Raw genomic sequence first — 55,143 nt, forward strand, 5'->3', positions numbered from 1 at the left:
TTGGCGACGATGCGCATCTACGTCAGGGTCGTGGAGCGCGGCACGATGTCCGGCGCGGCACGGGATCTCGACATGGGTCAACCGGCCGTCAGCGAGCGCATCGAGAAACTCGAGAAACATCTCGGCACGCGGCTGCTGATGCGCAGTGCGCGTACGCTCGCGTGCACGGAGGAAGGCCGCCTCTTCTACGAACGCAGCAAGGCGCTGCTCGAGGCGGCCGAGTTGGCCGTTGCATCGGTGTCGAAGACGGAAAACGCGCTCGACGGCACGATCCGGCTCGCGGCGCCGCAATGCTTCGGCGAGGTCGTACTGCCGGGCGTGCTGATGCAGATCCGCACCGCGTATCCGAAGCTGCACATCGACCTCGTGCTGAACGACGACATCGTCGATCCGGTCACCGAGGGCGTCGACATTTCGATCCGGGTCGGCCAGCTCGGCGACGGCGGCTTCGTCGCCTACGCGCTCGGCGCGGTCGGCCGCGTGCTCGTCGCCGCACCGTCGTATCTCGACCGGCACGGCCCGATCGACACGAAGGCCGATCTCGCGAACCATCCGTTCATCCGCGTGAAAGGCGTGTTCGCGAACGAACAGGTGCCGCTGCAGCGCGACGGCGGCGCAGTCGAATACGCGCGTATCCGCACGGTCATGACCGCGAGCCACTGGCGCCCGATGTTCGACACGATCGCGGCGGGCGGCGGCATCGGCGTGGTCCAGCACCCGGCTTGCGCCGATGCGCTCGCGCACGGCCGGCTCGTCCGCCTGCTCCCGCACTACGACGTTCCCGACTTCGCGCTCAACGTGCTGGTGCACGCGCAGCGGCCGCTGCCGCCGCGCGTGCGCGCCGTCGTCGATCTGCTGAAACGAGCACTCCCGCCGCTGCTGACGCGGCGGCAGCGTTAGGGCCTGTTCACGCCTGCAGCGACTTCCCCGGTTCCTTCACGTGCGCATCGACTTCCATCTGGTAGAAGCGCGCGCTGACGAAGCCGAACAGCGTCCAGCCGAGGAACACGCACAGGCCGCCCAGCATCAGCGCCTGCTCGCCCGAGCTGTAGAGCGCGTAGAAGCTGTACGCGGTCGCGACCATCGCGACCACGTTCGTCAACAGCGCCTTGCCGGGCGGCACCTTCGCGACCTTCTGGATCGTGATCAGCGCGGCCATCGACATCACGTAGGGCACGAGGTTCGTGACGACCGCGAGATCGACGATCTTCTGGAACTGGTTGCTCAGCTCCGGGCTGATCGTCATCAGCGCCAGCGCGACCTGCGCGACCAGCAGGATCACCATGCCGACGATCGGCGTGCCCGTGCGCGTGGCGCGCGCGAACACCGGCAGAAAATAGCCGACGTCGGCCGAGCTCTTGAACACCTGCGCCACCGTGAACTGCCAGCCGAGCAGCGAGCCGATGCATGCGATCACCATCAGCGCGGTGACGATCGTGCCGACGGCCGGCGTGAACATCGTCGCGAACGCGATGCCGAACGGCGCATTCGACTTCGCGAGGATCGCGTTGGGCACGATCCCGGCGATCACGTTGGTCGACACGATGTAGAAGATCGCCGACGCGATCGTGCCGCCGAGCACGGCGATCGGCACGTTGCGCTCCGGATTCTCCACCGCGTCGGAGTTCGCGCACGCCGATTCGAGCCCGAGGAACGCCCACAGCGTCACCGCGATCGAGCCGCCCACGGCCGGCCCGAACGGCAGGTCGTGCGGATTCCACGCCGCGCCCCAGGTCGCGCCGCTGAACCAGAACCAGCCGATCAGCGACACGACGACGACCGGAATGATCACGCCCCACACCGTCACCGCGCCGATCCGGCCGGTGATGCGCGAGCCGCCGAAGTTCGCGACCGTCGTCAGCACGAGCAGGAAGATCGTCCAGAGGCCCGTTTGCAGCGGCGACAGCGTCGCGTCGAACAGCACGGTGCCGTAGCCGACCGCCGTCACGCCGATCGCGACGTTGGCGATCACGAGCGACAGCCCGTACGTGTAGTTCGCCATGTAGTTGCCGGCCTTGCCGAACGCGTACTCCGCGTAGCCGCCCATCCCGCCCGGCTTGCGGCTCAGCATCCCGCAGCGCGCGAACGCATAGGCGAGCGCGAGCGAGCCGCCGGCCGTGACGATCCACGACAGCAGCGAGATCGTGCCGACCTGCGCGAGCTTCGCCGGCAGCAGGATGATGCCGGAGCCCATCATGTTGACCGCCGTGAGGACAGTGAGCTGCCAGACGTTCATCCGGTTCTTCGGCGCGGCCGTCGTGGCCGCGCCGGACAGGTGCGCTGCGTTGTCCATGGTGTTCGATCCTTCGATGTGAGGCCGCCGGGCGGCCGGTCGCTCGTTCGTTCGCTCGTCAGGCCGTCAGGCAGTACACGCGGTACGTGCCGTCCTCGACTTCCACGCCGTGCGTGTCGTGTGCGAAGCCCGGGAAACGCCGGTCGTACGCTTCGAGCGCCTTCAGGTAGCCGAGCACCGGGCCGCCGGCCGGCCCCGCGTTCTCGCCCGGCATCAGGAGCGGAATGCCCGGCGGATACGGCACGACGCCGGTGGCCACCGTGCGCCCGGCCAGCTCGTCGAGCGTGACCTGTTCGACGCGGCCCTGCACGAGATGCTCGTACGCGCGCACCGGGCTCATCTCCGGCGTCGGCAAGATCGAGAACGCCTCCGACATCAGCCGCGTCGTGCCGAGCTGCTCCATCGCCGCGAACATCGTGTCGGCCAGATCCTTGAGCCCCATGCCCGCATAGCGCGAACCATGCTCGTTCGCGAGCGACGGAATCGCCATGTCGAGCGGCAGGTTCGCGTCGTAGTCGCGCTTGAAATCGCACAGCGCGCTGACGAGCGAGCCCCACTTGCCCTTCGTGATGCCGATCGAGAACAGGAACAGGATCGTGAAATCGGTGGTCTTCTCGACGACGATCCCGCGCGCATCGAGATACGCGGTGACGACGCTCGCCGGGATGCCGACCGGCATCAGGCCGCCGGCCGGCGCGACGCCAGGCGTGACGATCGACACCTTGATCGGGTCGAGCATGCAGTAGCCGTCCTCGATATTGCCGAAGCCGTGCCATTGCGCGCCGGGGCGCAGCACCCAGCACGCCGGGTCGCTCGCGAGCAGCTCGGGCGGCGCTTCGTGGAACGGCAGCGTGCGGCCCGTGCGCGCCTCGAGCACGGTATCGGGCTGCCAGCATTCGAAGAACCAGTCGCCCTTCGCGCCGAATTCATTGTTCATTCGCGCGATCATCTGCCGGAACGCGACAGCCTCCTCGATCGATTCGCGCGTCAGCGCGGCGCCGCCGGGGCCGTCCATCATCGCGGCCGCGACGTCGTTCGACGCGATGATCGCGTAGTTCGGCGACGTCGACGCGTGCATCATGAACGTTTCGTTGAACTGGCCATGCGGAATCGGGCTGCGGCCGTCGCGCACGTGGATGTACGACGCCTGCGACAGCGCGGTCAGCAGCTTGTGCGTCGACTGCGTCGCGAATACCGTGGGCCGGTCCTTGTGGTGGTCGCGCGGGTCGCCGTGCATCGCATGGCGGTCGCGGTAGATCGGATTGAAGCGCGCGTAGCCGTACCACGCTTCGTCGAAGTGCAGCCGGTCGACGCTCGCGCCGAGCAATTCCTCGACGCGCGTGACGTTGTAGCAGAGGCCGTCGTACGTGGAATTCGTGACGATCGCGTGCTTCGGCTGGCGATCGGCCAGCCCGGCCGCGAGCGGGTTCGATGCGATCGCTTCGCGGATCGCCGCCTGCGTGAGGCGCTCCGATGCGATCGGCCCGATGATCCCGTAGCGGTTGCGCGTCGGCACGAGGTAGGTCGGAATCGCGCCCGACATCGTCATCGCATGTTCGGCCGACTTGTGGCAGTTGCGGTCGCACAGCGCGATCTGGTCGCGGCTCACGCTCGCCATCAGGATGATGCGGTTCGACGTCGACGAGCCGTTCGTCACGTGATACGTGCGATGCGCGCCGAACACGCGCGCCGCATAGCGCTCGCTTTCGCCGATCGGGCCCGAATGATCGAGCAGCGAGCCGAGTTCGCCCACCGAGATCGACAGGTCCGAGCGGAACAGCGATTCGCCGAAGTACTCGAAGAACGCGCGGCCGACCGGCGATTTCAGGAAGCCGGTGCCGCCCGTGTGGCCCGGCGTATGCCACGAGTATTCGTAGACGCGCGAGAACTTCGCGAGCGCGCCGAACATCGGCGGCAGGACGGTCGAGCGATAGCGTTCGATCGCCGCGTGGATGCGCCCACCGATGAAGTCGGCCGTATCCTCGAGCAGCCACACGAAATCGTCGACCTTGCCCATCACCGCGGCCGGCACCGTCGACGCGACGCTGCGGTCGGCCAGCAGGAAGATCGGCACGCTGCCGTTGCGATGCCGGATCGCGTCGACCACCACCTCGGACGGCCCGTGACCGTCCACGCCGAGATCCCAGTCGAGCAGCACGCACTGGATCGACGGATCGGAGCGGATCAGCACGACCGCATCGTCGGCGGACGTGGCCGTCAACACGTCGATGCCGCGTTGCGCGAGTTCCGCGCTCAGCGTGCGGACCGCGCGGCCGGTCGCGGTTTCCTGCGCGATTTCGTCGTCGACCAGTAGCGCACGCATGCCGAGACGGCGAATGCCGCCGACGGAAGTGTTCATGTTGTTGCCCTCGCGGTTGGGTTGCTTCGATTGGTATCGTTCGTCTCGCGCGCACGCGGACGGCAGGTCACGGGCAGTGGCACGAGACGCTCGCCATTCCGGCTTGATTCGCCACCCAGTTCGGAGCCGACTATGCCATGAACGCCATTCGATGAAAAGCCGACGATTCGGTGAAACCATCGGCGCCTTTCCAATAGGATTTCATCATTGGATCATTTTTATATGCGCTGCAGCACGTCAATTGCCGATCAATTGATTAGGCTCATCCGTCAATGACATTGACGATTCTGGTCGATTGAATTCGCGTGCCTTTATTGCTACGATCGGCGGCGCCGAGCACCGTCCGATCACGGCTGTGCCGCGCTGCTCGACGCTTCCCGGCGCGGTGCGCATTCGGCATTCCGCATTCGCGGGAGCATTTCAATCGGCTGCGGCGCGCGTCGTATCGACATGACCCATCGGCGTGAATGCGGCTCCCGTTTCAGGTCATTTACCGGAGAGTTCGCGTGAGTCTGTTGAAAATCGCAGTCGAGCCGGCGCTGATCGGCGCCTTCCTCACCACGCACGAACAGGTCGACGTATTTCAGACCGATTTCACGAATATCGCGGCCATCGTCGTCGGTATCGACGCCGCGGAAAAGGTGCTGAAAACCGTCGAAAGAACCGGCTTCGCGATTCCGTTCTTCGTCGCGGTCGAGCCCGACCAGGAAGTGCCGCCGTCGGTCCTGCCGAGCGCGAGCGGCGTGATCCAGCTCCGCCACGGCGGCCGCCATTACTACGGCCGGCAGATTTCCGCCGCCGCCGACATCTACAGCGAGAGTCTGCTGCCGCCGTTCTTCAAGGTGATGCGCGACTACGTGCAGCGCGGCTACGTCGAGTTCGACTGCCCCGGCCATCAGGGCGGCCAGTTCTTCTCCAATCACCCGCTCGGCCGGATGTTCTTCGATTTCTTCGGCGAGACGCTGTTTCGCGCGGATCTCTGCAACGCGGACGTGCGGCTCGGCGACCTGCTGATCCACGAAGGGCCGGCGCTGGAAGCACAGCGCAACGCCGCAAGGATCTATAACGCCGACAAGACGTATTTCGTGCTGAACGGCACGTCGACGTCGAACAAGGTCGTCACGAGCGCGCTGCTCGCGCCCGGCGATCTCGTGCTGTTCGACCACAACAACCACAAGTCGGTGCACCTCGGCGCGCTCGTGCTGTCCGGCGCGCGGCCGGTCTACCTCGAGACCGCACGCAACGCGTGGGGCCTCATCGGCGGCGTCGACAGCGCGGCGCTCGGCGAAGCGCGCATTCGCGACGCGATCCGCGACGTCGCGCCCGAGCGCGCCGATCTGCCACGCCCGTTCCGGCTCGCGGTGATCCAGCTCGGCACCTACGACGGCACGATCTACAACGCGCGCGAAATCGTCGACCGGATCGGGCATCTGTGCGACTACATCCTGTTCGATTCGGCGTGGGTCGGCTACGAGCAGTTCATCCCGATGATGCAGGACTGCTCGCCGCTGATGCTGACGCTCGGGCCCGACGATCCCGGCATCTTCGTCACGCAGTCGGTGCACAAGCAGCAGGCCGGCTTCTCGCAGACGTCGCAGATCCACAAGAAGGACAGCCACATCGAAGGCCAGAAGCGCTTCTGCGATCACCGGCGCTTCAACAACGCGTACATGATCCACGCGTCGACGAGCCCGTTCTATCCGATGTTCGCGGCGCTCGACGTCAACGCGCAGATGCATGCGGGCCCGGCCGGCAAGCGCCTGTGGCGCGACTGCGTCGCACACGGCGTCGATGCGCGCAAGCTGCTGCTGAAAACGTGCCGCCAGATCCGCCCGTTCGTTCCGCAGCAGATCGACGGCCGCCCGTGGGCCGACTATCCGACCGAGCAGATCGTCGACGACCTGCGTTTCTTCCGCTTCCATCCGGCCGACACGTGGCACGGCTTCGAAGGCTATGCGGACGACCAGTATTTCGTCGATCCGTGCAAGCTGCTGCTGACCACGCCCGGCATCGATCGCGACACGCACGAATACGCGCCGTTCGGCGCGCCGGCGCCGATCCTCGCGCGCTACCTGCGCGAGCACGGCGTCGTGCCGGAGAAGGCCGACCTGTACACGATCCTGTTCCTGCTCACGCCGTCGGAGAGCTTCGGCAAGCTGCAGCATCTGGTCGCTCACCTCGCGCAATTCGAACGCCATCTCGATCAGGACACGCCGCTGCGCGAAGCGATTCCGTCGCTGTGCGAAGCCTATCCCGAGCTGTACGGCACGATGCGCCTGCGGCAGCTGTGCCAGCGCATGCATGATTTCTATCGCAGCCACGACATGAAGCATCTGCAGAAACAGATGTTCCGGCGTGCGCAGTTCCCGAAGCAGGCGATGCTGCCGCAGGCCGCGAATGCCGAGCTGATCCGCAACGACGTCGAACTCGTCACGCTCGATCGCATCGAAGGCCGGATCGCGACCGAAGGCGCGCTGCCCTATCCGCCCGGCATCTTCTGCGTGGTGCCCGGCGAAGTATGGGGCGGCCCGGCGCTCGACTACTTCCGCGCGCTGGAGGCCGGGATCAACGCGCTGCCCGGCTTCGAACCGGAAATCCAGGGTGTGTACCTGCAGACGAAGCCGGACGGCACGAAGCAGGCGTCGGCGTACGTGGTGGTAGCCGGCGCCGACGCGTCGCGCATGTAGGCACGGCGGGCGGCTCGGCACGCTCGTGGCCGTCGCGCCGGCATGCACGTGGGTTGCGGCACGGCTCGCGCGGCCGGTCGTGCGCGCGTCGTGAATCGTGCCGGGCGATGCGCCACGCGCGCCCGCCGCGTCACCACGCCTGCCGATAGATCTCCAGCGCGTCGGCCTCGGTCACCTCGCGCGGATTGTTCACGAGCAGGCGCGTCTGCAGCATCGCGTCCGACGCCATCCTCGGCAGGTCGGCCTCGCCGATGTCGACCTCGCGCAACGTGCGCGGAATGCCCGTCGCGACGATCAGCCGGTCGATCTCGGCGATCAGCGCGTGCGTTTTCGCTTCGTCGCTGCCCGTGGCCGACGGCGCGACGATCGCCGCCAGTTCCGCATACAGCGGCGCGGCGGCCGGCGCGTTGAAGCGCAGCACGTGCGGCAGCACGAGCGCGTTCGACAAACCGTGCGGCACGTGGAAGATCCCGCCGACCGGATAGGCCAGCGCGTGCACGGCCGCGACCGGCGCATTCGCGAACGCCTGCCCCGCGAACATCGCGCCGACCAGCATCGCTTCGCGCGCGTGCCGGTTTTGCCCGCCGTCGCATGCGGCCAGCAGGTTGCGCGACAGCAGCGTCAGCGCGTGCGTCGCCAGCATGTCGGACACCGGATTCTTCAGCCGCGCGGACGTGTACGCCTCGATCGCATGCACCATCGCGTCGATGCCGGTAGCGGCCGTCGCCGCGCGCGGCAGACCGAGCGTGAGCTCCGCGTCGAGGATCGCGACGTCCGCGAACAGGTGCGGCGACACGACGCCCATCTTGCGCGCCTCGCCGACCGTGACGATCGACACGGCCGTGACCTCGGAGCCCGTGCCGGCCGTGGTCGGCATCTGCACGAGCGGCAGCCGCGCGCTCGCGACCTTGTCGACGCCGTACATGTCGGCCAGCGCCTGCTGCCCCGGCACGAGCACCGCGATCAGCTTCGCGACGTCCATCGACGAGCCGCCGCCGAGGCCGAGCACGATCTCGGCGTCGGCCGCGACGGCCCGCGCGGTCGCGTCGAGCACCACGTGCTCGGGCGGATCGGCGATCACGTCGTCGATCACGGTGACCTGCCAGCCGTGCGCGGCGAGGCTCGCCAGCGCGGGCGCGAGCACGCCGCTGCGATGCAGGAACGCATCGGTGACGACGCACAGCCGCGCGAGCGCCGGAAAGCGTTCGCGCAACAGCGCGCCGAGCCGGCGCGCGGCGCCGAATTCGACGATCTGCGTCGGAACGGTACGGAATTGAAACGGGTTCATCGGGCGCCTCCCGGGGCCGTCGCCGTGCCGGTGTCCGGCTGCACCATGTAGCGGATCACCTCGCGACGATCGAGCAACGGCATGATCGCGCCGACACCGATCCGCTGGAAATGCGGCGTTTCCCGATGCACGTCGAGGCCGTCGGCCTCGCTGTAACGCTCGAGGATCACGATGTGGTCGGGGTTCTCCGGCGACCGGAAGTACGCGTAGTCGAGGTTCTTCGGCTCGGTACGCGTGGCCGGCGCGAGTTCGGCCAGCAATTCGACCACGCGGTCGCCGTTGCCGGGTTTCGCGAAGAAATGCGCGATGACCTGCAGATAGGGTTCGTTCATGCTGCGCTCCATGTTCGACACAAGCCCGTCGCGACGGGAGCGCCCCCATCCGCCATGAGCCGGATGGATTCAAACGCGATGAGGCGGCACCGTATCACTGACGCGTCGTCGCATTGTATTGAATCGGCACGGCCTTCGCAGAGCCGCGACCGCGCCGCGAACCACAGGCCGAATCCCGCGGCACGCTCACGACGAGCCGGAACCTGGCCGGCCGCCGCGCGCTTGCGCCGCCTCCGTCGTTCACCACGGCACCGTCCGCCCCAGATAGTCGAGATATTCGAGCCCGGGCCGCGCCCGCTTCGCCAGCAGCACGTCGACGAGGCTCGGCACGCTCTCGTCGATGGTCAGGCGCGCATCGGGCCCGCCGAGTTCGGTACGGACCCAGCCGGGCGCCATCAGCGCCAGCGCGCGGCGCGTATCGGCCTGACGCGCCGCGAAGCTGCGCATGAACTGGTTCAGCGCGGCCTTGCTGCCGCGATACACCTCGCGCATCCCGCTGACGTTGTTCGCGACGCTGCCCTGCCCCGACGACATCGCGCCGATCAGGCCGTCGTCGGTCACGAGATCCTGCAGCGTCTCGATCGCACGCATCGGCGCCAGCGCATTCGTGATCATCACGCGCACGAATTCGTCGGTCGTCACTTCGCCGATCGTTTCGTTCGGATCGTTGGTCGTGCCCGCGTTCACGAACAGCATGTCGAAGCGCCGGCCCGACAGGCGCTCGCGCAGCGCGGCCAGTTGCGCGGGCTCGCAGATGTCGAGCGTGCCGATCTCGAGCCGGCCGTCGAACCGGTCGGCCAGGTCGTGCAGCTTGGTGCGCCCCGATCCTGCGCGCACGGTGCCCGTCACGTTCCAGCCCTTCTTCAGGAATGCCTCCGCCATCGCCAGCCCGAGGCCGCGCGACGCCGCGACGAGGAGGATCGCGGGCGCGTTCCGTCGATTCGATTCAGTCGATTGCATGGTTTTCGCCTTTGCCGTGTTTCGTCATGCGCCCACTATAGGCGCGCGCCACGACAGGCGCCAGACGCACCCAACGCAATCGATAGTTGCATTCAACGCCATGTTATCGGCACAAAGGCGTATCCTGTCTGCATGGACGACATCGACCTGAACCTCGTTACCGCGCTCGACGTGCTGCTGTCGGAAGTCAGCGTGACCGGCGCCGCGCGCCGGCTGGGCCTGAGCACGTCCGCGATGAGCCGCACGCTCACGCGGCTGCGTATCGCCACCGGCGATCCACTGCTCGTGCGCGCCGGGCGCAGGCTCGTGCCGACGCCGCACGCAGCCGCGCTGCGCGACCGCGTGCATGCGGTCGCGAGCGACGCGCGCGCCGTGCTCCGGCCGGCGACGGCCGACGTCGATCTCGCGACCCTCACGGCCACGTTCACGATCCGGGCCGCCGCGTCGTTCATGGAAATGCTGTCCGGCCCGGTCGTCGCCGCGCTGGCCGACGTCGCGCCGCACGTGCGTATCCGCTTCGTCCCGAAGCTCGACCGCGATCCGCAAGCGCTGCGCGACGGCACGGTCGACCTGGAAATCGGCAAGCGCGGCGACGACGCGCCCGAGCTGCACACGCGCATGCTCTTTCACGACTGGCACGTCGCGGTGGCGCGCGCCGGGCATCCGGTGTTCGCGTCGGCCCGGATCACGCCCGCGCGCTATGCCGCGTGCCGCCACGTCATGGCGGCCCAGCTCGGCGATTTCGCCGGGCCGGCCGACGACACGACCGGCAACGCCGGCCCCGGCCCCGCCGTGCACGTCGTCGTGCCGGGCTACCCCGACGCGATGCGTGTCGCCGCCAGCACCGACCTGATCGCGCTGGTGCCGCGTTCGAGCCTCGGCAATGCGTGCTCGCCGGGGCTCACCGAAGTCCTCGGGCTGCGCAGTTTCGAGATTCCGGTCCGTCTGCCGGCGATCCTCGTGTCCGCGCTGTGGCATCCGCGCATGCACGGCGACCCCGTGCACCGCCGCTTGCGCGATACGGTCATCGCCGTCTGCCAGCGCGCGTATCCGGATTCCCGTCCGCCGCGCACCACGGCACGCGGCAACGGAGCACGCGTCGCGGGCTGACCGTTGGCCACATCCCGCAGTTCGAACCAGCCGGCCGCCGATCGGGCGCCTTTTGCGCGATCCACCGGCTCGTCACCATTGCGGCCCGGCCCGGCGGCGCCGGCAGGCCCTTCGGCTAAAATGCCGCACTTTCCACCTCGTCCGGCCCGCTCGCCATGCAACCCGCCTCCTCCGCCCAATCCGCCTCCCGCGGCGCCGACGCCGCAGAATCGGCCCGCGACCTCGTCTACGGCCCGAACGACCGGCCGGCGCCGATGGTCGCCTTCGTCGCCGCGCTCCAGCACCTGCTGGCGATCATCGTGCCGATCGTCACGCCCGGCCTGCTGATCTGTCAGGCGCTCGGCGTGTCCAGCCGCGATACGACCCTGATCGTGTCGATGTCGCTGGTGATTTCCGGCATCGCCACCTTCGTCCAGTGCAAGCGCTTCGGCCCGCTGGGCGCCGGCCTGCTGATCGTCCAGGGCACCAGCTTCAACTTCGTCGGCCCGCTGATCGCCGGCGGCAGCCTGATGGTCAAGCAGGGCACGCCGGTCGAGACCGTGATGGCCGCGATCTTCGGCGTCGTGATCGCCGGGTCGTTCGTCGAGATGGGCGTGTCGCGCATCCTGCCGTTCGTGAAGCGCCTGATCACGCCGCTCGTCACCGGCATCGTCGTGCTGCTGATCGGCCTCACGCTGATCAAGGTCGGCCTGATCAGCATGGGCGGCGGCTACGGCGCGATGGCCAAGGGCACGTTCGCGAGCGCCGAGAACCTGACGCTGTCGGGCCTCGTGCTCGGCACGATCATCCTGCTGAACCGCGTGCCGGTCGTGTGGGTGCGCAGCACCGCGCTCGTCATCGCGCTCGCGATCGGCTATCTCGCCGCCGCGTTCCTCGGCCGCCTCGACTTCACCGGCATGCATCAGGCCGCGCTGTTCCAGGTGCCGACGCCGCTGCACTTCGGCATCGGCTTTTCGTGGGCGCTGTTCGTGCCGATGCTGATCATCTACCTCGTGACGTCGCTCGAGGCGATCGGCGACGTGACGGCCACCAGCAAGATCTCGAACGAGCCGGTCGAAGGGCCGGTGTGGATGCAGCGGATCAAGGGCGGCGTGCTCGTGAACGGCGCGAACTCGCTGCTGGCCGGCGTATTCAATACGTTCCCGAGCTCGGTATTCGCGCAGAACAACGGCGTGATCCAGATCACCGGCGTCGCGAGCCGTCACGTCGGCATCTGGATCGCCGGGATGCTGGTGGTGCTCGGCCTGTTCCCGGTCGTCGCCGGCGTGCTGCAGGCCGTGCCCGAGCCCGTGCTCGGCGGTGCGGCGATGGTGATGTTCGGCGCCGTGGCCGCATCGGGCATCAACATCCTCGCGGGCATCCACCTCGACCGTCGCGCGCTGCTGATCATCGCGGTGTCGCTGGCGCTCGGCCTCGGCGTATCGCAGGTGCCGGACATCCTGAACAGCCTGCCGCATGCGCTGAAGAACGTGCTGGAATCGGGCGTGGCGACGGGCGGTATCTGCGCGCTCGTGATGAACTGGTTCCTGCCGGAAAAGAAGTAACCGAACGAACCGTGCGGCGGCGCGGTGCGCGTGGCGGGCCGCCCCGTGCGAACGGCGTCCCGCGCGCCCCGCCCCGTCGCGCAGCCGTCGGCCACGCGACGACGACCGGTCGTCCAGCCCGATCGGCGCCGCTTGGCCGAACGATCGACGCTGGTTAGAATGGCGCCATGCCCCGAACGCCAGCGCCCAACACTGCCGCCGAAGCGAGCGCCGTCCCGATCAAGGAGCGCGCGACGGTCGTCTGCTACCGCGGCGAGCACGTCTTGCTCGTCGCGCGTGCGTCGTCGCGCTGGGCGCTACCCGGCGGCACGATCAAGCGCGGGGAGACGCCGCTCGACGCCGCGCATCGCGAGTTGCGCGAAGAAACCGGCATGACGGGCCACGATCTCGTGTACGCGATGCAGTTCACCGGGCTCGCGAAAATCCATCACGTGTTCTTCGCGGAAGTCGGCCCGGACCATACGCCGCAAGCGAACAACGAGATCGAGAAATGCAGGTGGTTTCCGATCAAAGGCGTCGAGGCACTGCGCGCGAGCATCCCGACGAAACGCATCGTCGAACTCGTCTACAAGCACGAAATCCGCAACGCATAGCACGTCGAAGGCGCGGGCACGCGCGAGCCGCCGGCCCGCCGGAATCGATTTTTTCGTGGATCGACGCGCGAACGCTCAGTGCAAGCGCTTTCTGCGCAGTTCGTGCGTGGAATAGACGACGAGGAAGATGCCCAGCATCGCGACGCCGAACGCCATGAAGTCGTTTGCGCTTCCCGAGCCATGCAAGGACTTCGGGAGGATGCCGAGACTCAACCCCGCCACCGCGAGAAGCAATCCTGCCGCCATACCCCACATCGGTCCGGCGGTCTTTTCGATTTTATTTTTCATACAGCACCCGTCTACGGTCAAGACCTGGTCGGTATCGGCAAAAAGCGCCGCATCTACCTTCAGTCATTCCACTATAGCCGGGAAATAATTCCCGTACGTCTAGTGCTTTTCCCGATCAAGTTTGCATGGACGCGGCCGTTGTACGGCGTCGGTGCGCGACGCGGGCGCGGCATGATCCTGTCCGGGAGCACAAGTATCGATGGACCGCATCGGATTCGGCGCGGCATCCGCGGAGTCGAAGCGTCGCCGCGGTGGCAAGCGCGGCATTTTCGACGGACGCAGACCCGCCGGCGGCGTTCCGTATCTAGCGTCGGTGGGCAGGAAGATCGGGAGGAATGCCGAATCGGCCGCTCACCTGTCGATCAGTCTTCTCGCGCAAGTCGCAGCAAGACGTCGGCAAGGGCCCGAATTTTCGGTTGTTCCGCACGTTGCGGCGGATAGACGAGGAAGTACGACAGGCCGTCTTCAACCACCTCCTCGAACGGTGTCACCAGCGATCCGGCGCGGAGCCGGTCTCTTGCCATTCGTGGGTCGCCGATTGCAATGCCGTGCCCTTCCGTCGATGCCGCGAGCGTCAATTCGAGGGTATCGAATACCAGCCCGCGTCCCGCATCGAGCTGGCGCGCGCCAACCTGATCGAGCCAGCATCGCCACTCCGCATGGCTGGGCCCCGGATGGAGCAAATCGACATGCGCGAGATCGGCAACGGATCGCAGCGATGTTGCCAAGGCGGGCGCGCACATCGGCGTGAGCCTCTCGGGAAATAGCGCTACCGCCTCCATGCCGGTCCATTGCCCCGTGCCGCGCACGATGACGGCGTCGACGTCGGACGTCGTGAAATCCGGCTTATCGTCCGCGGATGTCGAAATACGCAGCTCCGTCCCGCTCATCGCACGATGAATGTCCGGTAGCCGCGGGAGCAACCAGCGAACGGCGAACGTGGACGGCAACTTCAACGTGAGCACCGCGGTCGCCCGTGCTCGGGAATCCGCGTGCTGAACCAATTGCGTGAGCACGTCGACCGCGACCGTCAGCAGTGCATTTCCTTCCGCGGTCAACGTCAGCCCCGATACATGGCGCACGAACAGTGCGCATCGATAATGCGTTTCCAACTGCTGTATCTGGCGGCTCACCGCGCCTTGCGTACGGCACAGATGATCCGCCGCCTTGCTGACGCTGCCGAGCTGCGCCGCGGCGACGAACGACTGAATCGCCGCCAACGGCGGGAGCGGCCGCGTCAGGTCGGCCAGCGGATATGCATGCGCCGCATACCCGGGTTGCAGATTTTTCGATTGTTCGGTCATCGGTGCGTCGTTATCGTGCATCTACCGGATACCCCGCTCCTACGCATGAACGGGAGCGTCAACGAATGATCGGAGGACAATTTTGGGCTCAACGTCGGCATCACTCTATACGGAACAGGTTCGCACTTACCTTCGGGAGCTGGAGCGAGGCGATGTGGGCGCCATCTGCGCGCTATTCACGCCGGACGCGCGGATTTTTTCGCCGTTTCTCGGCTGGATGCACGCCGAACCCTTCTTTTCGAAGGTCGCTGCCGCATCGGGAGAAAGCAAGATTACACCGATCGATATCTGCGTCAGCACGACAGGCGCTCGACGTGCGACCGGTTACTTCATCTACGACTGGGCCCTGAAAGACGGTTCGGTGGCGCGCTTCGAGTGCGTCGACGTGTTCGAGTTCGACATCGCGGGGCTAATCGAACGGATGATCATCGTCTACGACACCCATCCGATTCGCAGTACGGTCGGCGACAAGTACGCGTGACCGAATCGATGTCGCGCGATACCGAGCGCCGGCATTTGTGCAGCGCCGCTCCACCGCCGCGGCGGCGTCGACTACGCGTTTGCGTCGCGGTGCTGCCTGTCGAAATTCCGCCTCGCTTCACGGAAGCGGTCCGCATTCTCGACGATCCAGGTCCACAGCGGGACCATGCGAACGAGCAGGTCCATGCCCGTGTCGGACAACTCGTATTCGACTCTGGGGGGGGGGGACTTCTTCGAAATCGTGACGGCGCACGAGGCCGTCACGCTCGAGCTGCCGTAACGTGCGCGTCAACATGCGCTGAGTCACCCCGTGCATGCGCCTGCCGATTTCCGCATGGCGCAGCCTGCCGTACACGCCGAGCGTGTGCACGACACCGAGCGACCAACGGCTTCCGGCATGGGCAAGCACCTCCCGCCGCAACCCGTCATCATCGTCCCGCAGGCCGTCACACACGGTCTGCGAATATTGAAGAAGTTCATCTCGATCCAACTCTCTGGCTCCCAGTATCACGCGTGTGCCTTCTTTCATCCACGCCCACGCATTGCTAGACTGCCGCCACGCATTCCTTGATGGGCTAAACGATGAACCGAACAGATCCTGACGCTACGTCTCGAAACATTCTCGTGCTCGGTGCCGGCGAACTCGGCCTCCCGGTGCTACGCAGTCTTGCACGCCGGGCGAAGGACGTGACTGGCGCGAAGATCAGCGTGCTGCTGCGCGCCAGTGCCGTCGAATCCAGCGCACCCGCCAAGCGGCATGATATCGCGGAGATTCGGGATCTTGGGATCGAGATCGTCATAGGCGATTTCGTGAAGCGTTCCATCGATGAACTCGCTGTCTTGTTCGCGCGATATGACACGGTAATCGGTTGCGCGGGCATTACGGCCGGAATCGACACGCCGATGAAATTGGCACGCGCTGCATTGCAGGCGCGAATCCCGAGGTACTTCCCGTGGCAGTTCGGGGTCGATTTCGACGTGATCGGTCGCGGCAGTCCGCAGGACATCTTCGATGCACAGCTGGACGTGCGCGAATTGCTGCGCAGTCAGCACGACACCGAGTGGGTCATCATCTCGACCGGCATGTTCATGAGCTATCTGTTCGAGCCGGACTTCGGTGTCGTTGACCTGAAAAACGACACGGTCCACGCGTTGGGCAGCCTCGACACCGCCGTGACGCTGACGACGCCCGACGATATCGGCGCACTGACTGCCGAGATCGTGTTCGCCCAACCTCGTATCCGGAACGAGATCGTGTATCTGGCCGGCGACACCGTGACTTACGGTGAGGTCGCCGACAAGCTGCAAGCGGGCCTCGGCCGCCCTTTCAGCCGTGCGGTGTGGAGTGAGGCGTACTTGCTGGATGAACTGGCGCGGGACCCACACAACATGATGCGGAAGTATCGTGCCGCTTTCGCTCAAGGGCGGGGTGTCGCGTGGGACAAGCGCGGGACGTTCAATCAACGCCACGCCATTCCGGTCACCGACGTGGCATCGTGGATCGAGGCAAACCTTGCTTCGGGCCGCGGCGAGTCATCGTGAAACCGGCCGGCCGGGCAGACGGCCGGTCCCCGCTTGACGCAGCCGCGGGCGGCTATCCACGCCCGATCGCGGGCGCTGCGAGCAGCGCCTGGGCGGTGCGCGTCGCCATCGGGTCATCAGACTTGTACGCCGCCGCGTACGCATAGGTACGCCACGATGCATCGCCAAGTGCGTAAAGACAGACAGCCGCGAGCGCCATGCCGCGCGACGACAGCGTGCCGTCGCGCTCCACCCGGCGCAATTCGGTCAGCGCCTCGCCCCAGGCGCGTGCACGCACATGCCACCAGGCCAGCACCTCGCGCATTTCGCCGCTCCCGGGACGCAGCACCGCCATCGCATCGAGCAGGTCCTGAACGTCCGAAAACGTATCGAGCACCGCACCGGCCCACAGCACGTGCATCATCCCCGTGACGATCGCGTTGTCGCTCAACGCCTCGATCATGTTTTTCTCCAAGCTTTTTCGGCCAATCGCCATCGGCGAACGCATACTTGCGCGCGCTCGCGCATTCACCGCGTTTCACTTGCCGCCCGCGAGCGCCCTCGCCTCGGCCGCGATGCCCACGAGCGACAGTTGATCGCGTACCTGATCGATGAAGATCGCCGCCATCAGGGCGAGCATCAGAATCGTGAGCGCGCCTTTCACGGGCTGCGCCAGCGACGGCAGATCGAGCTTTTGCGACACCTTCCCGGTAAAGCCGAAGCCGATGTCGATCAGCAGCAGCATCAGCATCATCGGCGTGGCCAGCTTCGCCACCGTTTCCATCAGCGAGTCGGTCTTCCCCAGCACGAACGATTCGAGTACCGCCCCCCCGGCCGGCGTGAGGTTCGCAAGCGGCCACCAGGTATACGATTCGTAGATCGCGCCGAGCAGAAACGTCATGCCGCCCAGACACCAGAACGCCGCGATCGCGAACTGGCTCAGGAGCGTGGAAGTCAGCGACGTCTGCTGCCCCTGGCTCGGGTTCTGCATCTGCAGTTGATTGAAACCGGTCAGATCGTCGACGTACGTGCCGACGCTTTCGGCGGCCCAGAACACCGTCGACGCCGCGAAGCCGAGGCCGACGCCGATCAGCGCCTCCTTCAACCCGATGCCCACGAGCATCGTCGCATCGCCCTGCTCGAGCAGGCCGCGTTGCCCGTACGCGATGAAGCTGCCCCACAGCAGCGCCAGCGCGGTGCGCACGCGGCCTTGCACGACGTTGTCGGACGTCGGCGGAAAAATCATCATCAGGACCATCAATCGTTCACTGCAAAGGCCGAGCACGATCAAAAACCTGACCAGCTGATGGCTCGATTCGATCGATGCGAATGTAATCTCGCTCATTTCAGTCACCTGTCGCTCAATGGATGCCGGCTGGCGAGCGCGCTCGCCGCTTCAAAACGCCGGGCCGGGCCGGCGACTCTCCGATGTTTCCTCGTCCTGCGCGTCCTCGATCGCGAGCTCGATACTCTTGACGAGCGTGTCGCGCCGCTTGCCGTAGATGTCGATGCGGGCACGGTTGCGCAGGATCTCCGTGCGCAGCGCACCGATCTGCGCCTCCTTCGCCGCCAGCGCCTGTGCGGCCTGCGCCGCCCGGGCCTCGAGCATCGCGTGCTGCTCGGCCGCGTGCGAGCGGAATTCGCGCAGCTTCAGATACTCATCCGCCCGGAAGGAAACGCCGCCCAGCATCGCGTCGATCTTGCCGTCGTGCGCGGCGAGCTCGGCCGCATGCGCGCGCACCGCCGTGCGGCTTTCGTCCAAGGCGTCCATGAGCGCCTGCAGCTCGCCGCGCAAACCGCCGAGCGCCGCATTGAGCTTGCGATCGAGCTGGCGGCGGCGCGAGAGCACGCGCTCGAACGCGGCAACGCGGCGGTCCTTCATCGCTCGCCTCCGGCATCAGGACTGCACGATCTCGCCGAGGGCCGCGAGCGTGTCGCTCGGGTCGACGAGCAGATCGGTCGGTTGGCCGAAGAAAGCCCGAATCGCGTCGATCTTCGCAATGGCTTCGTCGGCAAGCGCATCGGTGCCGCTCTGATACTCGCCCACCTGCAGCAGCAGTTCGACCTCCTTGTGCTTGGCCATCAGCCGCCGCACGTGTCCCGCCGCCGCCACGTGCTCGCGCGGCACCACCTGCGTCATCACGCGCGAAAGACTGCCGAGCACGTCGATCGCCGGATAGCGGTTCTGTGCCGCAATCTCGCGCGAAAGAATCATGTGGCCGTCGAGAATGCCCCGTACTTCCTCGGCAATCGGGTCGCCGCCCGATTCGTCCTCGGCCAGCACGGTGTAAAGGGCGGTGATCGAGCCGAGCTCCGAACGGCCCGCGCGCTCCAGCAGCCGCGGCAGCTCGGCGAAGATCGACGGCGGAAAGCCGCGCCGCGTCGGCGGCTCGCCCATCGCCAGGCCGATTTCGCGCTGCGCGCGCGCGAAGCGCGTCAGCGAATCCATCATCAGCAGCACCCGCATGCCGCGGTCGCGGAAGTATTCGGCCACCGCCGTTGCCGCATAAGCGGCCTTCGCGCGCTCGATCGACGAGCGGTCCGATGTCGCGCAGACGACGACCGAGCGCGCCATTCCCTCCGGCCCGAGAATGTGCTCGCAGAATTCGCGCACTTCGCGGCCGCGCTCCCCGATCAACGCGATGACGTTGACGTCGCAGCGCGCCCCGCGCGCGAACATGCCCATCAACGTGCTCTTGCCGACGCCGGCCGGCGCGAAGATGCCCATGCGCTGGCCCTCGGCCAGCGTCATCATGCCGTCGACGACGCGCACGCCCGTCGGCATCGGGGTATCGACGACGGGCCGCGACATCGGATCGGGCGGATCGGCGATGACGGGCTGCCACTCGTCGCATTCGAGCGGCCCCTTGCCGTCGATCGGCTCGCCCAGGCTGTCGATCACGCGGCCGAGCAGGCGGGGGCCGATGCGCAGCGAAAGCGGACGCCGGAGTCCCACCACGCGTGTCGCCCGGGACACGCTGCCGAGCCGGCCGAACGGCGAGAGCAGCGCGACGTCGCGCGAGAAGCCGACCACCTCGGCACGCTGCAGCAACGCGCCTTCGGGCGAACGCAGCTCGCATAGCTCGCCGAGCGTCGCGTCGAGCCCCGATACGCGTACGAGCGTGCCGATCACTTCCTGCACCTTGCCGCACGCCGCGGGTTGCGCGCGGGCACGCAGTTCGCGCTCCATCGCCTCCATCAGCGCCGAGAAGCCGCGTATGGCCCGCGGCTGCGCGATGTGCGCCCCGCTCGCTTCATCGGTTCCGAAACTGTCCGCGCTGTCGATCATGGCGCTCCCTTCCTTGTCATGTGTTCTTCCACGTGCCGCGCGAAGGCCGGTTCAGACGGACATCGCGTCGGCGTCGGCATGCGCGGCATCGGTCCAACCCTCGTCGTGCAGGTCGCCCGCCGTTTGCAGGGCCGCGGCATCGTCCTGCCAACCTCCTTCGTCGCCGAGGTTGCCGCCATCGCCGCCGTCGCCGCCCTCGCCGCCATCGCCGCCGTCGTTCGCGCGCGCATCCGGGTCCGCCAGATCCTCGCCGGCGCCGACGGCGTACTCGCCGATCGGCACCTCGGCGTCGCCGGCGAAACCGGCCTGCGCGTCGGCCGCTTGTGCGTCATCCCCGGGCCGCGCACTCGGCGCCTCCCGCGAGGGCTCCTCCGCCACGCTTCGCACGGCGCGCGCCAGGGCGTCGCGCATCGCCGCCAAGTGCAACGACAGGCTCGCGTCGATCGCGCCCAGGTCGGTTTCGGCGACGCATGCGCCGGGCGCAAGCGTCGCGTCGGCCGCCACGCGCAACCGCACGGCGCGCCCGGCCTCGCGCCACGCCGCGGCCGCTTCGTCGAAGGCCGCGCTCGCCGCGGCCAGATCCGACGGATGAACACGCAGATGAACGGGGCTGCCGTCGGCGACGATCCGCTCGACCGTCGCGGCCGCGCGCGCGAAAAGCGCCTTGGGATCGGCCGACGCAACGATCTGCTCGACCGCCAGCGCGACCAGTTCGGCCAGCCGGTCCTGCTGCCCGGGCGCGAGCCGGCAGGCTTCGGCGTGCGCGGCCGCCGCGCGTTCGTGCCAATCGGTCAGCCCCCGCCGCAAACCATCGTCGTAACCCCGCTCGGCCGCTTGCGCGAACTCACGCATCGCACGCTCGGCGAGCTCGTCCGCGCGGGCGCGAGCTTCGTCGAGCAGCACGCGGGCCTGGGCGCGCGCCGCGTCCAGCGCCTCGTCGCATTGCCGGCGCATCTCGGCGTACGCCGCATCGATCTCGACGATCGCCGCGAGGCGTTCATGACGCAGGACGTCCCCTTCGACGCCCACGCCGAGGTCCGTGCCTTCGGCCTGCGGATTGCGTAACCAGATCACCATGACCACTCCGGAAACAAGTCGGGCAGTTGCGAGACGATCGAAAGGCTCGGGCTCGAGCCTTCCGAAGACGGGAGTGACGGCGGCAACGACGGGGACGGCCACGCCCCCTCCTCGTCGCGCGCCGGCATGGCCCACCGCATGATCGCGAGCGGGCCGCCCGGCGCCCATCGGCAGTCGCGCTCGAAAAGCCGAAAGCCGAGCCACGCGAGGACGTCGCCATCGGCCGCGTCGAGCGGCACTGGCATGACCGATGCCGCGTGGTGCGCGCGCGCGGCCAGCGAGCGCGCCTCGCCCGCAAGCTCGCGCCCGCGCGCGAAGAGCAGATTGACGCCGCGCGCCCCGATCCAGGCCGTCAACTTCTCGCGACGCGGCCGGTCGATCCAGGTGCGCAATGGCTCCACCTGCTCCACGAGCGCGCGCAGGCGGAACACGGTCAGACAATCGTGCGCCGGCAGCAAGGCAAGCGCCGTTTCCGGCGCGTCGAACGCGGCAAGCGGCGGCACGGGCATGCCCCATTCGTCGAGCAGCGCATCGGCAAGCGCCTCCGCCTGCGCGGGGCCGCATGCGCCGAGCCGGTCCGCACAGGGCACGCGTGCAAGGCGTGCCGGATGCATCCAGTCGAACAGCGTACGCCGGCGCCGATGGTAGGCGGCCAGCCTCGCCGCGACGGCCGCCGGCGTCTCGCCGTTCGGCGCGGCAACGCTGTCGGCGGCTGCGTCGTATGCATCGGCTGCGTCGTATGCGCTCATCGTGTGCTCCCCCTGCTTGCCATGCCGGCCATGCGTTCGTTCGGATCGAAGGTCATGCCGGCGCTTTCGCCGCACGCCCCGCCCGGCGCGCGAGCAGGCCCGCCAGGCCGCCGCCGCCCTTGAGCAGGTTGCCGCGCAAGAGCGCGAAGCCGCCGGCGATCATCAACAGCAGCACGCCGAGCGCGCCGCCCGCATAGACGATCCAGCCGTCCTGGCGATGCGGGTGGGCAGGTGGATCGAGCGCATCGGCCGGCACGCTCGTCACGCTGACCTGATCGTAGGTCAGCCCCTCTATGCTGTGCACGACCAGGTTCTTGATCGCCGGCGTCATCCGCTCGAGATTCGCGTCGGGCCGGTACTTGATGAAGACCGATGCGGACGACGGCTTGACCGACTGCGCGAGCGGATCGTTGTTCGGCAGCACGATCTGCACGCGCGCCACGACCACGCCGTCGATCTTCGACAACGTGTCGTCGAGCTCCTGCGACAAACCGTAAATGAAGCGCACGCGCTCCTCGGTCGGCGTGGAAACGAGCCCGTCCTTCTTGAACAGCGCGCCGAGGTCGTCGAATTTCTTGCGCGGCAGGCCGCGTGCGCGCAGCACTTCCACGGCATGCACGATCTGCTTTTCGTCGACGCCGACCGACCAGGTCTTGCCGCCATCGGGCGTGCTCTTTTGCGCGTCGACGCCGGACATCAGCAGCGCCGCCACCATTTCGTTGCAGTCGCTTTCGGTCAATTGCCCGTAGAGCTCCTGCTTGCAGGCCGCAAGCGACAGCACGAGCGCCGCCACCGCGACGAGCCGCCATGCGGAGGGCGGCCTCGAAGGCACGAGGTTCGGTTTCATTTCACTGGTTCTTCATGAGCGTCTGCACGGCGTCCTTCGACGACTGCACGGTTGCCATCTTCACCTGCAGATCGGCGTTCAGGCTTGCGATCTCGAGCTGGATGGTCATGTCGGCAGCGGCAAGGCGCTCCATCGACAGCGCGCTCATGTGCTGAGTCATGTAGAGCACGTCGTTCGGCACTTGCCGGTAATAGTCCGCCTGCTCCTCGACCGCTTTCGTCACGAGGTCCGCGTGCTCGGTCGGGTGCAAGGCCGCCGCATGCTGGCGCCCCGAAGCCATCATCGCCTGGAATTTGTCGACGAGCGGCTGCGATACCGCGTCCGCGGTCGGCGCCGCGGGCGTCGTGCCGGTGACGCGGGCCAGTTCGTACTGGAGTTGCGATGCAGTCGTGATGCTCATTTCGTTTCTCCTGGTAGGGGCAACAGGCTCAGACACGCATGTACTGCATCGTCAGCAGCATGTCGCTGGATGAGGACGACGGCGTCGCGACCGCTTCGCCGTCTTCGGCATGCGCTCCGTTCTCGAACGCGAGCGCGGAATCCGGCGCAACGAAGCGGCCCGTGCGCTTCGCGGTCGCGACCGCCTGCTTCAGCTCCTCGCTCGCAAGCAGAACCTTCGCGAGCCGTTCAACCTCTTCGTTGCCGCCTTCCTCCAGGAGGCGCCGGGCCTCCTCCTGCCAACCGAACTCCTGGCGGGCCTTCAGGCACTGCAGCAACATTCCCTTGCTGGCCGGCACGCAGACCGAGCGCTCGACCAGATTGCGAAAGAGCCGTTCGGCCTCGCTCCATTCCTCGCGCACCATATGCAGCCAGCCGTCGAAAAACGCGAATTCGGCGGAATCCGGGCGCAGCAGATGCAGCACTTCGACGAGGTGCTCGAGATCGTCGATATCGACTTGCTCCGGTGTGCCTGCGCGGGCCAATGCCACCCTGACCAGGTCGACGACCGCGCCGACGACTCCCGATGGGCACTGCGGCCGATCCTTCAGAACGTCCATCCTTTCCCCCAAGGAAATCAGATTCGATCCGATGGGCCGCACCCGATGAGGCGTGGCCTTCCGTTGACGCTAAGTTACGCAACACGATGGATACGCCACGTGCCCGGCACGAAGTCGCACAACGAATTGCGAAGCGCCGCATGCGATGGGCGGCGGCGCGTGCCGCGTTCGCGGACGTCTTCGCGCGTGCCCGCCGCGCGGGTCGCCGGGCTCACGTGGCCCGCGCCCGAGCGACGCGCCGTCGCGCCGCCTTGCTTCGCAGCCCTCGCCCTTGCTTCGCATCGCCATCGCGCCGGATACAGCGGCGCCGCTAACGTTGCATCGGGGCGCCCCATCCCGGGTGCGCGCCTGCGACAAGCGAAGGACAGCGGTCATGAGCGACGAAAAAACCGAAGAGCCCACAGACAAGAAGCTGGACAAAGTCCGCGAGGAAGGCCAGGTTGCGAAGAGCTCCGACCTCGTCGAAGTCGCGTCGCTCGGCTCGATCGTGCTCGTGCTGACGGCGGGCCAGCACTATCTGGCCGATACGCTACGCGCGATCGTCAAGGAGGCGATCGATTTCACTCACGGCGAGCGCGAGTTGCAGGACCTCTGGACCGTCCTCGTTCATGTCGGCCTGCAGGCGCTGGGCCTGCTGTGCGGGATCGCGGCCGTCGCGCTCGTCGCCGCCATCATCGCGCTCGCCCCCCAGACGGGGCTCAAGTTTTCGCTGAAAGCCGTCATGCCGAAGCTTGCGTCGGTCAGCCCCGGGTCCGGCTTTCAGCGCATCTTCTCGATGAACTCCGCCATCGACCTCGCGAAGATGGTCGGCAAGGCCGCGATTCTCGTCGCCGTCATGTGGCAGACGATCAAAAGCGCGATGCCCGTGGTGGCGAGCGCGCTCGATCAGTCGGTACCGCAGTTGATCGGCGTGCTGTGGTCCGTGCTCATGCACGTGGTCGTGGTCGCGCTCGGCGTGTTCGTCGTCATCGGCGCGTTCGACTACAAGCTGCAGAAGTGGCTCTTCATCCGCAAGAACCGGATGTCGAAGGACGAGGTGAAGCGCGAGCACAAGGAGAGCGAAGGCAACCCCGAACTCAAGGGCGAGCGCAAGCGCATGGCCAGGGAGATATCGCAGGAAGGCCCGAAAGGCGGCGTCGCGCGCGCGAACGTCGTCGTGGTCAACCCGATTCACTACGCGGTCGCGCTGCGCTACGACCCGGCGGAGTTTCCGCTGCCCGTCGTCCTCGCCAAGGGCGTCGACGAGCAGGCGCTGCGGCTGCGCCAGCAGGCGATGCACGCGCGCGTGCCCATCGTCGCGAACCCGCCCGTCGCGCGCATGCTGCACAAGGTGCCGCTCAATCAGCCGATTCCCGAAGAACTGTTCGAAGTCGTCGCCGCGATTCTTCGCTGGGTGGACGGCCTCGCGCCTCAAACCGCCACCACGGAGTAGTGGACATGTTCAAGACCATGAAACTGCCCGGCATCGGCGAGGCCGGCATCGCCGTCCTGCTGATCGCGATCGTCTCGCTGATGATCCTGCCGCTGCCTCCCGCGATCATCGACGGGCTGCTCGCGATCAACATCACGATCAGCATCACGCTGCTCATGGTGACGATGTATGTGGGCCATATCGCCACGCTCTCGGCGTTCCCGTCCGTGCTGCTCTTCACGACGCTTTTCCGGCTCTCGCTGAACATCGCGTCGACGAAGTCGATCCTGCTGCATGCCGATGCCGGCGAAATCATCGAAAGCTTCGGCCAGCTCGTCGTGGGCGGCAATCTCGTCGTCGGCCTCGTCGTGTTCGTCATCATCTCCGTCGTGCAGTTCATCGTGATCGCCAAGGGCTCGGAGCGCGTCGCCGAAGTGGGGGCCCGCTTCACGCTCGACGCGCTGCCCGGCAAACAGATGAGCATCGACGCCGACCTGCGCGCGAACATCCTCACGCCGGACGAGGCGCGCAGGAAACGCGCGAGGCTCGCCATCGAAAGCCAATTGCATGGCGGCATGGACGGCGCGATGAAGTTCGTGAAAGGCGATGCGATCGCCGGCCTCATGATCACGATGATCAACATCGTCGCGGGCATCGCCGTGGGCGTCGCCTATCACGGCATGTCGGCCGGCGAGGCGGCCAACCGCTTCTCGGTCCTGTCGATCGGCGATGCCATGGTCTCGCAGATTCCCTCGCTGCTGATCTCGGTGGCCGCGGGCGTCATGATCACGCGCGTGGACGAAGGCGGCGACCATGGAAATTCCTCCCTCGGCGAAGACATCAGGCGCCAGTTCACGAGCAGCGCGCGCGCGCTGTTCTTCGCCGCGCTGCTGCTGCTCGGCTTCGCCGCCGTGCCCGGTTTTCCGGCGGCGCTCTTCGCGCTGCTCGCCGGGCTGCTCGGCTTCGTCGGCTACCGTCTGCAGAAAAAGCAGGATGGTCCGGCCAAAGGCGCCGGCAAGCCCGTCGGGGCACTGCAGCGCGCCGGCGCCAAGGGCGACGCGCCGTCGATCCTGCCACGCCCGCCGCAGTTCACGTGCCCGCTCGGCGTGCGCCTCGCAGCCGATGTCAGCGCGCGTCTCGCGGCCGATGCCCTCGACCGCGCGTTCGACGCCCAGCGCCACGCGCTGCAATCGGCAGTCGGCCTGCCGTTCCCCGGCATCATGATGTGGACCGACGGCACGCTGCCCGAAGACAGTTACGAGGTACTCCTCTTCGACGTGCCGCAAGGGCGCACGACGCTCGCCGAAACGCGCGCGGTACACGCGGCGGCCGACGGCGGCGCCGCGGACGCGCCAGCCGCCGCGGCGACACCGGAAGCATTGATTGCACGCCACACGATCGACCTGCTGCGGCGCAATGCCCATCTCTTTCTCGGCATTCAGGAAGCACAGTGGATGCTCGACCAGCTCAACGAGGACTACCCGGGCCTCGTCGCGGAGGTACAAAAGGCACTGCCGCTGCAGAAGATGGCGGACGTGCTGCGCCGGCTGCTGGAGGAAGAGGTGCCGGTGCGCAATATCCGCAGCATCACCGAAAGCCTGATCGTCTGGGGACCGAAGGAGAAGGACATGCTGATGTTGACCGAATACATCCGCATGGAGCTCGGCCGGCTCATCGCCTATCGCGCGACGGGTGGCGTGCGGGATCTGCCCGTCGTACTCGTCGACGTTCAGGTCGAGCAGCACATCCGGCAGTCGATCAAACAGACCCCCACGGGCAACTTCCTCGCGCTGCCGCCCGACGAAATCGCCCAGCTCGTCGGCAAGATCGCCGACATCGTCGGCGATACGCCGCGGCAGCCGCTGGCGCTCGTCGCGTCGATGGATATCCGGCGCTACATCAAGCGCATGATCGAGGCGCGGCTGCCATGGCTGCCCGTGTATTCGTACCAGGAGCTCGGCTCGCACGTCGATCTCCAGCCCGTCGGCCGCCTGGCGATGTGATCGAGCGAGCCGCGCCATGCATTCCTCCGCCCCTCATCGCGCCCGCGTCATCGCGGCACCGGCCACGCACACCGACCCCGCACCCGAGATGCCGGCCGCGCAGTTGAGCCGCCAGGCCGCCCTTTTTCAGCGCCTGCGCGAAGGCGTGCGCGCCGGCGCGTCGGAAACGCCCGGCGACGAGCAGCCATGCGCCGCGCCGGCCGAGCCTTCATTCGCCGAGCAAGCCGATCCGCGCTACGCGGTCGCCGGGTTCGCCGCGGACGAACATCGCGACGATGCCGGCAGCGGCGAGCGCGACGACGACGCGCCGGCCGGCTCCGGCGACGAACGCGATGACGCTGCCTCGCATGTTCGATCGGCAGCGCCGATTCATTCGACGATGCGCCTGCCGGTGCATTCGGCCATGCATGGGTTCATGCATGTGCCGGCATATTCGACGATGCCCGCACCGATGCCGATGCCGGCGCGCGGCGCGGCGCCGCTTTCATCGCAGCGGCCGCCCAACGCCCGGCCAGCGACGGCCGCGCCGCACATGCCGCACATGCCACGCGTACACGCCGCGAGCGAGCCGCAGCGCCCCACAGCGGGCGGCCCGCACGTCGTGGCCGCCGTGCGGGCACCGGCGCGCACGGGCCAGGACATGCACCGGTTCGTCGATTCGATCGTCGCCGAGGTGTCGGACTTCTGCGCCAATCCGATCGTGTTCGAAAGCGGCGACTGGCAGATCACGATTCCCATCGATCCGGCGCTGCTGCCTGGCTGCACGTTGAGCCTCGCGCTTTCGCATTTCCAATTGACGCTTCGCTTCGACACCACGGACGCACGCTCGCGCGAACTAATCTCACAGCATGCGGCGACGTTGCGCACGAGCCTCGAGGAAGTGATGCAAAACCGCTTCGACGGCGCGCGCAGCGTCGAGATCATCGTCACGTAAAACCAATATGGACACCACACGAACGCTACTGACAGACCACGCCGAGGCAGGCGCCCAAGCGCCGGCGGCGGCCGTCTTGCTCGATCCCGCGCGGCTGCCCGCGCTTGCGGCCGCCACCGCGCGCCTGCATCGGCTCGCCGTCGACGAGCGCCTGAGCGCACTGCTCGCTCACACGCTCGGCGTGTCGGCCTTCGGCGTCGGTACGCACGATTTCGTGGCGCCGGAGCGCGCCGCCGTCGTGCGCGTGCGCTGGGGCATGGAGACGGCCGCGGTGCACATCGACGTCGGACAGCACGCGGGGCTCGCGAGCGTCGTCGCGTCGGACGAGCCCGTGAACGAGCGCCTGCGCCATGCCGTGTGCGCCATCCTGCTCGATCCGCTGCGGCGCGCGCTGCAAGCGCTCGGCTTCGACGGCGTGGAAATCGTCTCGCTCGAGCGAACCGCGCGTGCGCCGTTGAACGCGCCTTGCTGCGCGCTCTCGCTGCGCGTGGGCGATAGCCGCTTCGATGCGGTGATCGAGCACATCGACGGCGGCTGGCTCGACGCGCTCGAAACGCTCGTGGCCCGGCAATGCACGCCGTTCGCCACGCACGTAAGCGAGATCGCCGTACCGGGCCGGCTGCGGATCGGCGAGAAAACGATGAGCGTGACGACGCTCGATTCGCTGCGCGCGGGGGACGTCATCTTGCGCGCCGTACCCGAAGCCACCCGCGCGCTCTTCGCGAGCGAGCGTTCATCCGCCCCGATGCAAGTCGTCTGGGGCCGCTACGGGACGCGGCAACTGCGCGCCGTGGCAGACGTCACCCACCATCTGATGACCTTGAGCGAGGACCCCACCATGAGCCATGAGACGCAGTTCAACGCGCCGCTTACCGATTCGATCGACACGCCCGTCGACATCAGCCAGCTGGACCTGCCGCTGAAGCTCGAGATCGACACGGTTTCGATGCCGGTCGCGCAGCTCTCGGCGCTGCGCGCGGGCTACGTGCTCGAGCTTCCCACCGCGCTGCCCGATGCGCGCGTGCGGCTCGTCACTTACGGGCAGACGATCGGCTTCGGCGAGCTCGTGAGCGTCGGCGATCATCTCGGCGTGCGTCTCGTTCAGCTGTCGCGCGGCCATGGTTCAGTTTAGCGATCTCACCGGGCTGCTGATCACCGTCGTCGCGATCAGCCTGATCCCGTTCGTCGCCATGGTCGCGACCTCGTACGCGAAGATCGTGGTCGTGCTCGGGCTGTTGCGCAACGCGCTCGGCGTGCAGCAGGTGCCGCCGAACATGGTGCTCAACGGCATCGCGGTCCTCGTGTCCGCCTACGTGATGGCGCCGATCGGCATGCAGGCCATGCAAACCATGCAGACGATGCACCGTACCCCCGGCAGCGACACGTCGCTCGTCGTGCTCGATGCATTCGATGCGGCAAAGGAGCCGTTTCGCGCCTTTCTGAAGAAGCACGCGCACGAGCGCGAAAAGCGGTTCTTCGTGCGCTCGGCTGCCGTGGTCTGGCCGAAGGACATGGCGGCGAAGATCCGCGAGGACGACCTCATCGTCCTCGCCCCGGCCTTCACGCTGACCGAGATGGCCGACGCCTTCAAGATCGGCTTCCTGCTGTACATCGCGTTCATCGTCGTCGATCTCGTCATCGCCAACGTGCTGATGGCGATGGGCCTGAATCAGGTCCAGCCGACGAACGTCGCGATTCCGTTCAAGCTGCTCCTGTTCGTCGTCATGAGCGGCTGGTCCACATTGATTCACGGTCTCGTCATGACCTATCGCTGAGGCACGCGCCATGGAAACCGATACGCTCGTTCGCATCACCTCGCAGGGGCTGCTGCTCTGCCTGTCCGTCTCGATGCCGGTGGTGGCCGTCGCCGCCCTCTCCGGCCTCGCGATCTCGTTCGTGCAGGCCATCACGTCGATGCAGGATCAAAGCATCTCGTACGCGGTGAAGCTCGTGGCCGTCGTGGCAACCGTGCTCATGATCGGCGCCTGGGGCGCCGCCGCGATCCTGCGCTTCGCCAATCAGATCATCACGCTCGCGGTGCCGTCGTGAATTCGCCGATCCGCAACAACCACGGCCACCACGCCGCCGATCTCGCGCAGCAGGCGCAGGCCGGCGCCGAGCACACGGGGCAGATGACCCAGGCGCGCGGCTTCACGGGCGTGAAGGTGCAGCACACGAAGATGCAGCGCGCGCGCATGCAGCACAACAAGATGCTCGCCGCCGCTTTCTACCGCGGCAAGCGTTTTGCCGAAGGCTTGCACAAGCCGCCGCCTCCTTCCGCGCAAAAGCTGATGCGCCAGCTCGGCCAACGGCCGCGGCCGCCGGGCTCGGCGAAGGCGCAGGGTAAAGAGGCATCGGCTCACGAACGGCCGGACGATCAGCACGCGCTCGAGCCCCGCCACGAGCACGAACACCCGCACGAGCACGAACGCAAGCACGAGCAGGGGCAGCAGCAAAAGCACGGACAGCAGCAAAAGCGCGAGCGCGATCAGCAACACGGCGACGGGCAGCAACAGCATCGCAACGGCCATGGGCACGATCGCGGCTCGAATCAGCAGGGCGAGGAACACGGGCAGCCGCAGCAGAGTGCGCCGCGCGACGGGCAGCCTCGGCGCGACGGCCGTCAGTCCGGCGAAGGCCGCGACAAACCGCGCAAGTTCGCGATCGGCAAGGCGGGCCGGGCCAAGGCCGCCGCGCGCAGCCAGCCGCTCGCGGCCACGATGCAACTGCTCGCGACGCAAAAGCTCGGTGCGCCGGACTTGCCGGCCGAACTCGCGGCGGCGTGCGCGAAGGAGGTGCTGCGGCTTGCCGCGCAGATCGAGCTGGGGCCCTTGCTCGCCGTGCCGATGCTGCTCGCGATGCGTTCGCCGATGGCGCTCCGGCGCAATGCTGCCCGGCTTCACGCGCACCGCGACGCGGCACTGATGCAAGGCGCGGCGGCCCCGGGCAAGGCCGCCGCGGTGGCGGGGCTTCTCGGCGTCGCGCTCGACAACACGCTCGCACGCCAGCGCGCGGGCATCGAATACACGTACGACGATCAATCGATCGCGGCAGTGAAGCAACGCATTCTCGACACGCAAGCCGCGCTGCCGGCCCGCGGGGCGCCAGCCGGTGCCGCCGTCACGGGCGGCGCGACGGGCGGCGCGATCGGCGGTCAAGCCGGCGCCGCGCGGCAAGGAGCGGCCAAGCCCGCGGCCGGCGCTTCGGATAAGACGTTCGAAGTTCGCATGGCGCCGGCTGCGACAGCGGCTAAACCCTAAACTGATTCTGACGGTCGAGGCCCGGCAGCCCGATGCGCGAGGCAGCGCAACGCCGGAGCGGCGACCCGCGAGAGCAACAGCAACCGCATGACCCACGTCGGATACACGGATACCACGATCATGAAAGCGCTTCGAGTACTGACCGGCACCCACGCCGGAGCCCAGGTCCGGCTCACGAGCGGCGCCTACCGGATCGGCGCCACCGAGCACGCCGATGTCTGCATCAGCGACTGGACGGTCGAGGACATCGAGCTTTGCGTGGGCGAGGACGGTGCGGCGCGGATCCGCTCGGCGAACGGCGATGAGGTGCTCGTGGCGGACTTCGTGGCCGTGCCGTTCGGCGACGTCGTGCTTTGCGTGGGCCCCGATGGCGAAGCCTGGCCGCGCGATCTCGATTTGCTGGCGGGCCTCTGGAAGACGGCCGAGCCGCCTGCCGCCGACACCGCGGCGCAGGCCGACGCGGATAGCGGCGCGCAGGATATGGACCCGGCCCATTCGGACGAACCCGGCGCCGGCCATGCGCCGGCCGCTTCGCCGAAGGTGCCCTGGCGCACGGCCGTGCTGGCGCTCGCCTGCACCGCCGCGATCGGCGGCATCGCCGTGGCCGGTGTGATGTTCGCGGGCACGCAGTCGAGCGAGGCGGCGAGCGTGAGGTTCGACGCCGATGCGCTCGCACGGCAGTTGCAGGAGGCCCTGCACCGCGAAGGCCTCGGCGATCTGCAGGCCATGGCACGCAAGGACAGTGTGGCGGTGCGCGGCATCGTGACGAGCAGCGACGAAAGCGCGAAGGCGCAGCGGATCATGGACAGCCTCGCGCGCGGCAAGGTGCGGCGCGAATACGACGTCGCGCAGCAGGATGTGGACAACATCCAGCAGTCGCTCGCCGGCACGGGCGCGGCAGTGAGTTACCAGGGCCACGGCATCTTCCGCGTGAGCGGCAGCGTGCAGTCGATGACGACCTTCCGCACGCTGATCGCAGGTATCAGGGCCGACCTCGGCGACAACGTCAAGCGCGTCGACGTCGATGTCAAGGAAGCGCAGGCGCTCGCGCCCGATGTCGAGTACACGGCCGTGATCGCCACGGGCGGGCTGCGTTACATCGAGACGCCCGACGGCACGAAGCATCTGTTCGCGAGCAGCAAGGACGAAGCAAACAATTGACCTCGACCACCAAAGGAACCGACATGTACGACGCATTGCTTCCCATCGCGCAGGATCTGAACGCGCTGGACGCCACGCTCTCGGCGCCCGACGGCGCGCAACGGGTCGCGCGCATCGCGGCGGCCTTCGACGAAACCGCGCGCCGGATCAGTACGGCCACGCAGTCCGCGGCCGACGAGCGCGAGCGGCTCGATCTGCAAAAGCTTTATCGCGGGATGATCGCGGCGCGCCGCATCGTGCTCACGCTGCAGGAGCGCCACGGCGCCCGCGGCGCGGCGCTTTGACCGCATTCGCGGCGATACGCAAGACGGTTGAACAGTTTGCAGTTGCAGCATCCGGCTGCGCGTCAGCCGGTCCGGACCGGCGGCCATCACGGCCAAGGGTCTTTTACCGAAGCATCACGCGTCAACCCACAGCAGTGCTTTTTCCATCACTTTCTTGATAAGGGGAATACATCATGTCTTCATCGATCGGAAGCTCGGGCGTCTCGCAAGCCGGTTCGCAAAACGCCGACATGGTCGGCCAGATGCAGGCCATGGCCAACCAGAACAACGCCATGACGATGGCCGCCATGCAGATCAACATGCAGCAGCAGGAAACGTCGGCGCTCGCTTCCGTCGGCAACAACGGCGCGAAGAACATCGCCGACGCCGCGAAGGGCCAGTAAGCCACTCGCCTTGCCGCAGTCCGTTCGCGCGAGGGGCACGAAAGCGGAAAGCCCTGCTTTCCGGCTACGTGCCCCCGCGTTTTTGCAGCCGGGCCGCCCTATTTTCGCCGGAGATTGCCGCCCATGAGCAGGGAACGTTTCGTCGAGTTGATTCACGAGGTTTGCGCGGTGGTCGGGCTGCCCGACGCCGAGTATGTCGTCGAGACGCAAACGCTCGAGATCGAAGGGTTCGACGTCCATCTCAATCACCACGAGACCGACCCGGATTCGGTCTATGTCAGCTTTCATTACGGCGCCGTCACGCCCGGCCGGTCGCTCGTCGTTTTCCGGCTCATGCTCGAGGCCAACCTGCTCATCTACGCGCAGGACCAGGCGCAACTGTGCCTCGAATCCGATACGGGCAACGTCGTGCTGCTCGTCCATCTGCCGATGGGCCCGACCATCACCGGCGATTATCTCGCCGATCTCTTCTCGCACTACGCCGAACACGGCCGCTACTGGCAGAACAACATCCTCGAATCGCCCGACGAAATGTTCGAGGGCATCGCGTCGGGCAATTTCATGTGGCTGCGGGCGTAACCCCGGCGAGCGCCGGCGCGCCTCGGGCAACGGGCGCATCCGCGCGCGTCGATGCCTGACTGACCAGCCGTCGCATCCGTTCGGACACGGCACGTCGCCTCACCCTCACGCCATCGCGGGCGCTCATCCGATCGGCGGCTATGCTGCCACGCGCGGTATCAGCAAGACGAGGCGGCGGCGCATACCGCCCTCTCCCGCACTGCTGGAATCGGTATCGTCCGCGCGACGCGCGACATCGCCGTTGTACGGCGCCGGTCCCTCGATGACGAGGCACTCGCCCGGCGCCAGGCTTTCGTCGACGGCCCGATAGCGGCGTGCATCGCCGCGGCGCCCCAGTTCCACGCGCAAGCCGATACGCGGCATCGACGCGGCGCCTTCGACCGTCGGTGCAATCGACAGCCAGAGATCGCGGGCGCCGTCATCGGGCAGGTCATCCTCATCGCGGCGCGCGAGACGTGCCTCGTGGCGATCGATGACGGCCGGCGAGCGGTCGTGCGTGAGCGCCGTTTGCGACACCTCGATTTCGGCGCGGCCGCTCCCGGCCAATGCCTTGAGCTGCGCGAGCAGCGCGCGGCCGCCGTCGGGCGCGATACCGGCATCGCGGTGCTCGCGCGCGGCCGCCGTCGCCTCCTGCGCACCTGCCCCGCCGGCCATGGCCGGCGGCAGTGCGGGCCGCAATGCGTCGAGCGCGTCGCCATCGACGTCCACCACCCACGTCTGGACCGATACGAGTTGCGCACGCACGTCCAGGCTCGCGACGAGCGCGCCGTCGGCGTCGATGCGCTCGGCCCGATCGCGTATCAGGATCGAATTCGTGGTCGCATCCGCTTCGATCGCCGGCAGCGCCGCATCGAACTCGACGATCCGCGGTGCATCGGAAACGGCGGGCCCGCTCGCAACGGCCGGGCGCTCGAAACGGCGCCGCAACAGCGTGGCCACCCCCGGCACGACGAGCGTGCGGCCATCGACCACGCGCGTTTCGTCGGCGGCATTCGCGGCACTCAGGCGAAACACCCGCACGGACAAACGCACGCGCTTTCGCGCGTCGCGCTCGAAGCGTTCGGCCGCGGCACGAATACGCTCCACGTAGGTCGCCGGCCCGCGCACGTTCACCGTTTGCGCGCCGGCATCCACCGCCAACGGGAAGTGCGTATCGGCAAGACCCGCCTGCTCGAGCGACGCACGCAGCGTATTCGCGGAAAGGAAGTGAGGCCGGATGGCGACATGCGCCTGCTCGTTCGCGGGCGACACGTGCAGGACCGCGCCGTCGTAGTACCAGACGAATCCGTACGAACGGCTCATGACGTCGAGAAAACGCTGCGGCGGCATCGCGAAACGGCCGCTCACGACGCCGTCCACTTGACCGTCGATGCGCAGGGCAACGTGCTGCCCCGCCGCGAACGCATTCAGGACCTCCGCGAGGCCCGCGCCGTTCGTCACGTAGACGAAGCGTGCGCCGGGGCCGCCGGCCCACGCCATGCTCGCCGCCTGCGCGTGCACGGCGGCCGCGCAGACGAAGGCCGCGACGGCGCCGCGTGCGAGCGCCCGCATGCGGGCCGCGCTCATGCGGCGCCTTCCGGGGACGCACCGGCGCCCGACGCACCGGCGCCCGACGCATCGGCGCCCGACTGATCCACATCCGGCTTGAGGGTCAGGCGGTAACCCGTCGCATAGACCGATTGCACGGTCCAGCCGACGCCGGCCGCCTTCAGGCTCGCACGCAGGCGGCTCACGTACATGTCGACGGAGCGGCTTTGCACGGCCGCATCCCAGCCCCAGACCACGCTCATCAGATCCTGCCTCAGCACGACGGCGCCCGTGTGCCGGGCGAGATGCCAGAGAATGTCGAACTCCTTGGTGCCGAGCTTGTGCGCCACGCCCGCCACCACGAGCGAGCGCGCCTGCTGATCGAGCGCGCATTCGCCGTCGACGAACATCTTGCGGCCCTGCACGTTCATCGGCGCGAAGCGCCGCAGCAGCGCGCGCATGCGCGCAAGCAGCACCTGCCTGTCGTAGGGCTTCACGAGATAGTCGTCGGCACCTGCATCCAGTATGCGCACGATGTCTGACTCCGCCGAGTGCACGGTCTGAAAAATCACGGGCATGATCGATTGCGAACGGCTGCGGATCTTTTGCAGCAGCTTGTCGCCGGAAACGCCCGGCAGGTCCCAGTCGAGAATCGCGAGATCCGCCCACTGCTCCGAGAGAAACTGCTGCGCGTCGAGCCCGCTGTGAAAAGCGTCGATGTGGTAGCCCTCGCTCTTGAGCCAGGAATGGACGAGCGCGTGATGCGCGACGTCGTCCTCGACGAACAGAATGCGTACGGGTTTGCCTGCAAGCGATTTCATATCGACCTTTGGTTCCGACGGCCGCGCGGGAGCCGGCGCCCGGTCCGCGCGACGCGTGCCAAACGAATACGGGCCGCGCTCCGGCGCCTCACTCGCCGCGCGCCGCGCGCAACGCGCGGTCGGCATCGACGAGCGATGTCGCGTGCGGCTTCGCGGCGACAGGATTCAGGCACGGCAGACGCAGCACGAACATGGTACCGCCTTGCCCGTTGAGCTCCGCGTAAAGTGCGCCGCCGTGCATGCCGACGATCTGCACGGCGAGCTTGAGCCCGAGGCCGAAGCCCGTTGCCGTCCGCTTGCCGAGCTTCTCGAAGTCGGCCAGCCGATCGCCCTCGACGAGACCCGGCAGCCCGCCCGCGCGATCGTCGACGACCACCTCGGCGAAACCGTCGGCCTGCCGGATCGACACGGTCACCGCCTCGCCGCGCGGCGACGCGCGAACGGCATTGTCGATGACGTTCTGGACGGCGCGGGCCACGAAGTTGCGCATGCCGCTCACCCACAGCGGTGCGCTGTCGGGCAGCCACAAGTGTAGCGCGACGCCGCAATAGACGGCGGTGACCTCCAGCTGCGAGATGATCTGGCGCAGCGTCGCGCGCAGATCGAACCGTTTGAAGTCGCGCGCCTGCAAATGCTCGGTCACCGACGAGAAGATGAACTGCTCGCCGAGCGAGAGCACGTACTGCGCGAGCGACGTGATCTGCTGCATGCCGCCGCAGCGCTCGAACGCCTCGGGGTCGCTCGCGTCGAGCTGCGTGAGCGCGCTGATCGAATTGAGCGGCGAGCGCAGATCGTGCAGCAAGAAGCGCAGCGACATGGCCCGCTCGTCGAGCGAGCGCGCGAACGGCGTCACGTCGGTCACGGCGATGACGGATTCGCCCGCCCCCGCACCGCCGCACGCACCAGCGGGGCCCGCCTGAATCCAGAAGGTCGAATCGTCCACGCGCACCTCGCGGCCCGCTTCGAGATCGCGCAGCCGCGGCACGTCCGTCATCTCGAAGCGCTCGCTCAGCGCCACGCTGAAATCGACGCCCGCGGGCAACGCCATCGCCAGCATCTCGAGCGCGCGTGCGTTCGCGTGAACGACCGCGCCCGCCCGATCGAGCACGATCACCCCGCACGGCAGCCCGCGCAGCGTGCCGCGCACGCGGCGCGCCTCGTCGTCGGACAGGCGGCGATCGGCGGCGCCGTCGGCGCATCCCTCGGCGGGCAAGCCCGAGGGGGCGGGCCGCGGCTCGGACGGCTTGCGGGGCTGCCCGCCGGGCAGCGAATGCGGCTGAGTATCGGATTCGTTCACATGGCCTCCTGCATTCCCCGGTGCGGGCGGTTGCGGTGAATCACGGCGAGATGACGCGCGGCGACAGCAGGAAGAGCCGCTCCATGTGGCTCTTCTGGCGGCTGTCGGTTCGGAAGAGCGCGCCGATCAACGGAATCTTCGAGAGTCCGGGCACCCCGGTCACGCCCATCGTCGCGCTGTCCGCGCGATAGCCGGCGATGAGCAGCGCCTGCCCCTCCTCGATGAACGCCTGCGTGTTGATCGTGCTGTTCTGGATCACCGGCAGGTTGCTGACCGTCCGGTCGGTGAGCTGGCCGTCCTGAATCGCCACGTCGAGCTTGATGCGTGTGCGCCCGTCCTCCTCCACGACCATCGGCAGCACACGCAGCGAGATGCCCGTCGACACGCTGTAGAGATCGCCCGACGTGTATCCCGACACCGGCACGAAAAACTGCGTCTGGTTGTCCATCACGGCCTCGATGTTGTTGAGCGTGACGACCTTCGGGCTCGCGTCGATCTTGGCGGCGTTCGTCTGCTGCAGCGCCGAGATGCGCGCCATCAGATAGCGGCCGGCGTCGCCGAGCACGGCGGCCACCGATGCGCCCACGGGCGTCGCCGCCGCGAGCAAGTTGCCCGGCAGCGCCGTCTGGCCGAAGTTCTGCGAGAGCGTGCCGTTGTAGGTGCTCTGTGCGAGCGTGCCGGTGCCGGTCTGCACGTCGACGTGGCTGTTGTGCGCGGTCCAGTCGACGCCGAGCTGATGCAGCGCGTCGTCGTCGATCTCGATGATGTGCGCCTCGATCTCGATCAGTTGCGGTTTGACGTCGAGGCGATCGATCAGCTTGCCGTACTGATCCATCCGGTCGGCCGTATCGCGAATCACGACGGAGTTCGTGCGCTGGTCCGCGACGATGACGGGCAGTTGATCGTCGCTCGCCGGCGCCGTGCTCGTGTTCTGCGGCGGCGGCGGCTCGCCCACCGCCGCGGCCACGGCTGGCGAAGGCTGCCCGGTGAGCCCGGCGAACATGCCCTTGCCGGCCGCGCCCGACGGCACCGGCGGCGGAATGTACGGGCCGTTGTAGGCATTGCCGTTCACGTCGTTGATCGGCGTGGTGCGCTTCACGCCGCTCGCCGGGCGGCCGCCCTCGCCGTCGCCGCGCTTGTCGGCGGCCTTGGCCGTGCGCGGGTGGTAGATGCCGTTGAGCACGGCCACCACGCCCTGCAGCGTGACCTGCTGGCCATCGATGGGCACCGTGCGGTCGTGCGCCCATGCGTGATAGAGCGGAAAGACGCGTACCTGCGTGCCGCTTCGATGCGCGGCGTTGTTGTCGAGCCGCGACGCCACGTTCGTCACCATCTGCACGTAGCGAGGCGGCCCGCTCACGAGCGCCGTGCCCTGCGCGCTGTCGTAGACGATCGGAAAGCGCTCGTCGGAGATGCGCAGCCGGTCGAGCGCCTCGCGCAGCGCGCCCGTATCGGCCGAATCGAGCTTCACGAGCGTGCTCTGCAGTTCGGCGGCCGTCGTGATGTCGAGCACTTCGCCGTCGTAGTACCACACGAAGCCGAACGACGCCGCGAGCGTATCGAGAAAGCGCCGCGGCGGCAGATGGAACTTGCCGCTCACGGTGCCGCCCACATCGGCGGCGATGCGCGTGGGGACGCCCTGGCTCGCGCCGAAGTCGCGCAGCACATCCTTGATGTCCTTGCCCTGCGCTTCGTAATCGACGATCGACGACTTCCAGCGCACGGCCGCCGCCTCGGCAACGGGGGCCGTCGCCCCGAATGCGAGCGCGGCGGCGAGGGCCACGGTGCCCAGTCGGCAAGCCCAGTTCATGACGCGCCGCCCGCGATGAAACGTACGCGGCGCCGCCCGATGCTTCGCCGACACATAGACAAAGTTTTCATGTAAGTTCCGACTATCTTTCATAGGAAGGGCACTGACGATGAACGCTCCGAGTCACGAACGTCGCGACCTGACGCGCGAGATTCTCGAATTGATCGACCTGCGGCAGACTTTCACCGATATTCACATCGAGCAGGACCGGCCGATCATGATCAAGGCGCCGCGCGGCTGGCTCGCCGTCGGCGAGGAGCCCGTGCTCCACGACGAAATGCTGCCCACGCTGGCCGCGATCGAACCGGACTGGGAGGCGCAGCTTCAGCACGGCGCGATCGATCGCCCGTTCGTGCTCACGCGCTGCCGCCTTCGCTGCAACATCTACCGCACCAATGGCGGCCGCAAGCTCGTCATCTCGATCCGGCGCCTGCCGCTGCAGCCGCTCGCGCTCGACAAGCTCGGCCTGCCCGCCTACGTGCGCTCGATGATCGACAGCGCCAAGGGGCTGATCCTCGTGACGGGCCCGACCGGCTCGGGAAAGACGACGACGATCGCGTCGCTGCTCGAGCACATCAACCGCACGCGCAACAGCCACATCGTCACGATCGAAGAGCCGATCGAATACGAACTCGAGGGCCGCACGTCGATCGTCTCGCAGCGGCAAGTGCCCACCGACACGCCGAGCTTCTCGGCCGGCCTGCGCGAGGCGCTGCGGCAAAAGCCCGACGTCATCATGGTGGGCGAGGTGCGCGACCCCGAGACGGCGGAGACGGCGCTGCAGGCCGGCGAGTCGGGCCACCTCGTGCTCGCGACGATGCACACGGGCAGCGCGATCGGCACGCTCACGCGGCTGCTGTCGTTCTTTCCGGCCGAGCAGCGCGAGCGCTATGCGGCCGCGCTCGCGAACTGCCTGATCGGCGTGATCTGCCAATGCCTCGTGCCGACGGAGGATGGCGAGAACCTTGTGCTCGCGAGCGAACTGCTCTTCAACAACAATCAGCAGATCAGCGGCCTGCTGACCGATCCGGGCAAGCTGCCCTACCTTGCCGAATTCATGAAGCGCAAGGAAGACAACATGTCGCGCATGCTCAACGATCACCTCTTCAGCCTCGTATCGAAGCGGCAATGCCTGCCGCGCGACGTGCTGCGCGCGACCTACAACCGGCTCGAGCTGCACGAAATGCTGCAGACGCTCGCGCCGCACTGAGCCCGCGCGAAGGCCGCGCCGGCGCGATGGCGCCGGTCGCGCCGTGCGTGGCGGTGCTGCGAAGGTGTGCGGTGTCGACGGGCTCACGGTTGGGCGCTCAGTAGTAGGAGTTGATCGTCCAGCCCGCCGCGACGGGCGTGTTCCAGACCGTCTGGCCAGACTCCCCGCAAAAGCTGCTGACCCACGGCGTCGTGATGCCGGCGTACGTCGCCCAGTTCGTCGTCACGACGATCGTGTAGGTGCCAGGCGTGCCCGCCTGGGACAGCGCGTTGTTGATCCCGCCCGAATCGTCCTGAAGCGTCGGCGTCTGGCTCTCCGTATGCCCGAGGTTGTGGTTGCCGCCGTCGGTGATGTCGATGCTCTGCGAGAGCTGCCCGCGGTTGCCGGAGGGCCCGTTGCACATGCCGTCGTTCAGGTGCGCCCACGTGGACGCGACGATGATCCCCGGCTTGGTGAGGTTGACGGTCGTCCTGAACGTATACGAGTACGTGCCATTGCTGCCGTTGTACGAATAGGCACCCGACTGGAAGTTCGTCGCCGGCTGGCTCGTGCAGGCCGAGTAATCGCCCGCGCCGTTCGGGTTGGCCATCACGAGCTGACAGCCCGTGAGCGATGACGCCGGCTCGATTTCGCTTTGCGTTTGCCACCTGCCGCCGCGGCACGACAGCACGCGCCCGTTCGCATCGGTGGAGACGAGCGTCGTGCTCGCCGACGCGGGGGCGATGGCCGCATTCTGCGGCGCGGGCGGGCATGGGTCGCCGACGTTGTTCGCGTTGCCGAGCGCGAGATTGCCCGCTTCGTCCACCGCCAGCGCCTGCCATGCGGCGCCGTCGTACGCATAGGCCCGATTCGTCGCGGCGGTGAGCCGCACGTCGCCCTGATGTGCGCCAACGCCCGCGAGCGCCGCTTCGTCGGCCACCGGTTCGCGCCAGTGATAGGCCGCCTGCGGCACCCACATGTGCTGCGTTCCATCGCAATTCAGGACGTTGCCCGAAGAGTCGGCCGCGATGGCGCCGGGCTGCGTGCAGGCGGCGTAGTCGATCTGCTGCGCGAGCACGATCGGCACTTGCATCGTGTTCGCCTGCGGGTTGCCCGGCACGGCCACGCGGTACAGATAGTCGACGTTCTGCGCCTGCGTGCCGTCGTAGAAGATGAGGCTCGCCAGATGTCCCGTGCCCGTTTTCGTGTTGGTGCAGGACGTATTCGCCGGGTTGGGCGTATCGACCTTCCAGGTGCCGAAGGCGCCGATGGCCGCGCCGCTCGCATTGTTCGTCGCCTGGATCGAGCCACCGCCCGGGCCGGCGTTCGCCGCGATGTAGCCGAGTTCGGGATCGGGAATGGTCCGGCCGCCCTCCGTGACGAGCAGCGCCTGCAACGCCACCGGGCTGGCGCCGCCCGGGGCCGCGTAGACGAGCAGGCACGGCGTCTGACCATACGGGTTCGTGCCGCTCAACGCATTCGACAGGTAGGTCGACAGCTGATACGGCGAGCCGGTCATTTTCACGATCACCGGCGAGGTGGTCGTGGCCTGGGCCGCGAGCGCCGTGTAGTTCTGCCGAATGAGCCGCGTGGCGGCCGCCGTCAGCTGCGACTGATAAAGCGCGGCCTGCTGCGCGCGCGTATCGTCGAGCGACGAGTTCGTGAGCGTGACAAGGCCCGCCATCATCAATGCCGCGAGCGCAAGTACCGCCAGCATCTCCACCATCGTGAAGCCGGACATGCGGCGCGCCGGCCGCGCACGGGGGCCGGCGCGCCGCATGCCGATGCGAGCGAGGGTACGGGTGCGCTCAGTCATACGCTTGCGCCATCCATACCGGCATGCCGTTCGGGATCGCGTTCGCCAGCGCGGCCGGCAGCGGCACGGCCGGGTTGCCGGGGGACACGAGGTTGGCGCCGAGCGCCACGCCGGCCAGCGCCGAGCCCTGCGCAATCTGCTCGATGCCGTCGACCGCGGTCGCGGCCGCCGCCGACGCCGCATAGACCACGACCAGGCTGCCCGCATAGCCGGTATTGGGCTGGACGTAGTTCCGCCACATCGGATCGGGTACGGTCGCCCCGAGGTAAGGCGCGACGCTCGCCGCCGGCACGCTGCCGGCGAACGACGGGTTGGCGCGCGCGAAGGCCACCACGGCCTGCCGGTAGGCGCTCATGTTCGCCGCGAGCGCCATCGCCGACGGCGCGAGCGGTGCCGGCGCCGCCTCGGCGCCGAGCAGCGCGTAGGCACCGGTCAGCATCGCGAAGGCGGCGACGATCCAGATCAGGAACATGGCAGGCGGCTCGTGGCGTCAATCGGAGTGAAGGCCGATACTCTGGCCTCGATCAGGCGGAGGTCCAGACGATGGTCTTCGCACCACCGGCACAAGCGGCCTGAGCGGCGGCGGGCGTGACCGGCACGGTTTGCGGCGTACCGCCGATAGAGACGGCCGTCCAGGTTCCGCCGGCGGACGCCGCGTTGATGCATACGTCCGTCGGCACAGAATCGAATGTGATCGTGAATGTACCGGTGCCAGTGCCGTTAACGGTGACTGCGCCACCCCAGGCGTCGGTGACGGTATTTGCCGCGGTGTCGATGACGAGCGTCGTCGGGATGATGCCGGCGGCAATGGCGACGGTCGTCGTCAGCCCGTTGTAGCCGTTGGTCTGCCCCATATACAGCTTCTTGACGCCGGTCTGGATGGCCGTCACCTGCTCGGCCGTCTGATTCGACGAAGCACTGCCGAATGCGCCGCGCAGCAGCGCAATCGCGCCGATGACGACGATTGCGGCGATCCCGAGATAGGCGATCGCTTCGAGCAGGGTGGCGCCACGCTGCATGTGCCGCGCCCCACGGCTGCCCACCCGGGCGCGAATCGATGCGACGGTCTTGACATTCATGTTGCTCTCCTTGGTTTCCTCAATCGGCACGCGAGAAAGACGTGCCCCCTACCTTCAACACCCGTTCGTTTGCACTGCGCTTGCACGTCATTACACGGCAGGCTCAATGCACACTCCGGGCCAAAGCCGCAATTTCCTGCTGAATTCCGAAGAAGCCGCTGATGAGCCACGACAGCACGAGCGCGAGCACGACGATCGCCGCGCCGTTGACCACGCGCATCTGCGCCTCGATCGTCTCCACGCCGTCGGTCATCCATTCGTTGGCGATCGCGTGCAGCGCCTCGGCGAAGCCCTTGTATTCGGCATACACACACAGATCGTCGACGATCTCCTCCGAAGGAAACCGGTAGCCGGCGTTCTTCATTGCCTCGCCGACGTTGAGCCCCGACTTCACGCCGAACAGCATGTCGTCGATTCGCTGCCTGAGCCACGGCGTCGCATCGGCGGCCAGCCGCGCGAGCGAGCGTTCGACCGTGAAGCCCGCAGCCTGCAGCGACGAAAGCGCGACGAGAAAACCGCAGCCCGTAATGAGCCGATAGATCGAGTAAGGCGGGTAGCGGTCGAGCCAGGCCCGCACGTTGCCGGACCAGCGCGGCATCGAGTACAAGAGCGCCGCGACGAGGATCGCGAGCACCACGAGGCAGTAGATCATGCCGCCCTGCACGAACCGGGACAGCTCGTAGAGCGACTTCGCGACGCCGTGCCAGCGCTCAGGGCTCACGATCGACGCGAAGCGCGGAATCACGAGCTTGCCGAAGAGGTACACGTACCCGATCGTCATCGCCACGATCACGCACGGGTAGGTCAACCCGCCGACGATGGCCGTCCGGATCCGGCGGCCGTACTGCACGACGTTGCACACGTTCAGCAGCGCGGCCTCGAGGCGCCCGGACTGCTCGCCCGCCATGACGATCATCTGCTCGGTATGCGGCACCCACCACGCCATTGCCTCGGCCAGCATGCCGCCGTTTTGCACGACGCCGCGCCAGTCCGCGAGCGTCAATGCCAGCGGCTCGTTCGGCTTGCGGCCCTCGTGCGACGCACGCAACTCGAGCTCCTCGAGAATCTTGAGCAACGGCAAACCGTTCGCGAGCATTTTCGCGATCTTGCGATAGAGCCGCAGGCGCGCCTGCGTCGTGAGTTGCAGGCGCGCCCAGCGCCGGTTGAGTTCAAGTGCCATAGCCGCTTCCGAGCGGCTGCGGCCGCCCCCCGCTGCCCTGCATGAACGGCCCGACCACGCGCTCCGCCATGCGCGGATCGACGAGGCCCGCCGCCACTTTTTCGAGCGCGTGCTGTGCGACCGTCTGCCCCGCGAGCTCGCCGAGCCAGTACGCGTGCGCATCGGGCTTGCGCCCGGCGCGCAGCAATTCGCAAAACGTCGCGTCGGTGCGCACGACCTCGGCCACCACGGTCCGGCCGACCGTGCCGTTCTTGCAATGCGGGCAGCCCGGCCCGGCCACGCGCACCGCGTCGAACCGCGCGCCGACGGCGCGCTTCAAGCGCGCGACGAGCCCCATGTCGAGCTGCGCCATCGACTCGGCCAGCGGGCGCGAGCAGTGCGGACACAGCAGCTTGACGAGCCGCTGGCTGATGAGCCCCGTGACGAGCGATTCGTCCGTCACCATCGCGATCGGCAAGCCGAGATCGACGAGACGGTCCACGATCGCGAGCGCGCCGTTCGCGTGCACCGTCGTCCAGACCTGATGGCCCGTCATCGCGGCGCGCAACGCGCTTTGCGCCGATGCACGGTCGCGCACTTCGCCGATCATGATCGTATCGGGATCGAGCCGCATCGCGTTCGCGATCGCGGCGGCGAACGCGAGCGAGCGCGCCTCTTCCGTCGGCGCGTTGACGACGGGCGTCTGCACGGCGCCCTCGATCGGGTACTCCACCGGGTCTTCCACGGTGATGACGTGGATCGAGCCGGCCATCTCGCGCAGTTGCCTCGTCAGCACGCGCTGCAACGTCGTGGATTTGCCCGAGCCGGTCGGGCCGCTGATGATGTTCATGCCGTGCGGCTGCTGCGCGAGCAGCTCGAACGCGCTCGCCTGCGCCACCGTGAAGCCGAGCTCGGTCAGGGCCGTCGCCTCGCCCGCATCGTTGTAGAGCAGCCGCAGCACCATGACGCTGCCGACGCTCGTGGGCGCCGTCGCGATCCGCACGCCGAAAAGCCGGTCCGGCAGCTTGTCGCGATCGCCGATGGCCGCGTCCTGGCGTTCGTTCGGCTTGTAGGTGTTGTCCGATACGCTCGACATCGCCGCGTAAAGCGTGGCGAGCAGCCGCTCGCCGTACTCGCGCGTCTGCTCCGACATGCGCACGAGTTCGTTGTGGATACGAAAAAGAATCTCCGTGCTGAAGCGGTTCACACGGATATGGATATCCGACGCACGCTCGTCGCACGCCCGCGCGATCAGGTTCTTCGCGACGGCCTGCATCTGCGTGTGATCGATGCGCTCGGCACTGCCGTCGCGGCGCGGGCCCTGATAGCTGCGCCTGATCGCATCGAGCGTCACGAGCCGCGTCGTATAGCGGCAATTGAGCCGTTCGAGCCTCGCGCAGTACGACAGCACGAACGGATTCATTTCGTGCCCTTCGGCAACGAGCAGCGTGCCGTCGTCGAGCAGACAGAGAAACTTGCGCTCCTCGTCGCTCGCGGCGAACTCGCCGCTGTCCGAAAGCGGGCGCGCCACCGCGGCGAGCGGCAGCGCCTGCCCCGGCGGCTGGCTTTGCGACGCCGTTTGCGCGGGCCGCACCGAAGCGGCGGCGGCCGCGGCCACGGCGCTCAGCACCGGCTCGCGTGGCCGCGCAACCGGCGCGAGAGCCGGCGCGGCGGGGGCCGCGGGCTGAACCTGCGCAACAGGCGGATCGGTTTCGATCGGCTTCACGGCGCGCGAGAGAATCAGCGGCGTCACGCTCGTGGGCGTCTTGCCCGGCGGTGTCGGAGACGAACTCATCGCGTCACCTCGCAGGCATCGGCAACGCAGGCAGCGTCGGTATCGGCGGCACGCCGGGCGAGCCTGTCGACGCGACGTTGCGCGCGGGCTGCTGCCGCGCGCTCGCGGAGACGGTCAGCGTCGTGCGCCGTCCGTCCTGCGATGCGAGCACGATCGCACCCGGGCGAATGGCCGCCACCCGCATGCCGTTGGGCAGCGTATCGCCGGGCCCGACGTCGAACTCCGCGCCGTCGCTCGTCGCCACGGTTGCGCCGAGCTGCTTGCCGAGCCCTTGTGTCGCCACGAGCGACACGTCCGAATACGACGAGACGGTACTGCCCATCCGGTGCAGCGCTTCTTGCCGCTCCGCCACCTGCGCCTGCGCATCGAGCTTTTTCAGCTGCGCCTTGAGGATCATCGTTTCCTCCTGTAGCCGCATCAGTTCGTTGGCTGCCTGCACGGCGGCCGGTGTCGGAACGACGTTCATGCGCGGCGCCGCTTCAGCGGGCGCGGCGGCCGTGGCGGCTGCGGCGCTGGCCTCGCCGAACGCGACCAACGGCCACGCCCAGCAGCAGGCGAGCACCAGCACAGTCAATGCATCGTCATTTCTCATAGAGCACTCCGTCGAGCGTCCACTGCCCGGATTTGTATGAAAGCGTCTCGACGCGCACGCCCGGCTCGTCGAGGTACGTGATGAGGCTGTCGGGCCGCACGTCGCCCAGTTGCGCCGACATGCGCCAGGTCTGCCAGCTCGGCGCCGGGGGCGGGCCGCCGCCCGGATGCAGCCGGTCCAGCGTTTGCGAAGCGAGGCCGCGCTGCGGCGCGCTTGCCGGTTGCAGCGTGAACGTCAGGCCGATGCCCAGCAACTGGAAGGCGGAAAGCATGCGCAAGCGCACGCCGTGCACGCCATCGAGCACGTCGTCTCCCCCTGCGGGCAAGGCCAGCGGCTCCACGTAGCTCGCATGCTCGCCGTTGCCGTCGATCGTCGCGCGCGGCTCCGCCGCCATCAGCATCGCCACGTTCGATCCGCCCCGCGACCAGCTGTAGCTGACGTTCGACGCGCGGCAAACGTAGTCGTCGAGTTCCCAGCCGCCCGGCGCGATATGCGTGAAATGATCGAGGCACGCGCGAACGAACGCATCGGGCCGCGGCGCGCCGACCCATGGGTGCGCGGCTTCGGGCGGCGCCGCGGGCTTGGGCGGATGCAGCGCGAGTTCCGCGCGCATCCGCTCGAACGCCTGCTGCCGCTCGAGTTCCATACGGTGGTTCCGGTACGCGACGATGCCGGCCGCCACCGCGGCCGCCACCACGATCGCGCCGGCGACCAGCAGCACCTCGCGCCGCGGTGCGCGCCGCGAGACACGCGACAGATTGAGCCAGCGCGGCAAATGCGGCTTGCCACCCCGGCGCGGGATCATGTCCTCGATGCGTCGCGCGTAGAAGTTGTGGAACCCCTGCACTTCCAGCTGCGGATCGCCGATGACGACGTTCCAGCCGCCGAGGCTGTAATCGCCGTGCAGCCGCTCGAACACGTCTTCGCTCGAACCGATCCAGTCGCCGTTCGGCAGGAACGCGCCGTCGCGCACGGCGAAGTAGGCCCAGCGCCCGTCGGGCAGATGAAACGCACCGAGCCAGTTGGGCGCCGGCTGCTGGCGCCCGTCGTAAAACGCGCCTTCGGCCGCGATCGTCTTCGACACGAGCGCGCCGAGCGACGGCAAGCCCAGTTGCGCGCCCTCGCGCGTGCTCGCGAAACCCACGCCCGCGAAGGTGCGGTCGATACGCAGCACCATCGCATCGAAATTCAGGCGCGCGGCGAGTTCCACGGCCTCCGCGCGCAGCGCGTGCCGGCGCGAGAGCGATTGCCAGAAAAGGCCGCATATGAAACGCTGACGGCCGATCTGGATGACTTGCGTCGCCATGACGGATCCTGTGCCCGAGCGCGCGTCAAGCGCCGTTGATCGCGATCGGCGACAGCAGGATGACGATCACCTCGCGCGTGCCCGACGCGTTGAATCCGCCCATCGCGTAGTTCGACGGATGGCCGACGCCTTGCCGGTTATCCTGATCGGTGATGCCCTCGTAGCCGCTGATGACGAGCGTCTGCCCCGACTTCACGGCGATGCGCTGCAGGAAGTTGCGCGTGTCGACGGTCGGCAGCTGGATCTGCTGGTTCGCCGGGCCGAACGGCGCAAGGTTCACGAGCGACGAAATGTTGCTGTAGAACTGCATCATGATCGTGCCGTCGTCGAGGATGTGCGGCAGCACCGTGAGGTTGAAGCCGGTCGTGATCGTGCCCGGCGTGAGCGAAGTCTGGCTGCCGATGTTGACGGTGTTGGTCGTCGAGATCTGCGCGAGATAGCCTTGCTGCTCGGCCACCTGCACGGGAACGGGCTGATCGTTGAGCGTCGTGATCGAGGCCGAGGTCTTGCGGTGCACCGTACCCTGCGTCGAAAGCGCATCGATGATGGCCGTCGTGCTCGAGGCGCGGCTCGACGGTGTGATCACCGTGGCCGAGAGCTCGCTCGGGTTCTGGATCATGCTCGTGAACGCGGTGGTGATGCCGAACTGCGTGCCGAGCGCCTGATAGACCGCGTGCCAGTTGATGCCGTAGCTGTCCTGCGCGGAAAGCGTGACCGAGAGCACCGTCACGTTGACGAGCACCTGCCGCGCGAGCACGCGGTTCTGCTGCTCCATGAACTCGCCCACGCGTTCGAGCACGTCGGGCGTATCGGTGACCGAGATCGAGCCCGTGGCGGGCGAGGTGATGACCGAGCCTGCCGGAGAGAGCATCGCCTTGATCGCCGTCTGCAAGCCGTTGTACACCGAGAGTTGCGCGTTCATCGTGATGTTCGCGGTGTTGTCCGACGACACCGACGGCGAACCGGACGCCCCGCCGCCTCCGCCGCCGATGCCCGCGCCACCGGCGCCCGATCCGCCCGCGGCCCCCGCGCCGTTGCCCGACGCGCCGCCGCTGTTGCTCGCACCGCTCACGACGTTCGTATCCAGCCTCGAGTCGCCCGGAATGGCGACCACCTGGTAGACGCGCGTGGCCGTGTAGAAGAAGACGATCGCGCCGTCCTCGTACTTCCAGTAGACGCCGAAGCGGGCCGACGCCGTGTCGAGCAGCCCGCGCAGCGTGCCGCGCGAATACGCGATGCGCACGGGCGACGATACGTTCGGCACGCGCGCGGCCACCGTCGCGGCGCTCGTGCTCGGCGCGGGCCCCTGCAGCAGGCCCGGTGGCAGCGGCGGCACGCCCGGATAGGCTCCGGCGCCGCCCGTATCGACCGCGGTCTGCGTCGCGCGCGCGGCCGCTTCGCTCGTGCCCGGCGCGACCTTGGCCGGCAGGTGCGCGAGGCGCGAAATGCGATCGGCGAACATGCGCAGCGAATCAACCGTGCCGTCGAAGCTCGCCGGCTCGTCGAAGAGCTTCGGCAGCGTCGATTTCGCCGCGATCTTGATCGTCTTGCCCGAAAGCCAGAGTTCGTCCTTGACGATGACGTCGTCACTGCCCGGCACCGCGCGGTTGTCGCCGTTCGACAGCTTGCCGAGCAATTGCCCCGCACGCGTGGTATCGGCCTGCGAGCTGCGCTCGATCTTGTCCAGGAGGCCGGTGCACCCCGCGAGCAGCGAGAGGCAGGCGGCAAGGATGACGAAAGGACGACGGAGGACGCTCATCAACTTGCTCCTTTGGGAACGACGCGCATGACGCGGTTGCGCTGGTACAAGACCACCTGAATCGGCACCTGCGCGCCGGCGAGCGCATTGGTCACCTGACGCAGCGCTTCGGCGAGCGTGCCGTGTATCGTGGCCGTCGCGTCGACCTGAAAATCGGTCGGCACGTCCCAAATGAATTGCCAGCCGGCTTCGCTCGCCCAGCGCGCGAGCGCATTGCGCACGGAGCCGTCCGACAGGCGCATCTGCCACTCCGTGCGCTCGGGCGCCGCCGCGGGTGCGAACGCCGGCGTCGCGACGGGCGCCCACGATGGGGCCGGCGTGTCCGGGCCGGACGCCGGCTGCATGGCGGCGAGCAGCGGGGGCTCGATGGCGTCACGCTTTGCGGGCGCGGGCGCCTGCGCTCGCGGCGGTGCTGAAACAAGTGTCGGCACCGATGCCGGCATGGCCGGCCCGGCTGCCGGTGCGGGCGACGTCACCAGACCGGATGCCGGTGCTGGTGCTGGTGCTGGTGCTGGTGCTGGTGCTGGTGCTGGTGCTGGTGCTGGTGCTGGTGCCGGTGCTGGTGCCGGTGCTGGTGCCGGTGCTGGTGCCGGTGCTGGTGCCGGTGCTGGTGCCGGTGCTGGTGCCGGTGCTGCCACGGGCACGACCGCCGGTGCTGCCGCCGGTGTGCGAGCCGATGCCGGTGCTGCAGGCGTCGACGTCGAAACGCGCGCCTGCGCCACGGTCTGCGCCTGTGCAATGGCAGGCCCCGCCGCGGGCGCCATCGCCGCCGCGCCCGTGGGCAACGTGGAAGACGCATTCGTGGCGGCACCGTTCGTGCGCGACGCCGCGCCGGCCGCCGGCAAGGCAGGCCGCGGCGCGTCAACGTTTGCGCGCCGTGCATGCGCAGTCACCGTGAGCAAGCGCATATCCGTATCGATGCGCGCCTGCAGCGCGGGATCGACCGACAGCACCTCGCCGAGCGCGTGCGCGACCGACGAGCCGGCGCGCCAGCTCACGGGCGCGTCGGCCCATGCGCCCGCATTCGGCACATTGATGCTGTAACTCGTCGGCATGATCTGCTCGAGCGCGCGCAGCAACGGAACGTCGTGGCCGCCCGTGCGCACGACGCCGCCCAGGCGCTGCCCGCCGTCGACGATGACTTGCTGATCGGAAGCGTGCGCGACCGTGCAGGCGAACCAGACGCCGCACAGCAGCACCCGAATTGCCGACGGCATCGCCGCTATCCAGACATTCGCCCTCGCCCGGTTCCACCTCTTGTCGCTCATGCACCTCGGATGCACCGGAAGCTCTATTTTTCTTGTTGCCACGTTCTTTTCAATCTACTTGAACCACGCCAATGGCCGCCCGAAAAGCAGCACCGAAAGGCGTCAGGAATTCGAAAGAAATTATGTAAGAAAACCGTAACGCCGCGTAAGGATAGCACTACAGCTCAATGGGTGTTTACGACAACGTACACCGCACCTTTAAGTAAAAAAATAATCCTGGAAAATCATCCTGTCTCGGCCGGCATGGATGATACAGGCACTGGCGAGAGAACGTCGCCTTCGCGTCGCAAGCCCCGCCCAGCATGGCGCTGTGGCAGCCGCGAAATTTTTTTTTGACGTTTAGGCGCGAATCGCGGAATGGCCACCCTGGAAATATGGCAGATACAAACGTGTGCTATGGCGCCGTTCGCGGGCAAGCCGCCAATTGGGTGCCGTACAGGAGGTATTCGGAATTCCGTGCGTCAGGTGGATTGATATTCAGATTCCATTGTTTAATCTTTCTGAATAAACAAGCGCGAACTGATTCACGGCGCGCTCCAATCGTGCTGGGAACTGGTCCATTGACCAAGACGTTGCGCAGCGCCAGCCAAATCAGCTTGAGCGCCGCCTCATCCGACGGGAAGTGGCCGCGCGTGATCATCTTCCGAGGCTGCATGTGCAGCGACTCGAGTTTGCGTGGCATGAAGCGGCCCCCTGGCCGTCGGTTCATGCGTCACACACGAAGATCCGGACAGGCTCGGCGTGCACCGCGCCAAACGGCGCACGGCGGCGGCAAACGTAACAAATCATCAAAAAGCCGCGACGCAGGCCTCCCGCTCGTGCGTGAAAGTCCACCGCGACACCGCCCTATCCGGCACATGCCGATCCCGAATCGAAGGTAACAAACCATCACAAACACGCGCCTGAATCGGCCCGCGATGAAAACATGCGCTCACGGCTTCACGAATCGTTTCACGCCGCTTAACGCATCGCTCATTGAGTCAGGAGCACGACATGTTCTCAACGATCTACTTCGCCGCCGCCTCGGCCCTCGCTTTCGACGACACCCCCGCGGACGTCGCCTCGAAAATGCTCCACGGCCAGTTTCTCGACGCTGTCCGCCACGCCGCACGCCATGCCGATACCGACACGGCGCAAGCTCAGCCCGGCTACGCACAGCTGCAAGTCTGCGCCGACCTCGAGCTGATGCTCGGCCGCCATGAAGAAGCGGAGGAAACGTATCGCCGCGCGCAAAAAGCCATTCGCGCCCATCGCGACGGTCTGCGTATCGCGTCGTGCCGCAATACCGGCTGGCAAGCCTTGTTCCGCAACCAGTTCAACGTCGCGCTCAGTTGCTTCAAGCGCGTCGGCGAGGAAAAGGCGGCCACGCCGCGCCAACGTCTCGACAGCCTCCTCGGTGCGACGCTCGTTTCGTTTCATCTGGGCTTGATCCAGGCAGCGTGCCATCGCCTCGGCGAGCTGGCCGCGCTGGCGGCAACGCATGGCGATCGCCGCTGGAGCTACCTCGTGGACGCGCTGCGGCGGGACCTCTTCGCGCAGCACGAACTGCACGGTGCGGAGCGACTCGCCGACCACATCTACTGGCGCTCGGCCATCGCGGAGTTCGAGCCGAGCGAGGCACCGGTACCCGGCTCGCAGCCCGCCGGGACCGTGCTGCCGCTGCTGGCCGAGCGACTCTCGCACCTGAGCCGGCTCGTTTCGCTGGCCGACGGCCGGACGAGCGCGGGCGAAACGCTCAAGCAATACGTGAGCTGGAGCCGCCAGGCCGGCCTCAACGATTACCACCGCAGCCTGTGCCTGGAAATCACGCTGGCCGCGATCGCCGGCCACGCGACGCCGTTGGCCGAAGCGATGCTCGATGCGTCCGGCGCGGCGAATTCGCAAGGCAGCCAGCATGCGCGCTGGTACCTCGACTACCTCTACTGCCGCGCGAAGATCATGCAGCAGCAGATGCGCACGCAGGAATTCGCGCAGTTCTACGGCCGCTACGCGCTCGCGTCGATTCAGCACGTGCGCGCGGACAGCATGTCGATGCCCGCCGCCGCGGCCGACCACATGCAGGCATCGCGCACGGCGCAGCGCTCCGACGACGTGAGCGCCCGCCTGCCGGCGAAATACCGCCGCGCCTATCGCTACCTGATGGACAACCTCGACCAAAAGGACCTTTCGGTGCGCGAAGTGGCATCGCATGTGGGCGTGACCGAGCGCGCGATGCAGGCAGCGTTCAAGAACCACCTCGGGCTGTCGCCGAGCGAGCTGATCCGGCGCCAGCGGATGGAGCGCATTCGCGGCGATCTGCTCGACGACGGCGCACCGGCCACGCGCGTGCTCGACGTCGCGAACAAGTGGGGCGTGCGCCATCGTTCGACGCTGGTCAACGGCTACCGGCGCGTGTTCCAGGAAGCACCGTCGGAGACGATGGGCCGCTGAGGGCAGCGGTGTGCGGCGCCCAAGCGCCTGCACCGCCGATCGCCAACACGGCCGGCCCACGGCTTTTTTCGCCAACGCCGTCCGACGAAACGCAAACGCGTGGGTCGGACGGCGTTTTCATTCGCACGTCGGTGCGAAGCGATTCCCCGCACCGCTTCTCTTACCGGATGATCCATGATGCGACCATTCACCCCCAAGCCGGCGCTCGTGCTGGCGCTTGCCATTCTGTCCGCGCGGCCCGCCGAAGTGCGCGCGCAGACTCCCGACTGCTTTGCAGCGGCTGCAGCCTATCAGCAGGTGAGCCCCGTCGTGCTGCGCGCGATCGCGTGGCAAGAATCGCATGGCAATGCGAACGCGCTCCATCGCAACCGGAACGGTTCGACCGATTACGGCATGATGCAGATCAACTCGATTCACCTTCCGCTGCTGTCGCGCTACGGCGTCTCGGCGGACGACCTCATGAACCCATGCCTGAGCGTCTACGTGGCTGCGTGGCACCTGCACAAGATGATGGTCAAGTACGGGAATACCTGGGCGGCGATCGGTGCCTACCATTCGGAGACACCTGCCGAGCGCGACCGCTACGCGCGTTCCGTGGAACGCATCGTCGAGCGCATGAAGCTGACGGATGACGGGCAGTAAGACGAGGGGGTAGCCGGGGAGACCCGGCTGCCGGCGAACGTCGTCAAGCGAGAATGCGACGTTGCATGAAGAAATCGTCCCGCATGGCGAGCGCCAGGGCAAGCACGAAGCGCAGACGAAGCAGGAACAAGGCAGGCAGGACGTGTGGACGATCAGACCGGGGCGTTCGCGAGCCGCGCGCGAAAACGCCGCGGCCCGCCGCAGCCGTTACTGCCCCTTGGCGGCGTTCGAAATGTTGCTGGCGCCCTTGTTACCCACCGACGCCAGCGCCGATGTGAGCTCCTGCGACTGCTGGTTGACGGCGGCCGCCAACGCGTTCGCGTTGTTGAGCCGCGTCATCTCGCTTTGCTGCCTCATGAAGTCGTTTTGCATCGCGGCCATTTGCGTCACGGGGTCCCCTGCGCCGAGGGCCGATGGACGCACGATGTCACCCGCCGCATGCATCGCGGTGGACGCGATACCAGGCGGCAGAAAGTGGCTTCCGGCATGCAGCGCCGAACTCAGCACCTGTGCACCGACGTTCCCCGCGCGCCCCGGCAGGCTCGCGAAGTTGCGCGGCGGCGGAGGAGGCGGCGGCGCGCCGTCGGCCCCCTTGAAGCTGGACAGCCCGTCCAGTTGGCCTTTGCTGCGCGCGGGCGCTTGCTTTTGCGCGCCGTCGGTCGCACCGTTCTTCGTCCCTTTCTCGAATTTCGCGATAGTGGACTGGACGAGCCCCGGTCGAATTCCTAAGCTGCTCATGGAGAACTCCTTGAGTGACATGACGATTTCCGTCGCCGGCAACATCGCTCGATGTCGGTGCGGCACGGTCCCCGCATCCCACTCACGCGGAGCGATATCGAGGAATGCAAGCCCAAGCTTATGCTCCACGGCATTGCGCCACGCAAGCGACGCGACGCGGCGAGCGAAATTGCGAAGCGCG

Annotated in this window: 55 protein-coding genes and 2 pseudogenes (1 of these 57 only partly in view); 23 read left to right on the forward strand and 34 right to left on the reverse strand. The window is 67.5% G+C overall.

Going from position 1 to position 55,143, the window contains the following annotated elements:
- Nucleotides 1-900, forward strand: partial view of a LysR family transcriptional regulator gene (locus tag LGN10_RS20065; RefSeq protein WP_226224797.1) — the 3' portion only. The gene continues 9 nt to the left of window position 1, outside the view; the window shows 900 of its 909 coding nt (coding positions 10-909); its start codon lies off the left edge, out of view; the stop codon is at nt 898-900.
- Nucleotides 901-907: 7 nt separating this feature from the next.
- On the opposite strand, the gene potE is transcribed toward LGN10_RS20065, so the two are convergent.
- Complete coding sequence (gene potE / locus LGN10_RS20070) at nt 908-2,293, reverse strand: putrescine-ornithine antiporter (RefSeq protein WP_099317287.1); 1,386 nt, start codon at nt 2,291-2,293, stop codon at nt 908-910.
- A gap of 58 nt (nt 2,294-2,351) precedes the next feature.
- Nucleotides 2,352-4,652, reverse strand: coding sequence for an Orn/Lys/Arg decarboxylase N-terminal domain-containing protein (locus tag LGN10_RS20075; protein ID WP_089465509.1), 2,301 nt, complete (start codon nt 4,650-4,652; stop codon nt 2,352-2,354).
- Nucleotides 4,653-5,158: 506 nt separating this feature from the next.
- On the opposite strand from LGN10_RS20075, the gene LGN10_RS20080 reads away from it, so the two are divergent.
- Nucleotides 5,159-7,339, forward strand: coding sequence for an ornithine decarboxylase (locus LGN10_RS20080; protein WP_226224799.1), 2,181 nt, complete (start codon nt 5,159-5,161; stop codon nt 7,337-7,339).
- A 130-nt stretch (nt 7,340-7,469) separates the two neighbouring features.
- Here LGN10_RS20080 and LGN10_RS20085 read toward each other — a convergent pair whose 3' ends face one another.
- The 3 genes from LGN10_RS20085 to LGN10_RS20095 all read right to left on the reverse strand — a co-directional run bounded on the left by LGN10_RS20085 (nt 7,470) and on the right by LGN10_RS20095 (nt 9,919).
- Nucleotides 7,470-8,627: an iron-containing alcohol dehydrogenase gene (locus LGN10_RS20085; protein ID WP_226224801.1), complete on the reverse strand. Its 1,158-nt coding sequence runs from the start codon at nt 8,625-8,627 to the stop codon at nt 7,470-7,472.
- The gene (locus tag LGN10_RS20090) at nt 8,624-8,959 is read right to left on the reverse strand and encodes a putative quinol monooxygenase (protein ID WP_059582584.1); all 336 of its coding nucleotides are present in this window, start codon (nt 8,957-8,959) and stop codon (nt 8,624-8,626) included. The genes LGN10_RS20085 and LGN10_RS20090 overlap by 4 nt, the downstream gene beginning before the upstream one ends.
- 240 nt (nt 8,960-9,199) lie before the next feature.
- On the reverse strand, nt 9,200-9,919 hold the full coding sequence (locus LGN10_RS20095) for an SDR family oxidoreductase (protein WP_060009465.1): 720 nt from the start codon (nt 9,917-9,919) through the stop codon (nt 9,200-9,202).
- A gap of 132 nt (nt 9,920-10,051) precedes the next feature.
- Here LGN10_RS20095 and LGN10_RS20100 point away from each other — a divergent pair, with 132 nt between their 5' ends.
- From LGN10_RS20100 to LGN10_RS20110, 3 genes are all read left to right on the forward strand, one after another.
- Nucleotides 10,052-11,029 carry a LysR family transcriptional regulator gene (locus tag LGN10_RS20100; RefSeq protein WP_060009468.1) on the forward strand — a complete coding sequence of 326 codons (978 nt, stop codon included), beginning with the start codon at nt 10,052-10,054 and terminating at the stop codon, nt 11,027-11,029.
- A gap of 155 nt (nt 11,030-11,184) precedes the next feature.
- Nucleotides 11,185-12,573: a nucleobase:cation symporter-2 family protein gene (locus LGN10_RS20105; protein ID WP_059639225.1), complete on the forward strand. Its 1,389-nt coding sequence runs from the start codon at nt 11,185-11,187 to the stop codon at nt 12,571-12,573.
- Nucleotides 12,574-12,740: 167 nt separating this feature from the next.
- Complete coding sequence (locus tag LGN10_RS20110) at nt 12,741-13,166, forward strand: NUDIX hydrolase (protein WP_059582592.1); 426 nt, start codon at nt 12,741-12,743, stop codon at nt 13,164-13,166.
- A 75-nt stretch (nt 13,167-13,241) separates the two neighbouring features.
- Here the strand turns inward: LGN10_RS20110 and LGN10_RS20115 are convergent, their stop codons facing one another.
- Both LGN10_RS20115 and LGN10_RS20120 read right to left on the reverse strand, forming a co-directional pair.
- Entirely contained in the window at nt 13,242-13,454 is a 213-nt protein-coding gene (locus LGN10_RS20115; protein ID WP_059583102.1) for a hypothetical protein, read from the reverse strand.
- A gap of 362 nt (nt 13,455-13,816) precedes the next feature.
- Nucleotides 13,817-14,758 carry a LysR substrate-binding domain-containing protein gene (locus tag LGN10_RS20120; protein WP_059582593.1) on the reverse strand — a complete coding sequence of 314 codons (942 nt, stop codon included), beginning with the start codon at nt 14,756-14,758 and terminating at the stop codon, nt 13,817-13,819.
- Between the two features lie 82 nt (nt 14,759-14,840).
- On the opposite strand from LGN10_RS20120, the gene LGN10_RS20125 reads away from it, so the two are divergent.
- Nucleotides 14,841-15,239, forward strand: a complete 399-nt coding sequence (locus LGN10_RS20125; protein WP_059639222.1) for a nuclear transport factor 2 family protein — start codon at nt 14,841-14,843, stop codon at nt 15,237-15,239.
- A gap of 71 nt (nt 15,240-15,310) precedes the next feature.
- On the opposite strand, the pseudogene LGN10_RS20130 reads toward LGN10_RS20125, so the two are convergent.
- Nucleotides 15,311-15,728, reverse strand: a pseudogene (locus LGN10_RS20130) (winged helix-turn-helix transcriptional regulator).
- Between the two features lie 92 nt (nt 15,729-15,820).
- Between LGN10_RS20130 and LGN10_RS20135 the strand changes: the two are divergent.
- The gene (locus tag LGN10_RS20135; RefSeq protein ID WP_059582599.1) at nt 15,821-16,780 is read left to right on the forward strand and encodes an aromatic alcohol reductase; all 960 of its coding nucleotides are present in this window, start codon (nt 15,821-15,823) and stop codon (nt 16,778-16,780) included.
- Nucleotides 16,781-16,832: 52 nt separating this feature from the next.
- Here the strand turns inward: LGN10_RS20135 and LGN10_RS20140 are convergent, their stop codons facing one another.
- The 9 genes from LGN10_RS20140 to LGN10_RS20180 are packed head-to-tail and all read right to left on the reverse strand — an operon-like array spanning nt 16,833 to nt 23,719.
- Entirely contained in the window at nt 16,833-17,267 is a 435-nt protein-coding gene (locus LGN10_RS20140; protein WP_226224805.1) for an HrpB1 family type III secretion system apparatus protein, read from the reverse strand.
- A gap of 30 nt (nt 17,268-17,297) precedes the next feature.
- Nucleotides 17,298-18,104, reverse strand: coding sequence for a type III secretion system export apparatus subunit SctT (gene sctT / locus LGN10_RS20145; RefSeq protein ID WP_059582601.1), 807 nt, complete (start codon nt 18,102-18,104; stop codon nt 17,298-17,300).
- A 51-nt stretch (nt 18,105-18,155) separates the two neighbouring features.
- Nucleotides 18,156-18,641 (reverse strand): type III secretion system protein, encoded by a 486-nt coding sequence (locus LGN10_RS20150; protein WP_089465506.1) that lies wholly within the window; start codon nt 18,639-18,641, stop codon nt 18,156-18,158.
- A gap of 15 nt (nt 18,642-18,656) precedes the next feature.
- Nucleotides 18,657-20,048 carry a type III secretion system ATPase SctN gene (sctN, locus tag LGN10_RS20155; RefSeq protein WP_226224807.1) on the reverse strand — a complete coding sequence of 464 codons (1,392 nt, stop codon included), beginning with the start codon at nt 20,046-20,048 and terminating at the stop codon, nt 18,657-18,659.
- Nucleotides 20,049-20,099: 51 nt separating this feature from the next.
- The gene (gene sctL, locus LGN10_RS20160; protein WP_226224808.1) at nt 20,100-21,125 is read right to left on the reverse strand and encodes a type III secretion system stator protein SctL; all 1,026 of its coding nucleotides are present in this window, start codon (nt 21,123-21,125) and stop codon (nt 20,100-20,102) included.
- The gene (locus tag LGN10_RS20165) at nt 21,119-21,874 is read right to left on the reverse strand and encodes a type III secretion protein HrpB4 (protein ID WP_226224810.1); all 756 of its coding nucleotides are present in this window, start codon (nt 21,872-21,874) and stop codon (nt 21,119-21,121) included. Before LGN10_RS20165 ends, sctL begins: the two co-directional genes overlap by 7 nt.
- A gap of 52 nt (nt 21,875-21,926) precedes the next feature.
- Nucleotides 21,927-22,721, reverse strand: coding sequence for a type III secretion system inner membrane ring lipoprotein SctJ (gene sctJ, locus LGN10_RS20170; RefSeq protein WP_099317280.1), 795 nt, complete (start codon nt 22,719-22,721; stop codon nt 21,927-21,929).
- A gap of 1 nt (nt 22,722) precedes the next feature.
- Entirely contained in the window at nt 22,723-23,121 is a 399-nt protein-coding gene (locus LGN10_RS20175) for a serine kinase (protein WP_226224812.1), read from the reverse strand.
- 28 nt (nt 23,122-23,149) lie between these two features.
- A complete protein-coding gene (locus tag LGN10_RS20180; RefSeq protein ID WP_059582619.1) occupies nt 23,150-23,719 on the reverse strand; it encodes an HrpB1 family type III secretion system apparatus protein in 570 nt (189 codons plus the stop codon).
- 373 nt (nt 23,720-24,092) lie between these two features.
- On the opposite strand from LGN10_RS20180, the gene sctU reads away from it, so the two are divergent.
- Nucleotides 24,093-25,151, forward strand: coding sequence for a type III secretion system export apparatus subunit SctU (gene sctU, locus LGN10_RS20185; protein WP_226224871.1), 1,059 nt, complete (start codon nt 24,093-24,095; stop codon nt 25,149-25,151).
- A 5-nt stretch (nt 25,152-25,156) separates the two neighbouring features.
- On the forward strand, nt 25,157-27,133 hold the full coding sequence (locus LGN10_RS20190) for an FHIPEP family type III secretion protein (protein ID WP_059583109.1): 1,977 nt from the start codon (nt 25,157-25,159) through the stop codon (nt 27,131-27,133).
- 208 nt (nt 27,134-27,341) lie between these two features.
- Here LGN10_RS20190 and LGN10_RS20195 read toward each other — a convergent pair whose 3' ends face one another.
- Nucleotides 27,342-27,482, reverse strand: a complete 141-nt coding sequence (locus tag LGN10_RS20195; RefSeq protein ID WP_226224879.1) for a hypothetical protein — start codon at nt 27,480-27,482, stop codon at nt 27,342-27,344.
- A 108-nt stretch (nt 27,483-27,590) separates the two neighbouring features.
- On the opposite strand from LGN10_RS20195, the gene sctP reads away from it, so the two are divergent.
- The 4 genes from sctP to sctS are packed head-to-tail and all read left to right on the forward strand — an operon-like array spanning nt 27,591 to nt 30,116.
- Nucleotides 27,591-28,067: a type III secretion system protein SctP gene (gene sctP / locus LGN10_RS20200; protein WP_260434167.1), complete on the forward strand. Its 477-nt coding sequence runs from the start codon at nt 27,591-27,593 to the stop codon at nt 28,065-28,067.
- Nucleotides 28,068-28,074: 7 nt separating this feature from the next.
- On the forward strand, nt 28,075-29,199 hold the full coding sequence (sctQ, locus tag LGN10_RS20205) for a type III secretion system cytoplasmic ring protein SctQ (protein WP_226224814.1): 1,125 nt from the start codon (nt 28,075-28,077) through the stop codon (nt 29,197-29,199).
- Nucleotides 29,186-29,842, forward strand: coding sequence for a type III secretion system export apparatus subunit SctR (gene sctR / locus LGN10_RS20210; RefSeq protein ID WP_059582633.1), 657 nt, complete (start codon nt 29,186-29,188; stop codon nt 29,840-29,842). The genes sctQ and sctR overlap by 14 nt, the downstream gene beginning before the upstream one ends.
- A 10-nt stretch (nt 29,843-29,852) precedes the next feature.
- Nucleotides 29,853-30,116 carry a type III secretion system export apparatus subunit SctS gene (gene sctS, locus LGN10_RS20215; protein ID WP_027782683.1) on the forward strand — a complete coding sequence of 88 codons (264 nt, stop codon included), beginning with the start codon at nt 29,853-29,855 and terminating at the stop codon, nt 30,114-30,116.
- Here sctS and LGN10_RS20220 read toward each other — a convergent pair.
- A complete protein-coding gene (locus LGN10_RS20220) occupies nt 30,086-30,808 on the reverse strand; it encodes a hypothetical protein (RefSeq protein ID WP_226224816.1) in 723 nt (240 codons plus the stop codon). The two genes, sctS and LGN10_RS20220, sit on opposite strands and share 31 nt — an antisense overlap.
- Here LGN10_RS20220 and LGN10_RS20225 point away from each other — a divergent pair.
- The 5 genes from LGN10_RS20225 (at nt 30,788) to LGN10_RS20245 (ending at nt 33,734) form a co-directional block, all read left to right on the forward strand.
- Entirely contained in the window at nt 30,788-31,327 is a 540-nt protein-coding gene (locus tag LGN10_RS20225) for a hypothetical protein (protein WP_226224818.1), read from the forward strand. The genes LGN10_RS20220 and LGN10_RS20225 overlap by 21 nt on opposite strands.
- A gap of 120 nt (nt 31,328-31,447) precedes the next feature.
- Nucleotides 31,448-32,488: an HrpD5 family protein gene (gene hrpD5, locus LGN10_RS20230; protein ID WP_226224819.1), complete on the forward strand. Its 1,041-nt coding sequence runs from the start codon at nt 31,448-31,450 to the stop codon at nt 32,486-32,488.
- Complete coding sequence (locus tag LGN10_RS20235; protein ID WP_226224821.1) at nt 32,485-32,772, forward strand: type III secretion system protein; 288 nt, start codon at nt 32,485-32,487, stop codon at nt 32,770-32,772. Before hrpD5 ends, LGN10_RS20235 begins: the two co-directional genes overlap by 4 nt.
- A 173-nt stretch (nt 32,773-32,945) precedes the next feature.
- Nucleotides 32,946-33,155 carry a hypothetical protein gene (locus tag LGN10_RS20240; protein ID WP_006765597.1) on the forward strand — a complete coding sequence of 70 codons (210 nt, stop codon included), beginning with the start codon at nt 32,946-32,948 and terminating at the stop codon, nt 33,153-33,155.
- 123 nt (nt 33,156-33,278) lie between these two features.
- Nucleotides 33,279-33,734 carry a molecular chaperone Tir gene (locus tag LGN10_RS20245; RefSeq protein ID WP_059582641.1) on the forward strand — a complete coding sequence of 152 codons (456 nt, stop codon included), beginning with the start codon at nt 33,279-33,281 and terminating at the stop codon, nt 33,732-33,734.
- A gap of 138 nt (nt 33,735-33,872) precedes the next feature.
- Here the strand turns inward: LGN10_RS20245 and LGN10_RS20250 are convergent, their stop codons facing one another.
- The 4 genes from LGN10_RS20250 to sctC all read right to left on the reverse strand — a co-directional run bounded on the left by LGN10_RS20250 (nt 33,873) and on the right by sctC (nt 39,189).
- Complete coding sequence (locus LGN10_RS20250) at nt 33,873-35,300, reverse strand: secretin N-terminal domain-containing protein (RefSeq protein WP_226224822.1); 1,428 nt, start codon at nt 35,298-35,300, stop codon at nt 33,873-33,875.
- Nucleotides 35,297-36,082 carry a response regulator transcription factor gene (locus LGN10_RS20255; protein WP_226224824.1) on the reverse strand — a complete coding sequence of 262 codons (786 nt, stop codon included), beginning with the start codon at nt 36,080-36,082 and terminating at the stop codon, nt 35,297-35,299. Before LGN10_RS20255 ends, LGN10_RS20250 begins: the two co-directional genes overlap by 4 nt.
- A gap of 88 nt (nt 36,083-36,170) precedes the next feature.
- Entirely contained in the window at nt 36,171-37,379 is a 1,209-nt protein-coding gene (locus LGN10_RS20260; protein WP_089465498.1) for a sensor histidine kinase, read from the reverse strand.
- Nucleotides 37,380-37,419: 40 nt separating this feature from the next.
- Nucleotides 37,420-39,189 (reverse strand): type III secretion system outer membrane ring subunit SctC, encoded by a 1,770-nt coding sequence (sctC, locus tag LGN10_RS20265; RefSeq protein ID WP_059583120.1) that lies wholly within the window; start codon nt 39,187-39,189, stop codon nt 37,420-37,422.
- 103 nt (nt 39,190-39,292) lie between these two features.
- On the opposite strand from sctC, the gene LGN10_RS20270 reads away from it, so the two are divergent.
- A complete protein-coding gene (locus LGN10_RS20270) occupies nt 39,293-40,399 on the forward strand; it encodes a type IV pilus twitching motility protein PilT (RefSeq protein WP_373453020.1) in 1,107 nt (368 codons plus the stop codon).
- Between the two features lie 97 nt (nt 40,400-40,496).
- Here the strand turns inward: LGN10_RS20270 and pilV are convergent, their stop codons facing one another.
- From pilV to LGN10_RS33715, 9 genes are all read right to left on the reverse strand, one after another.
- Nucleotides 40,497-42,194 carry a shufflon system plasmid conjugative transfer pilus tip adhesin PilV gene (gene pilV / locus LGN10_RS20275; protein WP_319001246.1) on the reverse strand — a complete coding sequence of 566 codons (1,698 nt, stop codon included), beginning with the start codon at nt 42,192-42,194 and terminating at the stop codon, nt 40,497-40,499.
- Nucleotides 42,187-42,666, reverse strand: coding sequence for a type IV pilus biogenesis protein PilM (gene pilM / locus LGN10_RS20280; RefSeq protein WP_059582652.1), 480 nt, complete (start codon nt 42,664-42,666; stop codon nt 42,187-42,189). Before pilM ends, pilV begins: the two co-directional genes overlap by 8 nt.
- A 52-nt stretch (nt 42,667-42,718) precedes the next feature.
- On the reverse strand, nt 42,719-43,273 hold the full coding sequence (locus LGN10_RS20285; RefSeq protein ID WP_226224828.1) for a type 4 pilus major pilin: 555 nt from the start codon (nt 43,271-43,273) through the stop codon (nt 42,719-42,721).
- Between the two features lie 103 nt (nt 43,274-43,376).
- Entirely contained in the window at nt 43,377-44,453 is a 1,077-nt protein-coding gene (locus LGN10_RS20290) for a type II secretion system F family protein (protein ID WP_059582659.1), read from the reverse strand.
- Nucleotides 44,443-46,227, reverse strand: a complete 1,785-nt coding sequence (locus tag LGN10_RS20295; protein ID WP_089465494.1) for a GspE/PulE family protein — start codon at nt 46,225-46,227, stop codon at nt 44,443-44,445. Before LGN10_RS20295 ends, LGN10_RS20290 begins: the two co-directional genes overlap by 11 nt.
- 4 nt (nt 46,228-46,231) lie before the next feature.
- Complete coding sequence (gene pilP / locus LGN10_RS20300) at nt 46,232-46,819, reverse strand: type IV pilus biogenesis protein PilP (RefSeq protein WP_089465493.1); 588 nt, start codon at nt 46,817-46,819, stop codon at nt 46,232-46,234.
- Nucleotides 46,809-48,125 carry a type 4b pilus protein PilO2 gene (gene pilO2 / locus LGN10_RS20305; RefSeq protein WP_226224829.1) on the reverse strand — a complete coding sequence of 439 codons (1,317 nt, stop codon included), beginning with the start codon at nt 48,123-48,125 and terminating at the stop codon, nt 46,809-46,811. The genes pilP and pilO2 overlap by 11 nt, the downstream gene beginning before the upstream one ends.
- Nucleotides 48,126-48,150: 25 nt before the next feature.
- Complete coding sequence (locus LGN10_RS20310) at nt 48,151-49,884, reverse strand: PilN family type IVB pilus formation outer membrane protein (RefSeq protein WP_226224831.1); 1,734 nt, start codon at nt 49,882-49,884, stop codon at nt 48,151-48,153.
- On the reverse strand, nt 49,884-50,327 hold the full coding sequence (locus LGN10_RS33715; protein WP_319001247.1) for a toxin co-regulated pilus biosynthesis Q family protein: 444 nt from the start codon (nt 50,325-50,327) through the stop codon (nt 49,884-49,886). The genes LGN10_RS20310 and LGN10_RS33715 overlap by 1 nt, the downstream gene beginning before the upstream one ends.
- 41 nt (nt 50,328-50,368) lie before the next feature.
- On the opposite strand from LGN10_RS33715, the gene LGN10_RS33720 reads away from it, so the two are divergent.
- Complete coding sequence (locus tag LGN10_RS33720) at nt 50,369-50,782, forward strand: hypothetical protein (RefSeq protein ID WP_319001248.1); 414 nt, start codon at nt 50,369-50,371, stop codon at nt 50,780-50,782.
- Nucleotides 50,779-50,928, forward strand: a complete 150-nt coding sequence (locus tag LGN10_RS33725; RefSeq protein WP_226288644.1) for a hypothetical protein — start codon at nt 50,779-50,781, stop codon at nt 50,926-50,928. Before LGN10_RS33720 ends, LGN10_RS33725 begins: the two co-directional genes overlap by 4 nt.
- A gap of 701 nt (nt 50,929-51,629) precedes the next feature.
- On the opposite strand, the pseudogene LGN10_RS20320 reads toward LGN10_RS33725, so the two are convergent.
- Nucleotides 51,630-51,822 (reverse strand): annotated as a pseudogene (locus LGN10_RS20320) (IS256 family transposase); the annotation flags it as partial.
- 323 nt (nt 51,823-52,145) lie between these two features.
- On the opposite strand from LGN10_RS20320, the gene LGN10_RS20325 reads away from it, so the two are divergent.
- The gene (locus tag LGN10_RS20325; RefSeq protein ID WP_059582676.1) at nt 52,146-53,582 is read left to right on the forward strand and encodes a helix-turn-helix transcriptional regulator; all 1,437 of its coding nucleotides are present in this window, start codon (nt 52,146-52,148) and stop codon (nt 53,580-53,582) included.
- Between the two features lie 174 nt (nt 53,583-53,756).
- A complete protein-coding gene (locus LGN10_RS20330) occupies nt 53,757-54,224 on the forward strand; it encodes a lytic transglycosylase domain-containing protein (protein WP_099317268.1) in 468 nt (155 codons plus the stop codon).
- Between the two features lie 207 nt (nt 54,225-54,431).
- On the opposite strand, the gene LGN10_RS20335 is transcribed toward LGN10_RS20330, so the two are convergent.
- A complete protein-coding gene (locus LGN10_RS20335; RefSeq protein WP_226224833.1) occupies nt 54,432-54,983 on the reverse strand; it encodes a hypothetical protein in 552 nt (183 codons plus the stop codon).
- Nucleotides 54,984-55,143 lie beyond the last annotated feature (160 nt).

The sequence above is a fragment of the Burkholderia sp. AU32262 genome (assembly GCF_020419985.1).
Taxonomy (GTDB): Bacteria; Pseudomonadota; Gammaproteobacteria; order Burkholderiales; family Burkholderiaceae; genus Burkholderia; species Burkholderia semiarida.

Excerpts from the sequence above, each read along its gene's own strand:
- potE (WP_099317287.1), bottom strand. The coding sequence starts at position 2,293 with ATGGACAACGCAGCGCACCTGTCCGGCGCGGCCACGACGGCCGCGCCG.
- LGN10_RS20075 (WP_089465509.1), bottom strand. The coding sequence starts at position 4,652 with ATGAACACTTCCGTCGGCGGCATTCGCCGTCTCGGCATGCGTGCGCTA.
- LGN10_RS20085 (WP_226224801.1), bottom strand. The coding sequence starts at position 8,627 with ATGAACCCGTTTCAATTCCGTACCGTTCCGACGCAGATCGTCGAATTC.
- LGN10_RS20090 (WP_059582584.1), bottom strand. The coding sequence starts at position 8,959 with ATGAACGAACCCTATCTGCAGGTCATCGCGCATTTCTTCGCGAAACCC.
- LGN10_RS20095 (WP_060009465.1), bottom strand. The coding sequence starts at position 9,919 with ATGCAATCGACTGAATCGAATCGACGGAACGCGCCCGCGATCCTCCTC.
- LGN10_RS20100 (WP_060009468.1), top strand. The coding sequence starts at position 10,052 with ATGGACGACATCGACCTGAACCTCGTTACCGCGCTCGACGTGCTGCTG.
- LGN10_RS20105 (WP_059639225.1), top strand. The coding sequence starts at position 11,185 with ATGCAACCCGCCTCCTCCGCCCAATCCGCCTCCCGCGGCGCCGACGCC.
- LGN10_RS20110 (WP_059582592.1), top strand. The coding sequence starts at position 12,741 with ATGCCCCGAACGCCAGCGCCCAACACTGCCGCCGAAGCGAGCGCCGTC.
- LGN10_RS20115 (WP_059583102.1), bottom strand. The coding sequence starts at position 13,454 with ATGAAAAATAAAATCGAAAAGACCGCCGGACCGATGTGGGGTATGGCG.
- LGN10_RS20120 (WP_059582593.1), bottom strand. The coding sequence starts at position 14,758 with ATGACCGAACAATCGAAAAATCTGCAACCCGGGTATGCGGCGCATGCA.
- LGN10_RS20135 (WP_059582599.1), top strand. The coding sequence starts at position 15,821 with ATGAACCGAACAGATCCTGACGCTACGTCTCGAAACATTCTCGTGCTC.
- LGN10_RS20140 (WP_226224805.1), bottom strand. The coding sequence starts at position 17,267 with ATGCGTTCGCCGATGGCGATTGGCCGAAAAAGCTTGGAGAAAAACATG.
- sctT (WP_059582601.1), bottom strand. The coding sequence starts at position 18,104 with ATGAGCGAGATTACATTCGCATCGATCGAATCGAGCCATCAGCTGGTC.
- LGN10_RS20150 (WP_089465506.1), bottom strand. The coding sequence starts at position 18,641 with ATGAAGGACCGCCGCGTTGCCGCGTTCGAGCGCGTGCTCTCGCGCCGC.
- sctN (WP_226224807.1), bottom strand. The coding sequence starts at position 20,048 with ATGATCGACAGCGCGGACAGTTTCGGAACCGATGAAGCGAGCGGGGCG.
- sctL (WP_226224808.1), bottom strand. The coding sequence starts at position 21,125 with ATGGTGATCTGGTTACGCAATCCGCAGGCCGAAGGCACGGACCTCGGC.
- LGN10_RS20165 (WP_226224810.1), bottom strand. The coding sequence starts at position 21,874 with ATGAGCGCATACGACGCAGCCGATGCATACGACGCAGCCGCCGACAGC.
- sctJ (WP_099317280.1), bottom strand. The coding sequence starts at position 22,721 with ATGAAACCGAACCTCGTGCCTTCGAGGCCGCCCTCCGCATGGCGGCTC.
- LGN10_RS20175 (WP_226224812.1), bottom strand. The coding sequence starts at position 23,121 with ATGAGCATCACGACTGCATCGCAACTCCAGTACGAACTGGCCCGCGTC.
- LGN10_RS20180 (WP_059582619.1), bottom strand. The coding sequence starts at position 23,719 with ATGGACGTTCTGAAGGATCGGCCGCAGTGCCCATCGGGAGTCGTCGGC.
- sctU (WP_226224871.1), top strand. The coding sequence starts at position 24,093 with ATGAGCGACGAAAAAACCGAAGAGCCCACAGACAAGAAGCTGGACAAA.
- LGN10_RS20190 (WP_059583109.1), top strand. The coding sequence starts at position 25,157 with ATGTTCAAGACCATGAAACTGCCCGGCATCGGCGAGGCCGGCATCGCC.
- LGN10_RS20195 (WP_226224879.1), bottom strand. The coding sequence starts at position 27,482 with ATGCGAGGCAGCGTCATCGCGTTCGTCGCCGGAGCCGGCCGGCGCGTC.
- sctP (WP_260434167.1), top strand. The coding sequence starts at position 27,591 with ATGCCGGCGCGCGGCGCGGCGCCGCTTTCATCGCAGCGGCCGCCCAAC.
- sctQ (WP_226224814.1), top strand. The coding sequence starts at position 28,075 with ATGGACACCACACGAACGCTACTGACAGACCACGCCGAGGCAGGCGCC.
- sctR (WP_059582633.1), top strand. The coding sequence starts at position 29,186 with ATGGTTCAGTTTAGCGATCTCACCGGGCTGCTGATCACCGTCGTCGCG.
- sctS (WP_027782683.1), top strand. The coding sequence starts at position 29,853 with ATGGAAACCGATACGCTCGTTCGCATCACCTCGCAGGGGCTGCTGCTC.
- LGN10_RS20225 (WP_226224818.1), top strand. The coding sequence starts at position 30,788 with ATGCAACTGCTCGCGACGCAAAAGCTCGGTGCGCCGGACTTGCCGGCC.
- hrpD5 (WP_226224819.1), top strand. The coding sequence starts at position 31,448 with ATGAAAGCGCTTCGAGTACTGACCGGCACCCACGCCGGAGCCCAGGTC.
- LGN10_RS20240 (WP_006765597.1), top strand. The coding sequence starts at position 32,946 with ATGTCTTCATCGATCGGAAGCTCGGGCGTCTCGCAAGCCGGTTCGCAA.
- LGN10_RS20245 (WP_059582641.1), top strand. The coding sequence starts at position 33,279 with ATGAGCAGGGAACGTTTCGTCGAGTTGATTCACGAGGTTTGCGCGGTG.
- LGN10_RS20250 (WP_226224822.1), bottom strand. The coding sequence starts at position 35,300 with ATGAGCGCGGCCCGCATGCGGGCGCTCGCACGCGGCGCCGTCGCGGCC.
- LGN10_RS20255 (WP_226224824.1), bottom strand. The coding sequence starts at position 36,082 with ATGAAATCGCTTGCAGGCAAACCCGTACGCATTCTGTTCGTCGAGGAC.
- sctC (WP_059583120.1), bottom strand. The coding sequence starts at position 39,189 with ATGAACTGGGCTTGCCGACTGGGCACCGTGGCCCTCGCCGCCGCGCTC.
- pilV (WP_319001246.1), bottom strand. The coding sequence starts at position 42,194 with ATGACTGAGCGCACCCGTACCCTCGCTCGCATCGGCATGCGGCGCGCC.
- pilM (WP_059582652.1), bottom strand. The coding sequence starts at position 42,666 with ATGTTCCTGATCTGGATCGTCGCCGCCTTCGCGATGCTGACCGGTGCC.
- LGN10_RS20285 (WP_226224828.1), bottom strand. The coding sequence starts at position 43,273 with ATGAATGTCAAGACCGTCGCATCGATTCGCGCCCGGGTGGGCAGCCGT.
- LGN10_RS20290 (WP_059582659.1), bottom strand. The coding sequence starts at position 44,453 with ATGGCACTTGAACTCAACCGGCGCTGGGCGCGCCTGCAACTCACGACG.
- LGN10_RS20295 (WP_089465494.1), bottom strand. The coding sequence starts at position 46,227 with ATGAGTTCGTCTCCGACACCGCCGGGCAAGACGCCCACGAGCGTGACG.
- pilP (WP_089465493.1), bottom strand. The coding sequence starts at position 46,819 with ATGAGAAATGACGATGCATTGACTGTGCTGGTGCTCGCCTGCTGCTGG.
- pilO2 (WP_226224829.1), bottom strand. The coding sequence starts at position 48,125 with ATGGCGACGCAAGTCATCCAGATCGGCCGTCAGCGTTTCATATGCGGC.
- LGN10_RS20310 (WP_226224831.1), bottom strand. The coding sequence starts at position 49,884 with ATGAGCGTCCTCCGTCGTCCTTTCGTCATCCTTGCCGCCTGCCTCTCG.
- LGN10_RS33715 (WP_319001247.1), bottom strand. The coding sequence starts at position 50,327 with ATGCCGGCATCGGTGCCGACACTTGTTTCAGCACCGCCGCGAGCGCAG.
- LGN10_RS33720 (WP_319001248.1), top strand. The coding sequence starts at position 50,369 with ATGCCGGTGCTGGTGCTGGTGCTGGTGCTGGTGCTGGTGCTGGTGCTG.
- LGN10_RS20325 (WP_059582676.1), top strand. The coding sequence starts at position 52,146 with ATGTTCTCAACGATCTACTTCGCCGCCGCCTCGGCCCTCGCTTTCGAC.
- LGN10_RS20330 (WP_099317268.1), top strand. The coding sequence starts at position 53,757 with ATGATGCGACCATTCACCCCCAAGCCGGCGCTCGTGCTGGCGCTTGCC.
- LGN10_RS20335 (WP_226224833.1), bottom strand. The coding sequence starts at position 54,983 with ATGTCACTCAAGGAGTTCTCCATGAGCAGCTTAGGAATTCGACCGGGG.